The sequence below is a fragment of the Paracoccus ferrooxidans genome, from assembly GCF_029909815.1.
Taxonomy (GTDB): Bacteria; Pseudomonadota; Alphaproteobacteria; order Rhodobacterales; family Rhodobacteraceae; genus Paracoccus; species Paracoccus versutus.
In genome coordinates this window covers 1,912,198-1,966,216 of sequence record NZ_CP038198.1, presented here as the reverse complement: position 1 = coordinate 1,966,216, position 54,019 = coordinate 1,912,198, and the positions used below count along the sequence as shown (strand labels likewise).

Here is a 54,019-nt window from a genome sequence, read left to right as displayed (position 1 = left end):
GACCTGATCTGGCAGGATCCGGTGCCCGCCGGCAACCGCGAATGGAACATCGCGGGCCTGAAGGCGCGCATCGCCGAAAGCGGGCTGACGGTGGCCGAGATGGTGGCGACCGCCTGGGACTCGGCGCGCACCTTCCGCGGCTCGGACAATCGCGGCGGCGCCAATGGCGCGCGCATCCGCCTGGCCCCGCAAAAGGACTGGGAAGGCAACGAACCCGACCGGCTGGCCCGTGTGCTGGCGGTGCTGGAGCCGCTGGCGGCCGAGTTCGGCGCCAGCCTCGCCGACACCATCGTCCTGGCCGGCAATGTCGGCGTGGAACTGGCGGCCAAGGCGGCGGGCTATGAGGTCGAGGTGCCCTTCTCGCCCGGCCGCGGCGACGCCACGGATGCGATGACCGATGCCGACAGCTTCGCGGTGCTGGAGCCGATCCACGACGGCTATCGCAACTGGCTGAAAAAGGACTATATCGTCGCCCCCGAAGAGCTGATGCTGGACCGCACCCAGCTGATGGGGCTGACCGCACCCGAGATGGTGGTCCTGGTCGGCGGCATGCGGGCCATGGGCACCAATCACGGCGGCACCCGCCACGGCGTCTTCACCGACCGCGAAGGCGCGCTGACCACGGATTTCTTCGTGAACCTGACCGACATGGCCAATACCTGGGCCAAGGCCGGCGACCACTACGAGATCCGCGACCGCAAGACCGGCGTGGTGAAATGGACGGCGACGCGGCTGGATCTGGTGTTTGGCTCGAACTCGATCCTGCGCTCCTATGCCGAGGTCTATGCCCAGGACGACAACGGCGGCAAGTTCGTCGCCGATTTCATCGCCGCCTGGGTGAAGGTGATGGAGGCCGACCGCTTCGATCTGCGGTCGTAACCGGACTAAACCCCTGGGCGGCGCCCGGCGACGCTTGCCCAGGGGTTCGGTAGTGGTAACGATTGCAGCCCCAGGGACCAACGGTCCCTGGGGATTTTTCATGCCGCGATCGGTACGACCCCGCGCCCGCCCGGTCCGGCCCATCTGGAGCCGGAGATCATGCAGGCTCGCCGGTCTTTCGCGGCCGGGCCCCGATCCGCGATCTCGGCGCTGCAGGAAAGCTCGCGGGGAGTATTTGCAGAACGAAGAAGATGCGGGCCGGGCGCTGCATCGGCCAGCCGCTTGCGCCGGTCATGCGAGCCGCCGCAGGGCCGGGGCGCGGCTTGCGCTTGCAGAAAGCTTTGCGGATCGATGTCCACCGCCAGCCGCAGATTGGCTGGGTGCTTCGGCGCCAGACCCAGCCATGCGAAGAAGATGCGGGCGGGCGCTGCATCGGCCAGCCGCTTGCTCTGGTCATGCGAAACCGCCGCAGGGCCGGGGCGCGGCTTGCGCTTACAGAAAGCTTTGCGGATCGATGTCCACCGCCAGCCGCAGATTGGCTGGGTGCTTCGGCGCCAGACCCAGCCATACGAAGAAGATGCGGGCGGGGCGCTGCATCGGCCAGCCGCTTGCGCTGGTCATGCGAGCCGCCGCAGGGCCGGGGCGCGGCTTGCGCTTGCAGAAAGCTTTGCGGGTCGATGTCCACCGCCAGCCGCAGATTGGCTGGCGGCTTCCGCGCCAGACTCAGCCATACGAAGAAGATGCGGGCGGGCGCTTTGTCGGCCAGCCGCTTGCGCCGGTCATGCGAGCCGCCGCAGGGCCGGGGCGCGGCTTGCGCTTACAGAAAGCTTTGCGGGTCGATGTCCACCGCCAGCCGCAGGTTTGTGGGCGGCTTCGGCGCCAGGCCCAGCCATTGCGAGATCGCGCCTTGCAAGGGTGCCTGCCGCGGCGCCCGGATCAGCATCCGCACCCGGTAGCGCGCGCGGATGCGGGCGATGGGCGCGGGCGCGGGACCGAAAAGCTCGGCGCCGATGGCGCGCAGGGGCTCGGCGCGGCGGGCCAGCTCGCGGGCGTAATCCTCGACCACGGGCTGGTCGGGATGCGACAGGATGATCCCCGCCAGCCGGCCGAAGGGCGGCATCCCCGCCGCCTGGCGCGCCGCCGCCTCGGCATCCCAGAACGCCTCGTCCTCGCCCGACAGGATGGCGCGGATCACCGGGTGGTCGGGCTGGTAGGTCTGCAACAGCGCCAGCCCCCGCGCATCGCCGCCCTCGCGCCCGGCGCGGCCGGCGACCTGCCGCATCAGCTGGAAGCTGCGCTCGGCCGCGCGCAGGTCGGCGCCTTGCAGGCCCAGGTCGGCGTCGATCACGCCGACCAGCGTCAGGCGCGGGAAGTTGTGGCCCTTGGCGACGATCTGCGTGCCGATGATGATGTCGGTGCCACCTGCGCCGATCTCGGCGATCGCCTCCTTCAAGGCCCGCGCCGAATGGAACAGGTCCGAGGACAGCACCGTCGACCGCGCCTCGGGGAAGCGCTCGGCCACTTCCTCGGCCAGCCGTTCCACCCCCGGCCCGATGGCGGTCATCTTGCCCTCGACCCCGCAGCTGGGGCAGGCCACCGGGATCGGCTTGGTCGCCCCGCATTGGTGGCAGACCAGGCGGTTCTGGAAGCGATGCTCGACCATGCGGGCGTCGCAATGGTCGCAGCCGATCTGCTGGCCGCAGGCGCGGCAGGCGGTGATCGGCGCATAGCCGCGCCGGTTCAGGAACAAGAGCGACTGCTCGCCCCTGTCGCGGCGCGCCGCGATCTCGGCGGCCAGGCGCGGGCTGATCCAGCGGCCCTTTTCCATCTCTTGCTGGCGCAGGTCGATGGTGCCCATCTCGGGCAGGTCCGCCGTGCCGTAGCGGGCGCGCAGGTCCAGGCGGCGATATTTGCCGGTGGCCGCATTCACCCAGCTTTCGACCGAGGGCGTGGCCGAAGCCAGCACCACCTGCGCCTGCTCGACGCTGGCGCGCAGCACCGCCATGTCGCGGGCGCTGTAATAGACGACATCCTCCTGCTTGTAGCTGGAATCGTGTTCCTCATCGACGACGATCAGGCCCAGGTCGGCAAAGGGCAGGAACAGCGCCGAGCGCGCGCCGACCACCAGCCCGACATGGTTCTGCGCCGCCATGGTCCAGAGCCGCCGCCGCTCGCTGCGGGTGATGCCGGAATGCCATTCGCCGGGCCGGGCGCCGAAACGCGCCTCGACCCGGTCCAGGAACTCGGCCGAAAGCGCGATCTCGGGCAGCAGCACCAGCGCCTGCCGGCCCTGCCGCAGGCATTCCGCCACGGCTTCCAGATAGACCTCGGTCTTGCCCGAGCCGGTGACGCCGCGCAGCAGCGTGGTGCCATAGGCGCGGCTGCGCAAGGCGTCGCGCAGGGCCTCGGCCGCCTCGGCCTGGTCGGCGGCCAGCGGCTTGCCCGGCAAGGCGGGGTCCAGCTGCGGATAGGGGGTGTCGCGCGGCGCCAGCACCTCGGCCAGCGTGCCGGCCTTGACCAGCCCCTGCACCACGCCCGGACTGACCCCGGCCAGCTGCGCCAGCTCGCCGGGCGCAAAGCCGGCGCCGCCGTGATCCTCGATCACCCGCAGCACGGCGGCGCGGGCATCGGTCATGCGCGCGGGCACCGGCCCGGCGCGATGGATGATGCGCCGGGCCGAGGGCGGCTGGTCCAGGTCCGGCGCCCGCGTCGCCATGCGCAACAGCGAGGGCAGCGGCGTCAGCGTGTATTCGCCCATGCGGGTCAGGAACTCGATCATCCCCGGCGCCAGCGGCGGCGCATCGACCAGCCGCGCCACCGGCCGCAGCCGCGCCGCATCGAAATCGCCGACACCCGGTCCCCAGACCGCACCCATCACCCGGCGCGGACCCAGCGGCACCACCACCAGCTGGCCCAGCCGCACGCCGCCCTCGGGCGCGAGATAGTCCAGGACCCCTACCACCTCTTGCGTCAGCACCGCGATGCGCGCGCCATGGGGATAGAAAAGCGGCGGGGACATCTCAGACCGGCAGCAAGGCCCAGCCGATCAGCAGCAGCAGCGGCCAGTTGCCCACCAGCAACGGTCCGGCGGCCAGGGCCGGCAACAGGGCGACGAGATCGGGCTGAAAGGCTTCCAAGTCATTCTCCGGTTGCATGCGGCGGGGATAGTGGCATGCAAGACCTCTGCCCCGCAAGCCGCGCGGCCCGGACTTCACGCGCGGGCTGTTATGCGCTAAACCCACGGCAAAACCGCAAGAAGGGCTTCCCCGCATGAAATTCTTTGTCGATACCGCCGACGTCGCCGCCATCCGCGAGCTGAACGACCTTGGCATGGTGGACGGCGTCACCACCAACCCGTCGCTGATCCTGAAATCGGGCCGCGACATCCTGGAAGTCACCAAGGAGATCTGCGACATCGTCGAGGGTCCGGTCAGCGCCGAGGTCGTCGCCGCCAAGGCCGAGGACATGATCCGCGAGGGCGAGCACCTGGTGAAGATCGCCCCGAACATCACCGTCAAGGTGCCGCTGACCTGGGACGGGCTGAAAGCCTGCAAGGCACTGTCCTCGCAGGGCCACAAGGTCAACGTGACGCTGTGCTTCAGCGCCGCGCAGGCGATCCTGGCCGCCAAGGCCGGCGCCACCTTCATCAGCCCCTTCATCGGCCGACTCGACGACATCAACTTCGACGGCATGGAACTGATCGCCCAGATCCGCGAGATCTATGACAATTACGACTTCCAGACCGAAATCCTGGCCGCCTCGATCCGCTCGGTGAACCACATCACCGACGCCGCCCGCATCGGCGCCGACGTGATCACCGCGCCGCCCGCCGTCATCAAGGCGATGGCGAATCACGTGCTGACCGACCGGGGCCTGGAACAGTTCAACGCCGACTGGGCCAAGACCGGGCAGAAGATCGTCTGATGACCGAGCAGACTGCGGCCGAACTGACCGAGGACATCCGCGCCCGGCTGCTGGCGCAGCCCGAGCTGATCCTCTCCGACCGCGACCTGATGCGCGCGCTGATCGGCGCGCGCGAGGCCGAGGTGGGCGAGAACGTCATCGACATCCGCGGCCGCGCCATGCAGGCGCTGGAGGCGCGGCTCGACCGGCTCGAGGCGGCGCATGAATCGGTGATCTCGGCCGCCTATGACAACCAGTCGGGGATGAACACCATCCACCGCGCCGTGCTGTCGCTGCTGGAGCCGACGGATTTCGAGGAGTTCCTGGAAAACCTCGACATCGCCGTCGCGCCGATCCTGCGGGTGGAAACCCTGCGGCTGGTGATGGAATCGGGCGGCGAGGTGCCCGAGCCAGAGGACGGCAGCCCGCTGGTGATCGCCCCCGCCGGCACGGTGGCGCGGCTGATCTCGGGCGGGCGGCGGATGCCGCGCGGCGACGACATCGTGCTGCGCGGCGTCGTGCGCGAGACCCTGCCCTTCCATGGCGACGCCCGCGCGCCGATCCGGTCCGAGGCGCTTCTGCCCATCGACCTCGGCCCCGGCCGCTTCCCGGCGCTGCTGCTGATGGGCTCGGCCGATGTCGGGCGCTTCAACCCGGCCCAGGGCACGGATCTGCTGCGCTTCTTCGGCCAGGCGTTCCGGCTGGCGCTGATCTCCTGGCTCAGGAAATGACCGGCGGGGCCGAGCCTTTGGCGCTGGCCCCGGCCATGGCCGACAACCTCGCGCGCTGGCTCGACAGCGAGCGCGCGACGCGCGACCGTTCGGACCACACGATCCGCGCCTATCAGGCGGACCTGCTGGCCTTCCTCTCGTTCCTCGGCGGCTATCACGGCACACCCGCGCTGCCGGCGACGCTGGCCGGGCTGACGCAGACCGACATGCGCGCCTTCGCCGCCGCCGAGCGCGGCCGCGGCCTTTCGGCCCGCTCGCTGGCGCGAAGGCTCTCGGCCACGCGCAGCTTCATCCGCTGGATGGCCGACCGGCACGGCTTCGACGCCTCCAGGGCGCTGGCCTCGCGCAGCCCGAAATACACCCGCTCGCTGCCCCGCCCGCTGGCGCCCCAACAGGCGCAGGACGTGCTGAAGATCACCGCCGGCGCCCATCCCGAGGCCTGGATCGCCGCCCGCGACGCGGCGGTGCTGACGCTGCTCTGGGGCTGCGGGCTGCGCATCTCCGAGGCGCTGGGACTGAACGGCACCGACTGGCCCCTGCGCGAGGCGCTGACCATCCGCGGCAAGGGCGGGCGCGAAAGACAGGTGCCGGTCCTGCCCATCGCGCGCGAGGCCATCGCCGAGTACCTGCGGCTCTGCCCCTATTCGCTGCAAGCCAAGGAACCGCTCTTCCGCGGCGCCCGCGGCGGCCGGCTCAACCCGACGCTGGTCGCGGCCGCGATGCGCCAGGCGCGCCAGGTGCTGGGCCTGCCGCCGACGGCGACGCCGCATGCGCTGCGCCATTCCTTCGCCACGCATCTGCTGGCGGCGGGGGGCGACCTGCGCACGATCCAGGAACTGCTGGGCCATGCCAGCCTGTCCACGACCCAGGTCTATACCGGCGTGGACGACGCCCACCTGCTGGCCGTCTATCGCGCCGCCCATCCCCGCGCCTGAGCGGCTTCACCGTTTCCCGAATACTCAAGCCGCCGGCACAAACGGCTTCTGCATGCCCCAATGCGCATCCCGCCGCGCCGCCCGAGCCGGCTTTACATTTCCCGTGCGGCATCCCAAAGGGGCGGCATGTTCGAACTTTCCCTCGATCTCGTGCTGCTGCTGGCCGGCGCCGCCTTCGCCGCCGGCTTCGTCGATGCCATCGCCGGCGGAGGCGGGCTGATCACCGTCCCCGCCCTGATGCTGGCCGGCCTGCCCCCGGCGCAGGCGCTGGCGACGAACAAGGTGCAGGGCGTCTTCGGCGCGGCGACGGCGGCGATCTCCTATGCCCGCAGCGGGCTCGTGGACCTGCGCGGGCAAAGCGGGGCGGCAGCGGTCGCCTTCGCGGCGGGGCTCTGCGGCGCGCTGCTGGTAAGCTGGATCCCGGCGCAGGCGCTGCGCTACGGCCTGCCGGTGGTGCTGATCGGCATCGCCGCCTTCTTCGCCCTCAGGCCGGGACTGGACGATACCGACCGCATGCGCCGCATCACCCCAGCCACCTTCACCGCCTCGGTCGTGCCCCTCGTCGCCTTCTATGACGGGCTGGTCGGGCCAGGCACGGGATCGTTCTTCATGCTGGGCTTCGTCATGCTGGCGGGCTACGGCATCCTCAAGGCGACGGCGCATACGAAACTGCTGAACTTCGCCTCGAACCTGGGCGGGCTGGTCGCCTTTGCGGCGGTAGGAAAGCCGCTCTGGCTGGTCGGCGCCGTCATGGCGGTGGCGCAGATCGCCGGCGCCCTGCTGGGCGCAAGGCTGGCGATGCGGATCGGCGCGCGGGTCATCAAGCCGCTGCTGGTCGCGACCTCGACCCTGCTGGCGCTGCGGCTGGTCTGGCAGCTTCTTTGAAGGATGGGGGCTTTGCGCCCCCACGCCCGCCGGGCAAGCCCGACGGGCTTCCCCCGCAGGATATTTGCCCACGGAAGAAACCCGGAAAAAGGCCTCGGAAAAAGGCAATGCCCGGCGCCTGGCTTCTTCCGTGTCGAAATATCCTGGGGGAGCGCGGAACGCGCGGGGGCAAAGCCCCCGATCTGCTCGGGAAGGCTGCGCGCCGGAGCCGCGGCCGGATCAGCTCGGGAACCCTTCCGCCCGGCGCAATTCGCCCGTCGCCAACCCGCGCCAGTTGCGCAAGGGCGCAGTCAGGTATTTCTGCACCACCGGGTGGGCTTCCTCCAGCAGGCCCAGATGCACCATCAGCGCGGTGATCGCAGCCTCGGCGCCGCGGGTGCCGCCATCCGCGATCTTCAGCGCGACCCCCAGCCCGCGTTCGGGGACGATGCCGACGAAGACCGCCTCGGCCCCGGTCTTGACCGCGGCACGGCCGTCCATGGCGCGCATCAACTCGGTGCAGGCCCGCCCCTCGCCGGCGACCAGTTCGGGATGGGCCAGCATCGCCTCGACCAGGCGCCGCTGCGCTTGGCCGCGCTTGCCGGCCGCCGGTTGCGCAAATCCGGCCATGGCATGGGCCAGCCCCTCGACCGTGCAGGCGAAATTCGGCGCCGAGCAACCGTCGATGCCCCAGCCGGTGGCGACCTCGCCCGTCACCTCCTCGAAGGCGCGGCGCACGGCGCGCTGCACGGGGTGGTCGATCTCGACATATTCCGGCCCCGCGTTCATGTGCCGCTTGAGCGTCAGGAAGCCGGCATGCTTGCCAGAGCAGTTGTTGTGGACCTGGCAGGGGCTCTCGTCCGAGCAGACCAGCCGCTTGCGCTCGGCCGGGTCGGCCGGCAGATGCGCGCCGCAGCGCAGGTCGCTGTCATCAAGCCCCAGGCCCGACAGCCAGGCCGCGACCCGCTCGGTATGGAGGCGCCCGCCGCTGTGGCTGGCGCAGGCCAGCGCCAGATGCTCGCTACCCAGCCCCGCCTGGTCGGCCGCGCCGCTTTCGACCAGCGGCAGCGCCTGGATCATCTTGCAGGACGAGCGCGGATAGATCACCGCCCCCGGATTGCCCCAGGCCTCGACGATGCCGTTCGCATCCGCGATCACCACATGGCCCAGATGGGTGCTTTCGCGCATCCCGCCCCGCCACAATTCGATGAGTCTGGCTGCGGTCATGGCTGTTTTTCCTCTGACAATCGCGCGATTTTCCGCAAACGGGGGTTTTTCACGCCTTCCTTTTCGCATTATCTTGCCGCCAGATGGTTGAAAACACCACCATCATCGGCAACAAGCCGGATCGAACCGGACCATGGCAGGAGGCCAGAGCATGTTGAAATTCGCGCCGCGCGCCGCAGCGGCAGCCGCCGCAATTGCGATCGCCGCGTCTTCGCCGGTCCTGGCCCAGGACTCGACGAATGTGATCGGGACCGAGGGCGACTGGACCGTCTTCTCGGCGACCAGCCCCAAGGAATGCTGGGCAGTGTCGGCCCCGAAATCCACCCAGAACCTGGATTCCAGCGGCAAGCCCAAGGAAGTGACGCGCGGCGACATCCGGCTTTACGTCGCCTATCGGCCCGGACAGTCGGGCGAGGTCTCGTTCTCGGGCGGCTATCCCTTCGCGCCCGATTCGGCGGTCGAAGTGAATATCGGCGGCAATGTCTTCAAGCTGTTCACCGAGGGCGAAAGCGCATGGACCGGCTCGCCGGCCGACGACGCCAAGCTGGTCTCGGCGCTGCGTGCGGGCTCGACCGCGGTGGTGACCGGGCGCTCGGCGCGGGGCACCGTGACCAAGGACACCTTCAGCCTGTCGGGCATCACCGCCGCGACGAACAAGGCCCAGGCCGCCTGCAAATAAGCTACAGCTGCGGGAACCGCGGCGGACAGGGGCGCGAGCCCCTGTTTTCTTTTGGGCCGCCTTGCCCTATATAGGCCCATTGCCCCTTTCGCCGCCCGGACCCGCCAGCCATGAACGCCCCGTCGCCAGTCACGCCCGCCGCCCCGATCACCCAGGATCTGCTGACCATCCCGCGCAAGCTGCCCGAGACGGCGCGCCGGAACCTCGTCGGCCTGACCCGCGCGCAGTTGCACGAGGCGCTGATCGAGGCCGGCACCCCGGAACGGCAGGCCAAGATGCGCGTGGGCCAGATCTGGCAATGGATCTATCACTGGGGCGTGCGCGACTTCGCGCAGATGACCAACCTGGCCAAGGACTACCGCGCCCTGCTGGCCGAGAGGTTCGATATCGCGCTGCCCGAGATCGTCACCCGCCAGATCAGCGCCGACGGCACCCGCAAATACCTGTTGCGCATCAATGGCGGGCACGAGGTCGAGACCGTCTACATCCCCGAGGAAAACCGCGGCACGCTTTGCATCTCCAGCCAGGTGGGCTGCACGCTGACCTGTTCCTTCTGCCATACCGGCACGCAGAAGCTGGTGCGCAACCTGACCGCGGGCGAGATCGTGGGCCAGGTGCTGGTCGCCCGCGACGACCTGGGCGAATGGCCGAAGCCCGGCGCGCCCAAGGACGAGACGCGGCTGGTCTCGAACGTGGTGCTGATGGGCATGGGCGAGCCGCTGTACAACTTCGACAATGTCCGCGACGCGATGAAGGTGGTGATGGATGGCGAGGGCATCAGCCTGTCGCGCCGCCGCATCACGCTGTCGACCAGCGGCATCGTCCCCGAAATCGCCAAGACCGCCGAAGAGATCGGCTGCCTTCTGGCCGTCAGCTTCCACGCCACCACCGACGAGACCCGCGACACGCTGGTGCCCGTGAACAAGAAGTGGAACATCGAGACGCTGCTCAACGCGCTGCGCGACTATCCGCGGCTGTCGAACTCGGAACGCATCACCTTCGAATATGTGATGCTGGACGGGGTGAACGACAGCGACGAGGATGCGCGCCGGCTGGTCCGGCTGATCCGCGGCATCCCGGCCAAGGTGAACCTGATCCCGTTCAACGAATGGCCCGGCTCGCCCTATCGCCGCTCCAGCTGGGAGCGGATCGAGGCCTTCGCCGACATCGTCCACAAGGCCGGCTATGCCTCGCCCATCCGCACCCCCCGCGGCGAGGACATCATGGCCGCCTGCGGCCAGCTGAAATCCGCGACCGAGCGCGGCCGCAAATCCGCCGCCCAGATCGCGGCCGAGGCCCGCGCCTAAGACGCCATGTCTTGCGCCTGCGGCCCGGCCGCATGGGTATTTGAACAACGAAGAAGTCTTGGGCCGGCTGCGGGCTTCTTCGTTGCATAAATACCCATGCAACAGCACCGAAAGGCGGGGCGCTTCACGAATCCGGCAAGATCCGCGGCGACCTTGCCCCGCGCGCCCCGCAGTCGTAGAAGCATCGCGACCCGCGAAAGAGGTGACGCATGAGCTGTCCGAAACCCGTCGTCCTTTGCATCCTCGATGGCTGGGGCATTTCCTCGCGCCCCGAACAGAGCGCGCCCGACCAGGCCAGGACGCCGAATTTCGACCGGCTGATGCGCGACTGCCCGCATGGGACGCTGGTGACCTTCGGCCCGGACGTCGGCCTGCCCAAGGGGCAGATGGGCAATTCCGAGGTCGGGCATACCAATATCGGCGCCGGCCGCGTCGTCGCCATGGACCTGGGCCAGATCGACCTGGCGATCGAGGACGGCAGCTTCTACGAGAATGCCGCGCTGGGTGAGTTCATCCGCAAGCTCAAGGCCAGCGGCGGCACGGCGCATCTGATGGGCGTCGTCTCGGACGGCGGCGTGCATGGCCATCTCCAGCACGTCATCGCCGCCGCCCGCGCCGTGGCCGACAAGGGCGTGCCGGTGGTGGTCCATGCCGTCACCGACGGCCGCGACGTGGCGCCTACCTCGGCCGCGGGCTTCGTTACCGAGCTTCAGCGCGCCCTGCCCGAGGCCGCCCGCATCGGCACCGTCATCGGCCGCTATTACGCCATGGACCGCGACAACCGCTGGGAACGCGTCGCACGCGCCTACGGCGCCATGGTGCGCGGCGAGGGGCTGCCCGCGCCGGATGCGGCCGAGGCCGTGGCCGATGCCTATGCCCGCGACGAGACGGACGAGTTCATCCAGCCCACCGTGATCGAGGGCTATGCCGGCGCGCGGGATGGCGACGGCTTCTTCTGCCTCAATTTCCGCGCCGACCGCGCGCGCGAGATCCTGGCCGCCATCGGCCAGCCGGATTTCGCCGCCTTCGACACCGGCAGGCGGCCGCAATGGGCGGCGCTTCTGGGCATGGTCGATTACTCGGCCAGCCATGACGAATACATGCAGGCCGCCTATCCCAAGCGGCAGGTGGTCAACACCCTGGGCGCCTGGGTCGCGGCCAAGGGCCTGCGTCAGTTCCGCCTGGCCGAGACCGAGAAATATCCCCATGTCACCTTCTTCCTGAACGGCGGCAAGGAAACCCCCGAGCCGGGCGAGGACCGTTTCATGCCGGCCAGCCCCAAGGTCGCGACCTATGACCTGGCGCCCGAGATGGCCGCGCCCGAGGTCAGCGCAAAACTGGTCGAGGCCATCGAGGCGGGCTACGACCTGATCGTGGTGAACTATGCCAACCCGGACATGGTGGGGCATACCGGCAGCCTGCCCGCCGCCATCCGCGCCTGCGAGGCGGTGGACAAGGGGCTGGGCATGATGCTGGCGGCGCTGGAAAAGGCCGGCGGCGCCGCGGTGGTCATCGCCGACCACGGCAATTGCGAAACCACCATCGACCCCGAGACCGGCGGCCCGCATACCGCCCACACCACCAACCCGGTTCCGGTGATCGTCTTCGGCGGGCCCGAGGGCGCGAGCCTGCGGAACGGCCGGCTGGCCGACGTGGCGCCGACGGTGCTGGACCTGATGGGCCTGGACCTGCCGCCCGAGATGACCGGCACCTCGCTGATCGGGCGGGCATGAGAGCCAGGCTGTTCTTGCCGGTGCTGGTGGCCCTTGCCATCGGCTCGATGGCCCCGGCGCAGCCGGCGACGCCCGCGCAGGACGATTCGCCCCTGGACCTGGCCGCGCAGGAGGCGGCCGAGGCCGCCGACATGCTGCGCGCCGCCGTGGGCCAGCTGGACGAGGCGCTGACCGAGGACGACCAGGTCGCCTCGCTGACCCGGATGATCCGCGCCTATGAGCAGGGCATGGCCGCGCTGCGCGAGGGTTTGCGTCGTGCCGGCATCCGCGAGCAGGAGATCCGGGCCGAGTTCGACGCCCGCCGCGAGCGGCTGGGCCGGGTGCTGGGGGTGATGACCTCGATGCAGAAATCGCCCGAGACCGTGCTGCTGCTGCATCCCTCGGGGCCGGAATCCTCGGCCCGCGCGGGGATGATCCTGTCCTCGGTCGCGCCGGGGCTGGAAGCCGAGGCCCACGACATGCAGCAGAAGCTGGAGGAGATCCGCGCCGTGCGCGCCATCCAGCTGAACGCCGCGAACACGCTGGCGCAGGGGCTTGGTCAGGTGCAGGAGGCGCGGCGGCTTCTGGCCTCGGCGGTGACGGACCGCTCCAGCCTGCCGGTGCGCTTCGGCGAGGATCCCAGGGAATTGACCGCGCTGGTGGAATCGGCCGATACGCTGGACGCCTTCGCCTCGGGCATCGCCGGGATGGAGCAGGACGTGGGCGCGCCCATGGCCGATTTCGAAGGCGCGCAGGGCAGTCTGCCGCTGCCGGCCCTGGGCCGGGTGCTGCGCCGCTATGACGAGCCCGATGCCGCGGGGGTGCGCCGGCCGGGCATGGTCATCGCCACCGCGCCCGCCGCGCTGGTCACGTTGCCCTGGCCTGCGACAATCCGCTATCGCGGTCCGCTGCTTGATTACGGCAATGTGATGATCGTTGAGCCCGCGCGGGGGTATCTGATGATATTCGCCGGTCTGGCGCAGGTCTTCGGCGAGACGGGCGACGTCCTGACGGCAGGAGAGCCGGTGGGGCTGATGGGCGGGCAAGAGCCGCCCGCGCAGGAGTTCGGCGCCGAATTCGTCGCCGATGCCGCGGCCGGGGGCGGTGCTGGACAGAGCGAGACACTGTATGTTGAACTTCGCAAGGGCAAGGAAACACTGGACCCGGCAGAGTGGTTCGTGATGAATCCCATTGTCGGAGAGGCCGCGGACGGGACAAGCCGCAACGCAACCGGGCAGGACGGAGCTGAATGAAACATTATCTTCTGGCAGGGGCGATCGGCACGCTTGCGGGCATCACCGTCGCCACCCAATTCGCCGGCCCGCTGGTCGCGCAGGAATCGGGCAGGAACGCCTCGGTCTATGAACAGCTGGACCTGTTCGGCAACGTGTTCGAACGGGTGCGCGCCGATTACGTCGAGCAGGTGGACGACAAGAAGCTGATCGAGGCGGCGATCAACGGCATGCTGACCTCGCTCGACCCGCACAGCTCGTTCCTGTCGGCCAAGGATTACGACGACATGCAGACCCAGACCCGCGGCAGCTTCGGCGGGCTGGGGATCGAGGTCGGGCAGGAGGACGGGCTGGTCAAGGTGATCTCGCCCATCGACGACACGCCCGCGGCCGAGGCCGGGGTCAAGGCCGGCGACTACATCACCCATGTGAACGGCGAATCGCTGATGGGCATGAACCTGGACGAGGCGGTCGAGAAGATGCGCGGCCCCGTCGGGTCCGAGATCAAGATCACCATCCTGCGCGAGGGCGAGAAGGAGCCCTTCGACCTGACCATCACCCGCGACACGATCAAGCTGACCGTGGTCAAGACCCGCATCGAGGGCCATGCCGTGGTGCTGCGCGTCACCACCTTCAACGACGAGACCTTCTCGACCCTGAAGACCGAGATGGACAAGGCGATCAAGGAGGCCGGCGGCATCGACAAGGTGACGGGCTTCGTGCTGGACCTGCGCAACAATCCGGGCGGGCTGCTGAACCAGGCCATCGAGGTCTCGGACGCCTTCCTCGACAAGGGCGAGATCGTCTCGACCCGCGGCCGCAAGCCCGAGGAAAGCGAGCGCTGGAACGCCAAGCCCGGCGACCTGGCGCAGGGCAAGCCCATGGTGACGCTGATTAACGGCGGCTCCGCCTCGGCCTCGGAGATCGTCACCGGCGCGCTGCAGGACCATCGCCGCGCCATCGTCGTGGGCACCAAGAGCTTCGGCAAGGGCTCGGTGCAGACGGTGATGCCGGTGACCTCGGACAGCGCCATCCGGCTGACCACGGCGCGCTACTACACGCCCTCGGGCCGGTCGATCCAGTCGCTGGGCATCCAGCCCGACATCATCGTCGAACAGCCCGCGCCCAAGCCCCAGGACGAGGAAGAGGCCGGCCAGCCGCGGACCGATTCGAAATTCCTGAACTCGGAAGCCGACCTGCGCGGCGCGCTGAACAACGATTCGATCAGCGACGAAGAGCGCAAGCAGATCGAGGAAGAGGCCAAGCAGGTCGAGGCCACCGCCAAGCTGCGCGAGGAGGATTACCAGCTGGCCTATGCGGTGGACATCCTCAAGGGCCTGGCGGCGGTGGACTATCACGCCCAGGCCGTGCCCGATGCCGCGAAGCCCGCCGTCACCGGCGAGGATGCAGCCCAGGGGGCGCAGGCGGAATGAGCGCGGACCTGCTGGGCCCCTCGGGCCTGCCCTATCGCCCCTGCGCGGGGGTGGTGCTGATCAACCCGGCGGGGCTGGTCTTTGCCGGGCAGCGCATCGACAACCCCGGCCCGGCCTGGCAGATGCCGCAGGGCGGCATCGACCAGGGCGAGACCCCGCGCCAGGCGGCGCTGCGCGAGCTGGTCGAGGAGACCGGCGTCACCACCGACCTGGTCGACGTGCTGATGGAAACGCCCGGCTGGGTGACTTATGACCTGCCGCCCGAGCTGCTGGGCAAGGTCTGGAGGGGCCGCTATGGCGGGCAGAAGCAGAAATGGTTCGCCATGCGCTTCCTGGGCGAGGATGAGGCGGTGCGGATCGCCACCGACCATCCCGAGTTCGAGCGCTGGCAATGGATGCGGGCGGCCGATCTGATCGACGGCATCGTGCCCTTCAAGCGCGATGTCTATGCCCAGGTTCTGGGCGATTTCCGTGAGATCCTGGCCTGAACGGCCCGCGCCGCGCCGGGTGGCGCGGGCGGCATGGGTATTTGGGCAACGGAGAAATGCGCAAGGGCGGCTTTCGGGGCCGCCCTTTTGCCTTAGCTGCGCAGCATGGCCAGCAGGCGGGTGTCGGCATAGCCGTCGGGCGTCACGCCGCGCGAGCGCTGGAAGGCCCTGATCGCCTCGGCCGACTGGCTGCCGAGCTTGCCGTCCACGCCGCCGGTGTCGAAGCCGCGGGCCATCAGCAGGCGCTGGATCTCGGCCTTTTCGCTGTTCGACAGCGTGCGGTCGCCGCGCGGCCAGCTGCCCTGGATGCCGCGGCGGCCGGCGATCGCCTCGCCCAGATAGGCCACGCCGAGGGCGTAGCTGTCCGAGGCGTTGTATTTCAGGATGGCACGGAAGTTCTCGGTAATCAGGAAGGCCGGGCCCCGCGACCCGGCCGGCGCCAGGATCGAGCCCGAGGGCACCGGCGCCCCGCTGATCGTGCGCACGCCCATCGCCGCCCATTGGCTGCCCGAATGCTGCACCGATTTTCCGGCCTGGTTGAAGTCGAAGCCCGGCGGCAGGATCACCTCGGTCCCCCAGGGCTGGCCGGGGCGCCAGCCGTTCTGGCGCAGGTAGCTGGCGGTCGAGGCCAGCGCGTCGGTCGGGTCGTCCGACCAGATGTCGCGGCGGCCGTCGCCGTTGAAGTCCACGGCATGGCCGAGGAAGGACGAGGGCATGAACTGCGTATGCCCCATGGCGCCGGCCCAGCTGCCGACCATATGGGCGCTGTCCACGTCGCCCGACTGGATGATGCGCAAGGCCGCCACCAGCTCGCCGGCGAAGAATTCGCCGCGCCTTCCGTCATAGGCCAGCGTCGCCAGCGCCGGGACGATCTGCGTATTGCCGCGGTTGGCGCCGAAATTGGATTCCATGCCCCAGACGGCCAGCACGATCTCGCGCGGGACGCCGTAGCGCGCCTCGATGGCCGAAAGCGTGCTTGCATATTGCGCGGCCTTGGCGCGGCCGGTCGCGCCGCGCGTGCCGATGGCGCCGTCGAGATAGTCCCAGATCGGCTTGGTGAATTCGCTCTGCTTGCGGTCCAGCGCGACGATGCTCGGCTGGTAATGCGCCCCGGCCATGGCCCGGTCGAAGGTCGCGGGCGAGACGCCCGAGGCCAGCGCGCGCGGGCGGAAGCTTTGCACCCAGTTCTGGAAACCGGCCTCGGAGCCCTGCCCCCCGGCCGTGGGCAGCCCGCCGAAATGGCCGCCGGCGGCGCCCGGTCCCTGGTTCAGCGACACGCCGCAGCCGGCCAGCGTGCCGATCAGGATGGCCATGGTCGCGATGCGCGAGATGCGTCTGGTCATTCTGCCTGTCCGTTCCGTGTTCTTGTTCTGCCTGCTCTGCTCGCAGCCAGTCTAGCCCAGGCCGGCGCGGCTGGATAGGGGCGGATCAGCCCTGCTCGTCCCAGAGCGGCTCCATCTGCGCCACGATCACCGCGTTCTCGGCCAGCGCGCGGTCCATCAGGGCACGCTCTTCGTCGGGGATTTCGTGGCCCTCGGCCAGGCGTTCGTCGATGCTGCCGTGGCCGATGACTTCCAGCGGCGCAAGGCCGGCCTGCTTCAGGATGGCGACCGTCTCGCGCACCGCCTCGTCCTCGGTCGTGCCGGCGGCATAGCAGACCAGCGCCGCGCCGGTGGCGCCCTGCGGCAGGCCGTCGTCGGTGGCGCGGCCGACCTGGACCAGAAGCGTATAGACCTGTTGCATGGCTTTTCCTTCGTCGCGATTTGCCGTCATATCGCCCGAAACGGACGGAGGTGACAATGAGCAAGAGCTTGCGACGGGTGCGATCGGCGCTGGAGGCGGCGGGCCTTGCCGCCCGGATCCACGAGACCGACGACAGCGCCCGCACCGCTGCGGGCGCGGCGGCGGCGGTCGGCTGCGCGCTGGACCAGATCGCCAAGTCGATCATCTTCCGCGGCGAGGAAAGCGGCCATGTCGTGCTGTTCCTGACTGCAGGCGGCAATCGCGTCGATCCGGCCAAGGCGACCGAGGTGGCCGGGCAAAGGCTGGGCAAGGCCGATGCCGAACTGATCCGGGCCGAGACCGGCTTTGCCATCGGCGGCGTGGCCCCGGTCGGGCATCTGCGGCAGATCGAGGCCTGGCTGGACCCGCGCCTGCTGGATTTCGACCTGGTCTGGGCGGCGGCGGGCACGCCGCGCCATGTCTTTGCCATCGCGCCGGCCGACCTGCTCCGCCTCACCAGCGCGAAGGCGGCGGATTTCACCGCCTGACGGGAAGGGGCGGGAAGACCCCGCCCGGTTCCGCTATCCGGCCACCGCGCGATAGAGCCAGATCAGGATCACCGCCCCGATCAGCCCGGCGACCCCCTGCGCCAGCCAGCTGCCGGCCTGGGCGTTCAGCCCGACCAGACCCAGAAGCGCATTGCCGACGATGGCGCCGACGATGCCCAGGATGACGTTGAGGATGATCCCCGTATCCGCCTTCATGATGCTGCTGGCGATCCAGCCCGCAAGACCGCCGACGATGATCGCGGCCAGCCAACCCAAACCCTGCATGTGAAACTCCGCTTTCAGGACATTCGTGCGGGTTGAACGCAGCGGCGGCGCTTGGGTTTCACGCCGGGCTCACGCAAGGGCGAGCCCGGTGCAGGGGCGCAACGGTTCAGTCGCGCAGAAGCTCGTTGATCGAGGTCTTGGAGCGGGTCTGCGCATCGACCCGCTTGACGATCACCGCGCAATAGAGGTTCACGCCGTTCTTCGACGGCATCGAGCCGGCGACGACCACCGAACCCGCCGGAACCTCGCCATACATCACCTCGCCGGTCTCGCGGTCGACGATCTTGGTGGACTTGCCGATGAAGACGCCCATGCCGAGGACCGAGCCCTCGCGCACGATGCAGCCCTCGACCACCTCGGACCGCGCGCCGATGAAGCAATTGTCCTCGATGATGGTGGGGCCGGCCTGCATCGGCTCCAGCACGCCGCCGATGCCGACGCCGCCCGACAGGTGCACGTTCTTGCCGATCTGCGCGCAGGAGCCGACGGTGGCCCAGGTATCGACCATCGTGCCCTCGTCGACATAAGCGCCCAGGTTGACGAAGCTGGGCATCAGCACCACGCCCTTGGCGATATAGGCCGAGCGGCGCACGACGCAGTTCGGCACCGCGCGGAAACCGGCGACCTTCCATTGCGCCTCGCCCCAATGGGCGAACTTGCTGTCCACCTTGTCCCACCAGGTGCCGCCCTGCGGCCCGCCCGTCTGGACCTCCATGTCCTTCAGGCGAAAGCCCAGCAGCACGGCCTTTTTCGCCCATTGGTTGACGTGCCAGTCGCTGCCGCGCTTTTCGGCGACGCGCAGTTCGCCCTTGTCCAGCGCCTCCAGCGTGGCCTCGACGGCATCGCGGACCTCGCCCCTGGTGGCGGGGGTGATCTGGTCGCGGATCTCCCAGGCGGATTCGATGGCGGCTTCAAGGGCGTCATTCGACATGGTCTGGCCTCTCAACGGTGGAAACTCTTGCCCAAGGGCTATAAGCCGAGGGGTGCGGCCGCGCAATGCGGCGGTTTCGGCCAGAGGATTGGATGACAGAACTTGACGAGCGCAGCCACCCGTTCCGCGACAGCCATCAGGACGTGGCGGTGGCGCAGACCACGCCCGACACGGCCCAGACCCGCGCGCCGGCCTATCGGCTGGCCTTCACCGACACCGAATTCCTGCTGCGCGAAGAGCTGCGCCCGGTGCGGCTGCAGCTTGAGTTGCTGAAGCCGCAGATGATCATGGATGCGCGCGGCATCCGCTCGACCGTGGTGATGTTCGGCGGCGCCCGCATCCCCTCGCCCGAGCGGCGCGAGGGCGCGCGCACGCCGGTCCTGGCCGCCCTGTCGCATTACTATGACGAGGCGCGGCGCTTTGCCCGGCTGATGACCGAGCGCAGCCTGAAAAGCTATGGCGCCGAGAACGTGATCTGCACCGGCGGCGGGCCGGGGGTGATGGAGGCGGGCAACCTGGGCGCGCACGAGGCCGGCGGCGCCTCGATCGGGCTGTCCATCGTGCTGCCGCACGAACAGACGCCGAATGCCTATGTGACCCCGGACCTGTGCTTCAACTTCCACTATTTCGCCATCCGCAAGATGCATTTCCTGATGCGGGCCAAGGCGGTCACGGTGTTTCCGGGCGGCTTCGGCACCATGGACGAGATGTTCGAGGCGCTGACCCTGATCCAGACCGGCCGCATGAGGCGGGTGCCCTTCATCCTGTTTGGGCCGGAATTCTGGCACAAGGTCATCAACTGGCAGGCGCTGGCCGAGGCCGGCACCATCAGCCCCGAGGACCTGGAGCTGATCAGCTTCGTCGAAAGCGCCGACGAGGCGGTCGAGATCATCGACAACTGGGTCGTGCCCTGCCCCTGAAACGGGGCAGGCGCCGGCCGGGGCCAGATCCTGGGCACCCGGCTTCGCGCAGCTTTGGGCGCTGAATGGCTGGTCATGCGGCCGATCATGCGCGGTCGCGTTTCGCTAGCTGCTTCGTTTCGCTGGCTTCTTCGTTCCGCTAGCTGCTTCGTTCGTCGGCCCCTTCTTCGGTCGGATGCCCTTTCAGGCCGCTTTCCGTTCAGGCCACCTTTCCGACCCGGCGGCCTTTACTTCGGTCACAGGCCTTTGGGGGTCGCGGCCGAGGCTGTGTGAAAACTCCAACTCCGAAAATTCACGAAGAACAGTTTCCTTAGAAATACATTCACGGCGGCCCGCCTTAGAACAAAGTCTCTCCGCAATGCCAGCAGGCGGACATTGTTCCGTGCCCGACCATGCTCGACTGAATTTCCACACAGCCTCGGCCCATTTCGGTCACGGGCCCTTTCCGGTCACGGGCCCTTTCCATTCAGGCCCCCTTACCGGTGCAGGGCACCATCCTTCGGGGCCTTTATATCCTCCGGGGGCCTTTCGTCCGGGGGCCACAACAATGACTGCGGATCTTTCGTAGGGCACCTTTCCCGCTCAGCCGCTTTTCGTTCGGGCCTTCCCGCCCAGGCGCTTTTTCGTTCGGCAGCCTTTCCCGCCCCGGCGCCGCCACGCGCTACGGACCCAACTCGCCGGAGCGTCGCCGCGGATCGCATCGCACCGGGGCAGGCATCACGACGCCAGCATGTCGGACAGCCGGGGCAGCGTGAGCAGATCGGCCTTGTCAGCTTCGTCTCCTCGGGTCCGGGCGACCCCGAACTCCTGACCCTGCGCGCCGCGCGGCTGCTGGCCCAGGCGGACGTGGTGCTTTACGACGACCTCGCCTCGGGAAGGCCGGTGCTGGAGCAGGCCGGCCCGCAGGCCGAGCGCATCCCGGTCGGCAAGCGCGCCGGCCGCCCGTCGGCCAGGACTCGGGCAGGACTCGGGCAGGCGAACCCGGCCTTTCCGCCAGGGCTATTTCGGCCACCAGGCCACGAAATCGCCCGCCGCGACATTCGGCGGCGGGCCGCCGCCCCGGCGTTCCGTCGCCGCCTGCGCCTGCTGCGCCTGGGCCGCGCCGTGGCGATAGGTCGCATGCGACAGTTCCGGCCGCATCTCGGGTTCCGGCTGATCCTCGACGGCGCGAATCACGATGGTGCCCAGCTTCAGCGCACGCTGGAAGGATTCGTCATCGCCATAGATCGCGGTCAGGAAACGGATCACCTTGGCCCGAAACACCGCGCGATCCTGCGGCCCGTCGGCATCCTCGGCCGCGGATGCGGCCGGGCCGCCGCCCTGCGCAGCCTGGGCCGATGCGGCCTGCCGCGAATGGTCGATGCCCTGGCGGCCAAGCTGCATGTCCTGCCCCACGCCGCCGGATTCCTCGACCGCGGGCACCTCGGGCTGGGCGCGGGCAAGGGTGGGACCGACGATTTCGACCTCTCGCGCCGCCTGCGTGGCGGCGGGACCGGCCCGGCTTTGGATCTGGTGAACGGTTGGAATCATGACACACCCGAAGATACTGATCTGGATATGCCCATCATAGCCGTTTCCCGGCGGATTTCACCCGCTCTTTGCCGGGTGTTTTCTTAAAATCCTAGCAATCTGAACCGCTTGTCATTCGCGGTGATAGGGGCTGCCGGCCAGGATGGTGGTGGCGCGATAGATCTGCTCGGCCAGCATGACGCGGACCAGCATATGCGGCCAGACCATGCGGCCGAAGCTGATCGCCAGGTCGGCCCGGTCGCGCAGGGCGGGGTCGATGCCATCGGCGCCGCCGATCACGAAGGCAATGTCGCGCGCCTGGTCGCGCCAGCCGGCGATGCGGGCGGCAAATTCGGGGGAACTCAGCATCTGGCCGCGCTCGTCCAGCACCACCAGGGCAGCACCGTCGGGAATGGCCCTGGCCAGCAGCGCCGCCTCGGCCGCCATGCCGCCGCCGCGACGGTCGTCGACCTCGGCCAGGGTGACGGGGGGCAGGCCCAGACCGCGGCCCGCCTTGGCGTGACGGTCCAGGTAATCGGCGATCAGCTTCGCCTCGGGGCCCTGCCGCAGCCGCCCGACCGCGGCAATGACCATGCGCATGGATCAGATCTGGTGCTTGCCGGCCTCGATGGCGGCGTGTTCGGCGCGCAGCCGCTCAAGCGTGGCCGAACGCAGGGCGTCGGCGGGCATCCACATCTTTTCCAGCTGATAGAACTCGCGGACCTCGGGGCGGAAGACATGGACGATCACGTCGTCGGTGTCGATCAGCACCCAATCGCCGGTCTCCTTGCCCTCGATCCGGGCCGAGCGGCCGGTCTGTTCCTTCAGGCGCTCGACCAGCTTTTCGGCGATCGAGGCCACCTGCCGCGCGTTCCGACCCGAGGCGATCACCATGTGATCGGCCATGGCCGAGCGGCCGCGCAGGTCGATGGTCACGACATCCTCGGCCTTGTCGTCGTCAAGAGAGGCAAGAATGCGGTCCAGTAGCTGATCGCTCGTCAGCCCGGATTCCGCGGTGGTCGCAGCCGGCGCAGCGGCCGGCGAGACGGTATTGGACAGGGTTCATCCTCCGGTCATCACGCCGATCTCCCCCGGCGCCGGGGCCTTACCAATGTAGCACGGAATCGCGCCCGCTCAATGCAGGCGCAGCGGATTTCTGGACGCATCCGCCGGCGGGCAGGTCGAAACCGGCAGATTTCCCCAGGGATCGGCGCATCTGACCTGCCCCGCGCCCCAGGCCAGATGCAGGCTTTCGGCACCCGCCGCCGCCCGCGCCTGCTTCAGCGGCGTGTCCGCCCAATGCACCGCCAGCGCGAAAACGGCCACGCAGATCAGCGGGATCGCCCGCAGGATGATGCGAATCAGCATGATCGGTCCCCTTTCCCGTGTCTTTCGGCGCCAAGATAGGGACCATTTCCCAACTTGGAATTAACAGGGCCGTGTGGCGATATTGAATATGACGTGAAATCGCCCTATTAATGCCCCTATGCGAGGATTCGTCTATTTCGACATTCACGACCGCGCCCGCCTGCCCGGCCGGTTCTACGGCGAAAGCCTGTCCGTCACCGCCCGACTTTGACGGGAGCGGGCGCTTGCGCGCGCCCTGCTGCAGGCTGCGGCACCCCCTCCGCCCTTTCCCAGCTAGTCTTCCAGAAAAGAGACAGCCATGACCGGCAACACGAACGCGGGCGCGCCCCGCACCCTCTACGACAAGATCTTCGACGCCCATGTGGTCGAGCGTTCCGAGGACGGCACCTGCATCCTCTATATCGACCGGCACCTGGTGCATGAGGTGACCTCGCCCCAGGCCTTCGAAGGGCTGCGCATGGCCGGGCGCAAGGTGCGCCGCCCCGACCAGACCATCGCCGTGCCGGACCACAACGTGCCCACGACGCCCGACCGCGTGGACGGGATCGAGAACCCCGAGGGCCGCATCCAGGTCGCCGAGCTGGACAAGAACGCGCGCGAATTCGGGCTGAACTATTACCCGATGAACGACATCCGCCAGGGCATCGTGCATATCGTCGGCCCCGAGCAGGGCTGGACCCTGCCCGGCATGACCGTGGTCTGCGGCGACAGCCACACCGCGACGCATGGCGCCTTCGGCGCGCTGGCGCATGGCATCGGCACCTCGGAGGTCGAGCATGTGCTGGCCACCCAGACGCTGATCCAGAAGAAATCCAAGAACATGAAGGTGGAGATCACCGGCAAGCTGCGTCCCGGCGTGACCGCCAAGGACATCACCCTGTCGGTGATCGGCGCCACCGGCACCGCCGGCGGCACCGGCTATGTCATCGAATATTGCGGCGAGGCGATCCGCGACCTGTCGATGGAAGGCCGCATGACCGTCTGCAACATGGCGATCGAGGGCGGCGCCCGCGCCGGGCTGATCGCGCCGGACGAAAAGACCTTCGAATATGTCAAGGGCCGCCCGCACGCCCCGAAGGGCGCCGCATGGGAGGCCGCCGTCGCCTGGTGGAAAACGCTGTTCTCGGACGAGGGCGCGCATTGGGACAAGGTCGTCACCATCCGCGGCGAGGACATCGCCCCGGTCGTGACCTGGGGCACCTCGCCCGAGGACGTGCTGCCGATCACCGGCAAGGTGCCCGCGCCCGAGGATTTCGAGGGCGGCAAGGTCGAGGCCGCGCGCCGCAGCCTGGACTACATGGGCCTGAAGCCGGGCACGCCGCTGAACGAGATCAGCATCGACGCGGTCTTCATCGGCTCCTGCACCAACGGCCGGATCGAGGATCTGCGCGCCGCCGCCGGCATCCTGAAAGGCCACAGGCTGGCGCCGGGCGTGCGCGGCATGGTGGTGCCGGGCTCGGGCCTGGTGCGCATGCAGGCCGAGGAAGAGGGGCTGGACAAGATCTTCATCGACGCCGGCTTCGAATGGCGCCTGGCCGGCTGCTCGATGTGCCTGGGCATGAACCCCGACCAGCTGGCGCCGGGCGAGCGCTGCGCCGCGACCTCGAACCGCAACTTCGAGGGCCGCATGGGCCGGGGCGGCCGCACCCACCTGATGTCGCCGGTGATGGCGGCCGCAGCCGGGATCAGGGGCCACCTGACCGACGTGCGCGAACTGCTGGCGGAAACCGTCTGATGGCGGGCGGCGCGGGGCCTTATCGGCCCCGCCGCAGCAGCATCAAGGCGTTGATCGCAATCAGCCAGAGCCCGGCGTTCTCGAACCAGAAGTTGTATTTGATGTTCGCGAAATCGGCGCTGATGAGCCTGTCCACATGATGAAAGCCCACCGCGCGCACCAGCACGAAGCCGCACAGCACGGCCAGCCCCAGCAGGGCCGGGCCGTTGCGGCGCATGTGCCCGCGCAGGGCATTCGTCGTCCAGGCCAGCGCGAGTGCCACGCCCAGCACCAGCCCGGCGATGAAGGCCAGCTGCACCATATGGCGGTCGTCGTACCAGCCCTGCGCCCGCGCCATGCAGCGTCCGGTGGCGGTCAGCGCGGTCTGCAGGTCCAGCTGCTTGTTCACCCCCAGGAAGGCCATCAGCCCGGCGATCGTCAGCCACAGCCCGCGCGCCGCGCCGGCCGGACGGCGGCGCAGCACCATGACGGCCAGCACGAAGCACAGGAAGTAAGAGAGCACCGTCAGCCAGCCGGTGATCTCGGGGTCTCCGATCTGCGGCCTCCAGTCGCGCGCGATGCAGGCGCGCAGGGCCGCAAGGCTGGAAAACCCGAAAAACATCAGCGAAGCCCTTTCCATGGCGCAAGGCGCCGGACGGGTCTCGGTTAACGGGCCGCTGCGGCCCAAGTCAATTCTGCGAGGATCACGACATGGACAAGTTCACCACCCTGACCGGAATCGCGGCACCCATGCCGCTGGTCAACATCGACACCGACATGATCATCCCGAAACAGTTCCTGAAGACGATCCACCGCTCGGGTCTGGGCAAGAACCTGTTCGACGAGATGCGCTATGACGCCCAGGGCAACGAGATCCCGGATTTCGTGCTGAACCAGCCGGCCTGGCGCGACAGCCAGATCATCGTCGCCGGCGACAACTTCGGCTGCGGCAGCTCGCGCGAACACGCGCCCTGGGCGCTGCTGGATTTCGGCATCCGCTGCGTGATCTCGACCAGCTTCGCCGACATCTTCTACAACAACTGCTTCAAGAACGGCATCCTGCCCATCGTCATGCCGCCAGAGGTGGTGGACGTGCTGATGGAGGACGCCAAGAAGGGCGCCAACGCCCGCATGACCGTGGATCTGGAAAACATGACCGTGACCACCTCGGACGGGCAGAGCTTCCCCTTCGAGCTGGACCCGTTCCGCCGCCACTGCCTGCTGAACGGGCTGGACGACATCGGCCTGACCATGGAAAAGGCCCCCGCCATCGACGCCTACGAGGCGCAGATGGCCCAGAGCCGGCCTTGGGTGTAAGGCTGCTTGCCGGGGCGGCCCTGCTGGCCGCCCTTGGCCTGGCCGCCCAGGCCGATCCGCTGCGGATCGCGACCTTCAGCCCCGACCTGTCGCGCGACGGGCCGGGGCTTTTGTTGCGCGACCTCGGCCGCAAGGATGCGCAGATCGACGCCGTGGTGCAGGTGTTGGCGGAAACCCGGCCCGACATCCTGTTGCTGACGCATTTCGACTGGGATTACAAGGACAGCGCGCTGGACGCCTTTGCCGCCAGGCTGGCGCAGGCCGGGCTGGACTATCCGCACCGCTTCGCCGCCCGGCCGAATTCCGGCATGGCGACCGGGCTCGACCTGAACGCCGACGGGCGGCTGGGCACGGCCGACGATGCGCAGGGCTTCGGCACCTTCTCGGGACAGGGGGGCATGGCGATCCTGTCGCGCCATCCCATCGGTCCGGTCAAGGATTACACGGATTTCCTGTGGCGCGACCTGCCCGACAACCTGATGCCGCCGCTGCCCGAGGAGGTGGCGGCCATCCGCCGCCTGTCCTCGACCGCGCATTGGGATGCGGTGGTCACGGTCGCGGGCCGGCCGCTGCACCTCTTGGCCATGTCCGCGACGCCGCCGGTCTTCGACGGGCCCGAGGATCTGAACGGGCGACGCAACCATGACGAGCTGGCGTTCTGGCTGCATCACCTGCCTGACGGCCCCTTCGTTCTGGCCGGGAACCTGAACCTCGACCCCCTGGACAGCGAAGGCCGGCCCGAGGCGCTGGCCCGGATCATGGCGCATGTCACCGACCCCCTGCCCCGCAGCGCGGGCGGCGCGGCGGCCAAGGGCGGGGTGAACGACGGCCACCGGGGCGATCCGGCGCTGGATACCGGCGACTGGCCGGACGACAAGCCGCCGGGCAACCTGCGCGTCGATTACGTCCTGCCGGCAAGGCCGCTCAAGGTGCTGGACTCGGGCGTGTTCTGGCCGGCCGAGGGACCGCTGGCCAAGGCCGCGCTGGCCGCTTCCGCGCACCGGCTGGTCTGGGTCGACCTGGACTGGCCGCCGGCACCCTGATTCGGACAAGCCCCTTCCGCCCGCCCCCGCGCGATGCCCCGGCGTCTTCTCCGTTGTCCAAATACCCATGCGACGGCGCCGCCCGCCGGCCCGTCGCCCGGCCTTCGACCCCGCCCGCAGCGGCCACCCGATTCCGCTTGCCGCCGCCGCGGCATCGCAGGTAACATGCGCGTGTATCGGTGCCCCTTTCCGGGGCCAAAAGGGAATGCGGTGCGGCCCCGGGGCATCCAGGGGCCAAATCCGCAGCCGCCCCCGCGACTGTAGGCGGAGAGCGGACGTCCATCGCGCCACTGGCCATCCGGCCGGGAAGGCGGGCGTCTGCCGTGACCCGCAAGCCAGGAGACCTGCCGATGCAGGAACCGCAATGTCGTCGGGTTGGACGACCAAAGGAAAGGGTCGCAGATGACCGCAAAACCCATGACCGCCGCCGGCGCCAGCCGCGCCTCGGTCCTGTTTCCCGCCATCGCCGCCTTCGCGATCGGCTTCGGGCTGATCTTCATGTCCGGGCTGGTGCAGGCCGAGACCCTGCATGACGCCGCCCATGACGTGCGTCACGCGACCGGCTTCCCCTGCCACTGACATGTTCTCGCGCATTCTGACCAGCGGGTTGATCGCTGGCGCTGCAACGGGGCTGATTGCCGCCCTGTTGCAGCTTTGGTTCGTGCAGCCCGTGCTGCTGCATGCCGAACTGTATGAATCCGGCCAACTGGCCCATTTCGGCGCCGAGGCCGTCAGCGCGCACCAGGACTTGGGGCCCTTCGAATGGACCCGCAACATGCTTTCGGTCCTGTTCACCATGATGGTCTATGCCGGCTACGGGCTGATGCTGGTGGCGCTGATGGCGCTGTCCGAGGCGCAGGGCAACGCGGTCACGGCGCGGCAGGGGCTGCTTTGGGGTCTGGCCGGCTACCTGACCATGCAGCTTGCCCCCGCCTTCGGCCTGGCGCCGGAAGTGCCGGGCGTCGCCGCCGCCGATGTGCAGCTGCGCGCGATCTGGTGGCTGGGCACCGCCGCCGCCACCGGGCTGGCGCTGTGGCTGGTCGCCTTTGGCAAGGGCTGGGCGGCCTGGGGCGTGGCCATCGTGCTGATCCTGGCGCCGCATGTGATCGGCGCGCCGCAGCCGGACAGCTATGCCGGCCCGGTCCCGCCCGAGCTTTCGGCGGAATTCGCCGGGCGCGCCCTGGGTGCCGGCGCCATGGCCTGGGCGCTGCTCGGCCTGCTGGCCGGCTGGTTCTGGCAGCGCGAAAGCCAGCGCGCGCCGGTGCCGCAAGCCGCCTGATCCGGGCCGCAACCCTTTCGGCCGGGCGTGCCTGTCGCGCCCGGCCTTTCATGAAAGCGGGGAAAAGACATGGATCGTTCGATCCCGATGCTGCTGATCGGCCTGATCTTCGGCGGCGGCATGGGCTTCGTCATCGCCGCCGCCAACGGCATCACGCTGGACGGCCACGACCACGGCGCGCGTGGCCACGGCACCCAGGCCGCGGCGCATGACCACGGCGCGCCCATCGACCTGCCCGCGGGCAGCGCCACCGCCTCGGCCCGGCTGGAGCCCGACAGCACCGCCGGCTGGAACCTGTTCGTCGAGGCCGAGGGCTTCTGCTTCGCCCCCGAACATGCCGGGCTGGCCGATCGCCGCGGCGAGGGGCATGCGCATCTTTACCTGAACGGCGCCAAGATCGCCCGGCTCTACGGCCCGGCCCATCACCTCGACATGCTCGCCGCCGGCGACCGGCTGCGGGTCGAGCTGAACTCGAACGACCACCGCCCGCTGACCGTGGCGGGCCGGCCGCTCGCCGTGGAACTGACCGTGCCCGACCGCCCTGTCGGCATCCGCGCCGGGGCCGAGGGCCTGCCCGACAGCGCCATTTGCGCCACGCCCTGATGATGCGGTTCGGCCCCGAGGACCAGGCGGCGCTGGACCGCATCCTGCGCTGGCGCCGCGACGTGCGGCATTTCCGCGACGACCCGATCCCCGAGCCGCTGCTGGAGGAATTGCGCGCGGCGATGGAACTGGCGCCCTCGGTCGGCAATGCCCGGCCTTGGCGGGTGATCCGGGTCGAAAGCCCCGATCTGCGCGCCGCGATCCGCGCCGATTTCCTGCGCTGCAATGCCCGGGCCGCCGCCCGCTACCAGGGCCGGCAGCGGCAGGAATACGATGCGCTGAAGCTCGCCGGGCTGGACCGCGCGCCGGTCTGGCTGGCCGTCTTTACCGAGATCGACCCGTCCGAGGGCCACGGCCTTGGCCGCGCCACCATGCCGCAGACCCTGCGGCAATCGACGGCGATGGCGATCCATGCGCTGTGGCTGGCGGCACGGGTGCGCAACCTGGGCCTGGGCATGGTCTCGATCCTCGACCCCGCGCGGATCGGCCCGCTGCTGGCGGTGCCCGAAAGCTGGGAGTTCTCGGCGCTGCTCTGCCTCGGCTGGCCCGAGTTCACCGACGACACGCCGCTGCTGCACCGCACCGGCTGGCAGGAAAACACCGCCCCCGGCTGGCAGCGGCGCTGAAAGGCCCCGCCGCATCGGGCGGGGCCGCTTGGTTCAGGGCTGCGAGGTGGCCGGGCCCATGGGCTGACCGTTGACGGTAAAGGGGCCGCCGCCCTCGGGCATCTGGATGTCCCAGACATTCTCGCCGCTCGCGCCGGGCTTGGCCATGGCGCGGGCCATGCGCAGCATCATCAGCGGCTGGGCGGCCTCTTCGGGCGGGGCCGCGGCCAGCGCCGCCTCGACCTTGTCGAGCCCCGTGGCCGAGATCAGCGCCGCGCCGGTGGGCGCCGCGCCCGGACCGGCCGCGATGTCCGCGCGGTAGTCGATCTGGTAGCCGTCGCCCTTGATCTGCGACGGCGCAAGCTTCAGGTCGGCCGTGCCGCCGGGCAGCAGCGCCGCCTGCAGCTGTTCGGGCACCAGCCGCGCAAAGGGTTCCTCGGCGGCCAGGTCGAAGCCCTCGATCAGCATCTTCGCCGGCGCCGCCAGATCGAAGCCCGAGGCGGTGAAGTCCAGCGTCACCTCTTGCGGCAGGATCGGCTCGACCCAGGGCGGCAGCACGCCCTCGGGCACGGTCACGCCCGACAGCGCCACCCGTTCGTGCAGCCGGCCATCGGCGGTGGCGCCGGACAGGCCGACCGTCACCTTGGTCGAGGCAAGGCCGAATTCGCCCAGCGGAGAGCCGATCTTCAGATCATGCAGGACCGCGTCCATCGACAGGTCGTCCCACAGCGGCATGGCGGCGGCCAGCTTGTCGCGCAGCCCGTCCTGCGAGCCCTTGATCAGCTCCTCGGACGGATGGGCGACGAACCAGGCGAGCAGGGACAGCATGCCTTCGGTGCGCGCGCCGGTGATCTGGCCGCTGCCCTCGTAGCCGGGCGCGGTGATCTGGAAGGTCATCGGCTGGCCGCCCGGACCCATCAGGATCTCCTGCGACTGCTCCAGCCCCTCGGCGGTGAAGCTCATGGCCTGGTCGACGCCGCCGGCCTTGCCGGGCGCGCCGGTCAGCGACACCTCCATCCGCGCCGTGCGCTGGTGATCGCGCGAGACCACCTCGGGCTCGGCCGGGGGCTGTTCGGGCGCGGCTTCGGCGCCGGGCGGCGGCGGGGGCGCATATTGCACCGACTCGATGACGTAATCCGTCATCACCGCCGTCTGTTCGCGGAAACTCATCAGCCCCTCGTCCCAGATGCCGGTGGATTCGACCTTGGTCGTGCCCTTCTGCTCGAACAGGCGCGGCACCACCACCGACCAGCTCAGCACCTGGTCCTCGCTGACGCCCCAGCTGCCGTCGCCATTGTCGGTCAGCCGATAGGTCAGGGCCGAGACGCTGACCTGGGCCTGCTCGGCCGGAACCTGCGCCAGCAGCGGCGCCGGGTCGATCCGCAGCTCATAGCTTTCGCCCTGGGGGGTGACGGCGACCACGCCCTCGGTGCCGCCGAAATAGGTCTGGAAAACGCCGCTCAGCCGCGCGGCCCCCTCTTCGGTGGCGGGCACGGCCCAGGCCGCCGAGACGGGGCAGATCGCCAGCAGCGCCACAAGGCCTTGTCTCGCAAACATGTCCGAACATCCTTTCGAATTCACTGGTCCTGCACAAGCGGCAGATGACAGGAAACAGGCTAGAACTCCACCCCCGGTTGCGCCTTGATGCCATCGCGGAAGGGGTGCTTGACCTGCTCCATCTCGGACACAAGATCGGCAAGCTCGATCAGTTCCGGCTTGGCGTTGCGTCCGGTCAGGACCACATGCGTCATCGGCGGCTTTTCGCTGCGCAGGAAATCCAGCACCTCGTCCAGGTCCAGGTAGTCATAGCGCAGCGCGATGTTGATCTCGTCCAGCAGGACCATGCGGATCTGCGGATCGCGGATCAGCTCCTTGGCCTTTTCCCAGCCGGCGCGGGCGGCGGCGATGTCGCGCTCGCGGTCCTGGGTTTCCCAGGTGAAGCCCTCGCCCATGGCGTGGAACTGGCACAGGTCGCCGAAATGCGTGGTCAGCAACCGCCGCTCGCCGGTGTCCCAGGCGCCCTTGATGAACTGCACCACCGCACAGGGCATGCCATGGGCGATGCAGCGCAGGATCATGCCGAAGCCCGAGGACGACTTGCCCTTGCCCTTGCCGGTATGGACGATGACCAGGCCCTTCTCGCCCTGCTTCTCGGCCATCATCCGGTCGCGGGCGGCCTTGATCCGGGCCATCTTCTCGGCGTGGCGGGTATTGTCGTCGGTCTGCATCGGGCACTCCTTCGCTTGACAAGTCGGGACCGGGCGCGCACAGACGAGAGGCGCTGGTTCCTGTCCTACGACAGGCGAAGAGGGAATGCGACAGGCAACCGCCTGGAAGCAGCCGCCCCCGCGACCGTGACCGGAAAGGTCGCCCCGAGGCCACTGGCGAGACGCCGGGAAGGCGGGGCGGCCGTGGGCCCAGGCCCGAATCCGCAAGCCGGGAGACCTGCCAGCGCGCGAAGGATTGACCGGCGGACGGGGTGTTCCCGCTGGGGCTTGGGCGCTGGTCCCCTGCCTCGTGCCGCCTTGAGGGATGAAGGGCGCATGACCGTCACGCTGCATGTCTGCATCACCTGCCGCGCCGGCCAGCCCGTCCCCGAGGGCGAGCCCGTGCCCGGCGCGCGGCTGCATGACGCGCTGGCGGCCGAAGGCGCCCCCGACGGCGTGCGCATCGTCCCCGTCGAATGCCTGTCCGCCTGCGCCAACGGCGCCGCCATCGCGCTGTCGGCGCCGGGCCGCTGGACCTATGTCTACGGCCGCATGTCGGCCGAGGACGCGACCGAGATCCTGCTGGGCGCCGCCGCCTATGCCCAGGCCCCCGACGGCATCGTGCCCTGGCGCGAGCGCGTCACGATTTTCCGCAAGCGCAGCCTCGCGCGCATTCCCCCGATTGGATAGAAGATGAGCGACCTGACCAAGACCCCCGTCACCGTCATCACCGGCTTTCTGGGCGCCGGCAAGACCACGCTGATCCGCCACCTGATGTCGCAGCCGCAGGGCAAGCGGCTGGCGGTGCTGGTCAACGAATTCGGCACCATGGGCGTCGACGGCGAGATCCTGAAATCCTGCGCCGACGAGAATTGCCCGGCCGAGAACATCATGGAGCTGTCGAACGGTTGCATCTGCTGCACCGTCGCCGACGATTTCATCCCGACGCTGGAACGGCTGATGGCGATGCCGGTCAAGCCCGACCACATCCTGATCGAGACCTCGGGCCTGGCCCTGCCCAAGCCCTTGCTGAAGGCCTTCGACTGGCCGGCGATCCGCTCGCGCATCACCGTGGATGGGGTGATCGCACTCGCCGATGCCGAGGCGGTGGCGGCGGGCCGCTTCGCCCCCGACGAGGCCGCGGTCGAGGCGCAGCGCGCCGCCGACGACAGCCTCGACCACGAGACGCCCCTGTCCGAGGTGTTCGAGGACCAGATCGCCTGCGCCGACATCGTGCTGCTGTCCAAGGCCGACCTGGCCGGCGATGCCGGGCTGGCCGCCGCCCGCGCGGTGATCGAGGCCGAGGCGCCGCGCAAGCTGCCGATCCTGCCCTTGACCGACGGGGTGATCGACCCGCGGGTGATCCTGGGCCTGGGTGCCGCGGCCGAGGATGACCTGGCCGCCCGCCCCAGCCACCACGACGGCGCCGACGACCACGAACACGACGATTTCGATTCGGTGGTGATCGAGCTGGCCGAGATCGCCGACCCCGGCGAGCTTGCCGCCCGCATCGAGCGGCTGGCCCGCGAACAGAACATCCTGCGGGTCAAGGGCCATGTCGCCGTCGCCGGCAAGCCCATGCGCCTTCTGGTGCAGGCGGTGGGCGAGCGGGTGCGGCACCAATACGACCGGCCCTGGGGCGACGCCCCCCGCGCCTCGCGCCTGGTGGTGATCGCCGAACATGACGACATCGACGAGGCCGCGATCCGGGCGGTCCTGGCTGCCTGACGATGCATGTCGTCTTCCGCGAAAGCCGTGGGCTGGAAGAGACCGAGGTTCCGACCGACCCCGGCCAAGGCCCCGCCGACCTGGTCGTGCTGTCCTATTCCGACAGCGACCTCGGCGCTTTCGCGGCGGGCTGGCATCGCGCTGCCGGGGGGCTGCCTTCGCTGCGGCTGTGCAACCTCTCGGCGCTGCGGCACCCGGTCTCGGTCGATCAGTATTGCGAGGCAACGCTTTCCGGCGCCCGCGCCGTGCTGGTCCGGCTGATCGGCGGCGAGCCCTATTGGCATTACGGCGTCGCCAGCCTTCAGGATCTGGCCCGCCGCCGCGGGATCGCCCTGGCCTTCCTGCCGGCGGACGGGCGTCCCGACCCGACGCTGGAGCGGTTTTCCACCCTGCCGCTGCCGCTGCTGCATCGGCTGGCGGCGCTTTGCGACCAGGGCGGCGCGGTCGCGGCGCAGATGGCGCTGGCGGAACTGGCCGGGGCCGCCGGCCTGCCCGCCGCCCCGGTCCAGGGGCAGGCCACGATCCCTGACTTCGGCTTCTACGATCCCGACCGCGGCGTCATCGACCGCCCCCGGCCCGACCCCGAACCCGGCGTGCTGGTCAGCTTCTATCGCAGCTACCTGACCGCGGCGGACCTTGCGCCGGTGGATGCGATGATCCGCGCCCTGCGCACGGCCGGCTTTGCCGCGACCGGGGTCTTTGCGCCCTCGCTGAAGGCGCCGGGCTTTGCCGACTGGCTGGCGCCGCACCTGCCCGGCCTTGTCGCGGTGGTGAACCTGACCGCCTTTTCCGCCCGCGACGATGCCGGCGCCACGCCCTTCGACGGCACGGATTGCCCGGTCTTTCAGGTGGCGCTGTCCACCGCGCCCCGCGCCCTCTGGGCGGCCGAGGACCGCGGGCTTTCCGCCGCCGACCTGGCGATGCATGTCGTGCTGCCCGAGGTGGACGGCCGCATATTCCTGGGCGCGATCAGCTTCAAGGAACCGCAAGAGCGCGACCCCGACCTGCAATTCGCCCGCGTGATCCATGCCCCCGACCCGGACCGCATCGACGCGGCGGTGGCGCGGATCACCGCCTGGCACCGGCTGCGGCAGGCGACACGCCGCGCGGTGGTGCTGTCCACCTATCCCGGCAAGACGCATCAGCTGGCCCATGCGGTCGGACTGGACGCGCTGGCCTCCTGCGGCGCGATCCTCGGGCTTTCCCATGACGACCTGGGCCGGCGGCTGACCGCCGAGCGCATCCACTGGCCGCTCTCGGACTACCGCCGGGCGCTGGCCCGCCTGCCGCAACGCCTGCGCGACGACCTCGCCGCCGCATGGGGCGAGCCCCCCGACGGCTTCCGCTTCGCCGCCCTCCGCCACGGCGCCGACCTGATCGCCCTGCAACCCGAACGCGGCGAGGCAAAGACCCGCGCCGACGACTACCACGACCTGACGCGCACCCCGCGCCATGAATATGTCGCCTTCTACCTGTGGCTGCGCACGCAGGCGGACGTGCTGATCCACATGGGCGCGCATGGCACGCTGGAATGGCTGCCCGGCAAGTCGGTTGCCCTGTCGGACGAATGCTGGCCCGAGGCGCTGCTGGCCGACCTGCCCGTGGTCTATCCCTTCATCGTCAACGATCCGGGCGAGGCCGCGCAGGCCAAGCGCCGGCTTTCCGCCGTGACGCTGGGCCACCTGCCGCCGCCGCTGGCGGATTCCGCGGTGCCCGAGAACCTCGCGCATCTGGAACGGCTGCTCGACGAATATTCCACCGCCGACGGGCTGGACCCGCGCCGCCGCGACCGGCTGATCGCGGCGATCCGCGACGAGGCCCGCGCCGCCGGGGTGGAAACCGACCTGGGCCTGCCCCCCGACGCCGCGGCGGCCGAGGCGATCCCGCTGATCGACCGCTTCCTCTGCGATCTCAAGGACAGCCGCTTCGGCGACGGGCTGCATGTCTATGGCACCGGCCCCTGCGGCGCGGCCGAACGCGAAGGGCTGGCGCGCGCGCTGGCCGGCCAGCGGGTCGCCCCCGGCCCCTCGGGCTCGCCGGCGCGGGGGCGGCAGGACGTGCTGCCGACCGGGCGCAACCTTTTCACCGTCGATCCCCGCGCCGTGCCCTCGCGCAATGCCCATGCCCAGGGGGTGAAACTGGCCGAGGAACTGCTGCGCCGCCACCTGCAGGACCATGGCGACTGGCCCCGCGGCCTGGTCGTGGACCTCTGGGGCAGCGCCACCATGCGCACGGCGGGCGAGGAATTCGCCATGGCGCTGCATCTCGCCGGCCTCAGCCCGCGCTGGGACGGCGCCTCGGGCCGGGTCGCGGGCATCGAGATCCTGCCCCTGGCCGAGCTTGGCCGGCCGCGGATCGACGTGACGCTGCGGGTCTCGGGCCTGTTTCGCGACATCTTCCCCGGCCTCGCCCAGCTTTTCGAGACCGGGGCCGAGGCGCTGGCGGCCCGCGACGAAACCCCAACCGACAACCCCTATCGCAACCGCGCGCCCCGCGTCTTCGGCCCCAGGCCCGGCCTTTACGGCCTCGGCATCGCCGACCTGGCCGAGAGCTTCACCGACGAGGCGCGGCAGGCGGCGGGCGAGGCCTGGCTGGCCGCCTCCTCCCATGCCATCGCCGCCGATGGCCGGATCACCCACCAGCCGCAGGCGATCCGCGACCGCTTGGCCCAGGCCGATGCCTTCGTCCATGCGCAGGACCTGCCGGAATCCGACCTGCTGCTGGCCGGCGACTATGCCGCGCATGAGGCGGGCTTCGCCGCTGCCATGGCGCGGATCGGCGCCGCGCGGCCGGCGCTCTACCACCTCGACGCCACCCGCCCGGACCAGCCGCGGGCCCGGACCCTGGCCGAGGAAATCGCCCGCGTCACCCGCGCCCGCGCCGCCAATCCGGCCTGGGCCGACGGCATGATGCGGCACGGCTTTCGCGGCGCGGCCGAGATCGCGGCGACGCTGGACCACATGGCCGCCTTCGCCAACCTGGCCGGCGTGGTGCCCGGCCATCTCTTCGACCTCTATCACGACGCCACGCTGGGCCGGCCCGAGGTCCTGGCCTTCATGGAACGCGAAAACCCCGCCGCGCTCGCCGCCATGCGCGCGCTTTTCGCGCGGCTGCTCGAATCGGGCCTCTGGGTCAGCCGCCGCAACTCGGTCCTGGCGGAGCTGGCGCCATGAGCTTCGCCGTCAAGGGCTGGTGCCCCGGCGCGCTGCGGCCGATGCAATCGGGCGACGGGCTGGTGCTGCGCATCCGGGCGCGGAACGGCCGGCTGGAACCGGACCAGGCACGGCTGATCGCGGCACTCTCGGCCCGGCACGGCAACGGGCTGATGGACCTGACCAGCCGCGCCAACCTGCAACTGCGCGGGCTGGACCCTTCCGGCCATGCGGCGACCGTCGCCGCCCTGGCCGGCATCGGCCTGATCGACGACGACCCAGAATCCGAGGCACGGCGCAACGTGATCCTGTCGCCCTTCGCCCCGATGGGCGGCCCGGCCTGGCAACTGGCCGAGGCCATCGCCCAGGCGATGACCGCGCCCGATGCGCCGCAGGTGCCCGGCAAGTTCGGCTTTGCCGTCGATGCCGACCCGCCGGTGCTGGCCGACACGCCCGCGGACATCAGGCTGCGCCCGCAGGGCCCAGGCTGGCTGATCCTGCCGGACGGCGCCGACTGGGCGCTCAAGGCCGATAACACCGCCCAGGCCGCCACCCGCGCCATCGCCCTGGCGCATTGGTTCATGCAAGGCGGCGTGCAGGACGGCCGCGGGCGGATGCGCGACCACCTGCGCCGCGCCCCCGCCCCGCCCCATGGCGCGACCCCGCTGCCGTCTTCTCTGTTGCCCAAATACCCATGCGACAGCGCCACCGGAACCGCCGGCGCCCATCCGCCCGACCCCGGCCCGGCACCGAACGGCTGGCTGCTGGGCTTCGCCTTCGGCCAGATCACGCCGGCGCAGCTGGCCGCCGCCGCCGCGATCGGCCCCTTGCGCCTGACCCCCTGGCGCGCGCTGCTGATCGAAGGCGCGGCCCGCCCGCGGATCAAGGGCGCGATCCTCGACCCCCACGACCCGCTCCTGCGCATCCATGCCTGCACCGGCGCGCCCGGCTGCCCGCAGGCTTTGGCCGATGTCCGCGCCCTGGCCCGCAGCCTCGCCCCGCGCCTTGCCCCCGGCCAAAGCCTGCATGTCAGCGGCTGCGCCAAGGGCTGCGCGCATCGGGGCGCGGCCTCGGTCACGCTGGTCGCCACCGCGCCCGACCGCTTCGACCTGATCCGGGACGGCGGCACCCGCGATCCCGCCGCGCAGGGCGGGCTTGCGCCGCATCGCATCCCGCTCTGACCTTGCCCAATGCCCGCTTGCATGAGATAGCCGCGAAAATCCCAGGGAACCCCGATGCTGCACCAATACGAAACCGACGGCGCCCGGATCTACGCGCAGTCCTTCGCCACCATCCGGGCCGAGGCCGACCTCGCCCGCTTCACCGCCGAAGAGGAGCCCGTCGTCGTGCGCATGATCCATGCCGCCGGGCTGGTGGGGCTGGAGCGCGACGTGGCATTCTCGCCCGGCATGGCCGCGGCGGCGCGCCAGGCGCTGGAAGGCGGCGCGCCGATCCTCTGCGACGCGCGCATGGTCAGCGAGGGCATCACCCGCGCCCGCCTGCCCGCCGAAAACCGGGTCATCTGCACGCTGCAAGACCCGCGCGTGCCGGACCTCGCCGCCCGGATGGGCAACACCCGCAGCGCCGCGGCGCTGGAGCTGTGGCGCGACGACCTGGATGGCGCCGTGGTCGCCATCGGCAATGCGCCGACGGCGCTGTTCCACCTGCTCAACATGCTCCGCGATCCGGCCTGCCCGCGCCCGGCCGCGATCATCGGCTGCCCGGTGGGCTTCGTCGGCGCGGCGGAATCCAAGGCCGCGCTGATGGACGACCTGCCGGCGCCGGCGCTGATCGTGCGCGGGCGGCTGGGCGGCTCGGCCATCACCGTCGCCGCCGTCAACGCGCTGGCCAGCCGAAAGGAATAGCCATGGGCCCCCGAACCGGAAAGATCATCTGCGCGGGCCTCGGTCCCGGCGATCCCGACCTGATTTCGGTCCGCGCCGACCGCGCCATCCGCGGCGCGCGGCAGATCGCCTATTTCCGCAAGAAGGGCCGCGCCGGCCAGGCCCGCCGCATCGTGGCAGGGATGCTGGCCCCGGACGTGGTCGAACATGCGATGGAATATCCGGTCACGACCGAGATCCCCTTCGACAGCCCGGAATACAACCGGCTGCTTTCGGGTTTCTACGACGACTGGACCGCGCGGCTGGCCGCCCTGGCCGCCGACAGCGACGTGGTGGTGCTGTGCGAGGGCGACCCGCTGTTCTACGGCTCGTTCATGCATCTGCATGCCCGGCTGCAAGGCATCGTCACGGTCGAGATCATCCCCGGCATCCCCGGCATGACCGGCTGCTGGAACGCCATCGGCCAGCCGATGACCTGGGGCGACGATGCGATGACGGTGCTGATGGGCACCCTGCCCGAGGCGGAACTGGCCCGCCACATGCGCGCCGCCGATGCGGTGGTGGTGATGAAGACCGGCCGCAACCTGCCCAAGATCGCCCGCGCGCTGGCCGCGGCCGGCCGCATGGCCGATGCCTGGCTGGTCGAGCGCGGCACCATGCCCAACCAGCGCGTGACGCGGCTGGCGCAGGCCGACCTGGACGCCTGCCCCTATTTCGCCACCGTGCTGGTGCATGGCAACGGCCGCCGCCCGCTGTCCGATTCTGCGGCGGATGCGGCGGAATGAGCGGCTGGGTCGCGGTGGCGGGCCTGGGGCCGGGCGCGGACGATCTCGTCACGCCCGAGGTCCGGGCGGCGCTGGCCCAGGCCACCGACATCGTGGGCTATATCCCCTATGTCGCCCGCGTCGCCCCGCGCGCGGGTCTGGCGCTGCACCCCTCGGACAACCGGGTCGAGCTGGAGCGCGCCCGCTTCGCGCTGGACCTGGCGGCGGAGGGCAAGCGGGTCGTGGTGGTCTCCTCGGGCGATCCGGGGGTCTTTGCCATGGCCTCGGCGCTGTTCGAGGCGCTGGAGGGGCGCGGGGACGCCCCCGAGATCCGCATCCTGCCCGGCATCACCGCCATGCTGGCCGCCAGCGCCCGGCTGGGCGCGCCGCTGGGCCATGACTTCTGCGCCATCAACCTGTCGGACAATCTCAAGCCCTGGGCGCTGATCGAAAAGCGCCTGCGGCTGGCGGCCGAGGCGGATTTCGCCATGGCCTTCTACAACCCGCGCTCCAAGGCCCGGCCCGAGGGGTTCGCCCGCGTGCTGGAGATCCTGCGCGAGGCTTGCGGGCCGGACCGGCTGATCTGCTTCGCCCGCGCCGTCTCGACCCCGGACGAGGCGATCCGCACCGTCACCCTGGCCGAGGCCCGCCCCGAGATGGCCGACATGCGCACCGTCGTCATCCTGGGCAACAGCGCCACCCGCCGGGTCGGCCCCTGGGTCTATACGCCGCGATCCGTGCCATGAAGCCAGGCCATCACCTCGGCCGGCGTGGCGACGACGCGGCGCAGCGGCAGCACGGGACGGTCGATCATCACCACCGGCAGGCCCAGCGCGCGGGCGGCAGCCAGCTTGGCCTGGGCGGCCTGGCCCCCGGCATTCTTGGCGACGACATGGGCGATGGCGTGGCGCCGCATCAGCGCGATGTCGCCCGCGACGGTGAACGGCCCGCGCGAGACGATCAGCGTGGCGTCGCGCAAGGGATGCGCCGCCACCTCGGCGAAACGCAGCATCCAGACATGGTTCAGCCCGACGAAGGGCTGCAGGTTCTGCCGCCCGATGGCCAGGAACACCGCCGAGCCGTCGCCCGGCAGCGCGCGGGCGGCGGCCTCGTAATCGGCGACGCGGGTCCAGCGGTCGCCCGGCTCGGCCACCCAGGGCGGCCGCTCCAGCGCGATCAGCGCCGTGCCGGTCGCGCAGCAGGCGGCGACGGCATTGCGGCTCATGCCCTCGGCAAAGGGATGGGTGGCGTCGATGACATGGCTGATGCGCTCGGCCCGCAGATGGTCGGCCAGCCCCTCGGGCCCGCCGAAGCCGCCGATGCGCGTGGGCAGGGGCTGCGCCACCGGGTTGGCGGTGCGGCCGGCATAGGAATAGACCGCATCCAGGCCGGCCTCGGCCAGCGCGCGGGCCATGGCCCCCGCCTCGGTGGTGCCGCCCAGCAAAAGGATGCGCGTCATGCCTGAACCCTGGCTTTCCATCATCGGTATCCAGGAAGATGGCCTTGCCGGCCTGCCGCCTGCAAGCCGCGATGCGCTGGATCGGGCGGAAATCGTCTTCGGCGCGCCGCGGCACCTGGACCTGGCGGGGATCGCGGGGCCGCGGGGCCGGGAATGGCCGGTGCCCTTCGACCTGGCCCCGCTGCTGGCCCTGCGCGGGCAAGGCGTGGCGGCGCTGGTCTCGGGCGATCCGTTCTGGCACGGCGCCGGCGGCAGCATCGCCGCCGTTCTGGACCCCGGCGAATGGCGGGCCTTTCCCGCGCCCGGCACGTTTCCGCTGGCCGCGGCACGGCTGGGCTGGCGGCTGGAAGAGGTCGCCTGCCTTGGCCTGCACGCCGCACCCCTGGCCCGGCTGCGCCCGGTGATGGCGCGCGGCGCGCGGGCGATCTGCCTGCTGCGCGACGGCGCCGCCCCGGCCGCCCTGGCGGAGTGGCTGGTGGCACAGGGGCTGGGCGCGACGCGCATGGTGGTGCTGGAGGCGCTTGGCGGCCCGCGCGAACGCATCCGGCAGGCCCGCGCCCAGGGCTTCGCGCTGGACTGCGCCGCCCCGGTCGCGGTGGCGCTGGACGGGACGGACCTGCCGCCGGGCGCCGGCCTGCCGCGCGGCTTCGGCCTGCCCGACGACAGTTTCGCCCATGACGGCCAGATCACCCGCCGCAGCGTCCGGGCGATGACGCTGGCGGCGCTTGGCCCGCGGGGGGGCGAGATGCTGTGGGACATCGGCGGCGGCTCGGGCTCGGTCAGCGTCGAGTGGTGCCTGAACGGCGGCCGCGCCGTGACCGTCGAGCCCCGCGCCGACCGCATCGCCAATATCGCCGCGAATATCGAGGGCTTCGGGCTGGCCGGCCGGATGCGTGCCCTGCACGGCAGCGCGCCCGAGGCGCTGGCGGGCCTGCCGCCGCCCGACGCGATCTTCGTCGGCGGCGGCGCTTCGGCCACGCTGATCGACGCCCTGCCCCCGGCCCGGCTGGTGGTGAACGCGGTGACGCTGGAGACCGAGGCGCTGCTGATCGCCCTTCACGCCGCGCGTGGTGGCAGCCTGACCCGCATCGCGCTGGAGGAAGCCGCGCCGCTGGGCCGGATGCGCGGCTGGACCCCGGCGCGCAGCGTCACGCAATGGAGCTGGCCATGAGGGTCGCGGGCATCGGCTTTCGGCAGGCGGCAAGCCTCGCCTCGCTCAGCGACGCCTTGGCCCGCGCCGGCGCGGCGGATGCCCTGGCAACCAGCCCGGCCAAGGCGGATGCGCCGGTGATGCGGGCGCTGGCCGCCCGGACCGGCCTGCCGCTGCTGGCGGTCGAGGTCGCCGGCATCGCCACCCCCACGCAATCGCCGCGCATCCTGGCGCGGCTTGGCACCGGCTCGCTGGCCGAGGCGGCGGCGCTGGCTGCGCTTGGCCCCGGCGCGCGCATCGTCGCGCCGCGCGTGACATCGCAAGACGGCATGGCCACCGCCGCCGTCGCAGAAGGAGACCCCGCATGACCGTCCATTTCATCGGCGCCGGCCCCGGTGCGGCCGACCTCATCACCCTGCGCGGCCGCGACCTGATCGCCGCCTGCCCGGTCTGCCTTTACGCCGGCTCGCTGGTGCCCGAAGCGCTGCTGAGCCATTGCCCGCCCGGCGCGCGGATCGTGAACACCGCGCCCATGGACCTGGACCAGATCATCGCCGAGATCGCCGCCGCGCATCAGGCGGGCCAGGACGTGGCGCGGCTGCATTCGGGCGACCTGTCGGTCTGGTCGGCCATGGGCGAGCAATTGCGGCGGCTGCGCGACCTTGGCATCCCCTATGACGTGACGCCGGGCGTTCCCTCGTTCGCCGCCGCCGCCGCGGCGCTGGGGGCGGAACTGACCCTGCCCGGCGTCGCGCAATCGGTGGTGCTGACCCGGACCTCGGGCCGCGCCTCATCGATGCCCGCGGGCGAGACCCTGGCCAATTTCGCCGCCACCGGCGCCACGCTGGCCATCCACCTGTCGGTGCATGTGCTGGACCGCGTGCAGGCGGAACTGGTGCCGCATTACGGCGAGGGTTGCCCGGTCGCAGTGGTGTTCCGCGCCAGCTGGCCCGACCAGCGCATCATTCGCGCCACGCTGGGCACGCTGGACCCCGCCATCGGCGCGGGCGAGCGCACGGCGCTGATTCTGGTCGGCCCGGCGCTGGCGGCCGAGGGCTTCGACGAAAGCCGGCTCTATGCCGGCGATTACGACCGCCGCTTTCGCCCCGTCGGCACCGCGCCGAGGTTCCCCGAATGAAGGGCCTTGTCGTCAGCGCCCCCGCCTCGGGGTCCGGCAAGACCACGGTCACGCTGGGGCTGATCGCGGCCTTGCGGGCGCGCGGTTTGGTGGTGCAGCCCTTCAAGAGCGGGCCGGACTATATCGACCCCGCCTTTCACCGCGCAGCGGCGGGGCGCGAATCCTATAACCTCGACAGCTGGGCCATGGGCCGGGCGCAGATCGCGCATCTGATCGGCACGGCCGGAGGGGCGGATATCGCGCTGGCCGAGGGCTCGATGGGGCTGTTCGACGGCGTGGCGCATGCGGGCGGCTGCGGCAATGGCGCCAGCGCCGACATCGCCGCGCTGACCGGCTGGCCGGTGGTGCTGGTCATGGATTGCAAGGGGCAGGCGCAATCCGCCGGCGCCGTGGCGCTGGGGTTTCGCGAGATGCGCCGCGACGTGCATCTCGCGGGGGTGGTGCTGAACCGCGTCGCCTCGCCCCGCCACGAAGCCTTGATGCGGCACGCGCTGGACGCACTGGCCATCCCCGTGCTGGGCGTGCTGCCGCGCGAAGCCGGGATCGAACTGCCCGAGCGGCACCTGGGCCTGGTGCAGGCACAGGAACATGCGACGCTTGGGGCGCTGCTGGCGGCCGCGGGCGCGGCGGCGGCGCGGCACCTGGACCTGGACGCCATCATCGCCGCCGCCGCGGGCGGTATCGCGGCCGAGCCGTTTCGCCCGCTGCCACCGCCGGCCGAGCGCATCGCGTTGGCGCAGGATGATGCGTTTTCCTTTGTCTATCCGCATCTCATTGCCGGCTGGCGGGGGGCGGGGGCGACGATCCTGCCGTTTTCACCGCTGGCCGACCAGGCGCCGGACGACAGCGCCGGGGCCTGCTGGCTGCCCGGCGGCTATCCCGAACTGCATGCGGGCCGGCTGGCCGCGGCCGGCCGCTTTCGCCAGGGGCTGCGCCGCTTTGCCGAGACGCGGCCGGTGCATGGCGAATGCGGCGGCTACATGGCCATGGGCGCCGGGCTGGTCGATGCCCAGGGCACCCGGCACGAAATGGCCGGGCTGCTGGGGCTTGAGACCAGCTACGAGCGGCGCCGGATGCACCTGGGCTATCGCCGGGCCGAGCCGCTGGCCGGGCTCTATGCGCAGCCGCTGGCCGGGCACGAGTTCCACTATGCCACCATCCTGGCCCAGCCCGACGCACCGCTGGCCCGCGTCACTGACGCCAATGGCGATGCGGTGCCCGAGACCGGCTCGCGCCGCGGCCATGCCACCGGCACCTTCTTCCACCTGATCGGAGAGGCGCCATGATCGAGCTTGCGCTGATCGGCATCGGCACCGGCAGCCCCGGCCACCTGACGCGCGAGGGCGTGGCCGCCATGGCCGATGCCGACCTGATCCTGATCCCCTCGAAGGGCGAGGACAAGGCCGACCTGGCCGAGCTGCGCCAGGCGCTTTGCCGGCAGGTGCTGGTCAGCCCGCCGCCGCTGGCCGTCTTTGACATGCCCGCGCGCGACGTCTCGGACGGCTACCGCCAGGGCGTCGAGGCCTGGCACGACGCCATCGCCGCGCGCTGGGAACAGGTGATCCGCGCCCATGGCGCCATCCGCCCGGCGCTGCTGGTCTGGGGCGACCCCTCGCTTTACGACAGCACGCTGCGCATCGCGGAACGGGTGGCGCGGCGCCTGCCCTTGAACCTGCGGGTGATCCCCGGCATCACCGCGATCCAGGCGCTTTGCGCCGCCCATGCCATTCCGCTGAACGCGGTGGCGGCGCCGGTGCTGATCACCACCGGCCGGCAGATCCGCGACCTTGGCTGGCCCGAGGCCGTGGACCGGCTGGTCGTCATGCTGGACGGGGAATGCTCGTTCCAAAGCCTGGATGCCCAGGGGCTGCATATCTGGTGGGGCGCATTCCTGGGCATGCGCGAGCAGATCCTGATCTCCGGGCCGCTGCCCGAGGTCGCGGGCCGCATCCTGGAAACCCGCGCCCGCGCGCGGGCCGAGCATGGCTGGATCATGGACGTCTATCTGCTGGACCGATGCCGGTCACGGTGACCCTGCCGCCGGGCGCTGATGCCGATGCGCTGGCCGAGGCATTGCGCACGCTTGGCCCCGACATCGCGCTGCGCCGCGCCGCGCTGCGGGCCCGCGATGCCCGGCCGGCGCTGATGGCGCTGCAGGCGCCGGGGCGCGGCGCCTATCTGTTCCACGACCTGCGCCCCGCGGATGCGGGCGACATCGCGGCGACGATCCGCGCCTATCTGGCGGCGCCGGATGGCTGGATCATGGACGCCCGGCCCTGCGGGCGGCTGCGGCATTGCCTGAAGCTGCGCATCCCGGCGGGCTGAAAAAGCCGCCGCCCATGCCCGCGCGGAGGGAGGAGACGCGGCATGGACGGCGGTCGCTCATGAAGCACCCCGTGCGGCGCGGGGTAACGGGATAATGCCCCGTCCATTTCAGCCTGCACCCGGCGCGCGGCAGGGCGCAAGCGCCGCAGCCCCGCGCAAACGCGATGAGAGCGGTTTTGCCCAAATCCTGACCACCCGCACCGTCGGGCGGTGAAAAAACCACGGTTCCGCGAACGGAAAACCCCGCCGAACCAGAGAGTTTTCACGAAAATGGCATCGCCGGATGCGTTGGCAGGCGGGACGGGCTGTGCAACTCTGAGGCGGCGCGAACCCGATTGCAGCCCTATGCCACATGAAAGGAACGACGACATGCGCCTGATTCTCACTGCCGCCGCCCTTGCTGCGGTTCCGCTGGCCAGCCTGGCCCAGGACGACCCGGTCAAGCAGGCCATCGAGGCCCGCCACGGCTTTTACCAGATGCTGGCCATCAACATGGGCACGCTTTCGGGCATGGCCAAGGGCGACCTGGCCTATGACGAGACCGCGGCCAGCCGCGCCGCCGCCAATATCGAGGCGCTGGTGCAATACGACCTGCCGAGCCTGTTCATCGAAGGCAGCAGCTCGTCCGAGGCCCAGGACAGCGCGGCCAAGCCCGACATCTGGTCCAACCCCGAGGATTTCCGCACCAAGTTCGCCGGGCTGGGCGAGGCGGCGACCGGCGCCTCGGATGCCGTCCGGGGCGGCGCGGGGGATGTCGGCGCGGTGGTGCAGAAGCTGGGCGGCGCCTGCAAGGCCTGCCACGACAATTATCGCGAAAAGAGCTGATGAAAGGCCCGGTGCGCGAGGTCCGGCTGTGGGATCCGCTGCTGCGCGCATTCCACTGGCTGCTGGCCTTTTTCGTCATCGCGGCCTGGGGCCTGGGCCAGTTCGGCCCGGCCAGGATGACGCTGCATTTCTGGTGCGGCTATGTCGTGGCGGGCCTGCTGGTCTTTCGCCTGGTCTGGGGCTTCGTCGGTCCGGCCCCGGCGCGGTTCTCGCATTTCGTCCGCGGGCCGGGGGCCGTCGCCGGCTATATGCGCGGCCTGATGCTGCGCGAGCCCAGCTATTGGCCGGGGCACAACCCGATGGGCGCGCTGTCGGTGATCTCCATGCTGGCGGTGCTGGCGGCGCAGGTCAGCAGCGGGCTGATCTCGGACCCCGACGACTATATCAACGTGGGGCCCTTGGCCTCTTACGTCAGCGGGGCCACGCGGTCCAAGGCGGTAGGCTGGCACAACCTGGGCGCCAACCTGATCCTGGTCCTGGTGCTGCTGCATGTCGCGGTGATCCTGTTCTATCGCTACTGGAAGCGCGAGGATCTGGTGCGGCCGATGATTACCGGCCGCAAACAGGTTCGTGAAGACTGAGGCAGCGGAATTGATCGAATCGCCCCCGCATGTCAGGCTGAAAGCGTGTCGAGGCCTGCGCTCAGGCCTGTCCGGCATGCCTGAACCGCACGAAGGAGCCGATGATGATCAGCAAGACCGTCGCCCTCGCGCTGGCTTTCTCGATGGCCGCCATTCCCGCGCTTGCGGATTGCCCCGGCCACAAGAAGGTCTCCAGCGACCAAACGGCGGCGACCACGCCGACCGAAAGCCCGGCCCCCGCGCCGAGCGTGAACAGCTAGCGTAAAGGGCGGGACCAGACCCGCCCTTTTTCAATTGAACCTGTTGTCGCGCGGAAAGCCGCGCGGCGCCATATAGCCTGCGCCCGCCCGCTTGCCGAGCCATTCGGACAGGTCCGGTTCGCTGCGCGTCCGGCCCCCGGTTTCCTGCCAGCGCAGCCCTTCGGCCAGGGTGATGCAGACCGCGTCCGACAGTCCGCCGTCCTTGTATTTCTGCAAGCGCACGCCCTTGCCGCGGGCCATTTCCGGCAGTTCGGACAGGGGAAACACCAGCAGCTTGCGGTTCTGCCCCACCACCGCGACATGGTCGCCGGTCACGCGGCGGCAGAGCAACGCCTCGCCGTTCAGCACCTGCTTGCCGGCGCGGGTCTGCGCCAGCATGTCGCTGGCCGCCACGATAAACCCGTCCCCGGCCTTCGAGGCGACCAGGTAGCGCTCGCCCTCGCGCCAGGGAAAGAGGTCGATCACCGCGGCATCGTTGGGCAGGTCGATCATCAGCCGCAGGGGCTCGCCCATGCCGCGCCCGCCGGGCAGGTTGTTCGCCGGCAGGGTATAGAAGCGGCCGTTGGCGGCAAAGACCATCAGCTTGTCGGTGGTCTCGGCATGGATCGCCATGAAGGGGCCGTCGCCATCCTTGAACTTGACCTCGGCGTCCAGCGGCTGGTGGCCCTTCATGGCGCGGATCCAGCCCATCTTCGACAGGATCACGGTGATCGGCTCGCGCTCGATCATGGCGTCCAGGTCGATCTCGGCCACCTCGCCCGCTTCGCCGATCTCGGTGCGGCGCTGGCCGCCGGGGGCGGATTTGCCGAATTTCGCCCGCGTTTCGCGCAACTCCTCGGCAATCTTCGCCCATTGCGCGCCCTCGTCGGCCAGCATGGCGGCCAGGCCCTCGCGCTCGCGGGTCAGGTTCTCGTGCTCGGCGCGCAGCTCGATTTCCTCAAGCCGGCGCAACGCACGCAGGCGCATGTTCAGGATCGCCTCGACCTGCACCTCGGACAGCTTGAACTCGGCGATCATCACCGCCTTGGGGTCGTCCTCGTGCCGGATGATCTCGATCACCCGGTCGAGGTTCAGGAAGGCGATCATGTAGCCCTCCAGCACCTCGAGCCGCGCGGCGATCTTGTCCAGCCGGTGGTTCGAGCGCCGCACCAGCACCTCGCGCCGGTGGTCGAGGAAGGCGCGCAGCACCTCTTTCAGCGAGCAGACCTTGGGCACGCGCCCGTCGATCAGCACGTTCATGTTCAGCCCGAAGCGCACTTCCAGGTCGCTGACGCGGAACAGCGCCGCCATCAGCTGCTCGGGGTCCACGGCGCGGGTGCGCGGCTCCAGCACGATGCGGATGTCCTCGGCCGATTCGTCGCGCACATCGGCCAGAATCGGCACCTTCTTCAGCTGGATCACCTCGGCCAGCCGCTCGATCAGCTTGGATTTCTGCACCTGGTAGGGGATCTCGGTGACGACGACCTGCCACTGGCCGCGGCCCAGATCCTCGACCGACCAGCGCGCCCGCAGCCGCAGGCTGCCGCGGCCGGTCCGGTAGGCCTCGGCGATGGTCTCGCGCGATTCGACCAGCACGCCGCCGGTCGGGAAATCCGGCCCCGGCACGATCGAGACCAGGGTGTCGTCGCGCGCATCCGGCGCCTTGATCAGATGCAGGCAGGCGTCGATCACCTCGTGCAGGTTGTGCGGCGGCACGTTGGTCGCCATGCCGACCGCGATGCCGCTGGCGCCGTTGCACAAAAGGTTCGGGAAGGCGGCGGGCAGCACGATGGGCTCTTCCAGCGTGCCGTCGTAGTTCGGGCGGAAATCGACCGCGTCCTCGGCCAGCCCCTCCATCAGCGCCTCGGCGGCCGCGGTCAGCCGGGCCTCGGTATAGCGGCTGGCGGCGGGGTTGTCGCCGTCGATATTGCCGAAGTTGCCCTGCCCGTCGACCAGCGGATAGCGCATGGCAAAGGGCTGGGCCAGCCGCGCCATGGCGTCGTAGATCGCGGCATCGCCATGCGGGTGATAGTTGCCCATCACGTCGCCGCTGATCTTGGCCGACTTGCGGAAGGCGCCGGTCGGGCTAAGCCGCAATTCGCGCATGGCGTAAAGGATGCGGCGATGCACCGGCTTCAGCCCGTCGCGCGCATCCGGCAGCGCCCGGTTCATGATGGTGGACAGCGCATAGGTCAGGTAACGCTCGCCGATGGCGCGCGACAGCGGCTCGGAGCTGGTCTGATCCGCGCTGGGATCGGGCGGGGTCGGATCGGGAACATTCGGATCGTCGGACATGGCCGATTGAATAGGCCCGCGCGCCGCCCCGGTCCAGCCGGAAATGCGCGGCTTGCGCAAGACCCGGCCATGGCGCAGAACCCCATCCGGCAAGGAGGCGCGCATGAAGACCGTTCTGATCACCGGCTGTTCCTCGGGCATCGGGCTGGACGCGGCGCGGCACATGCGCGGGCGCGGCTGGCGCGTCATCGCCACCTGCCGCAAGCCCGAGGACATCGAGGCCCGCCGCGCCGAGGGTTTCGACACCCTGCCCCTGGAACTGGGCTGCGAGGACAGCGTCGCCCGCTGCGCCGAATCGGCGCTGGCGCTGGGGCGCATCGACGCGCTGGTGAACAACGCCGCCTTCGCGATCCCCGGCGCCGCCGAGGATCTGCCGCGCGGCGCATTGCGGGCGATCTTCGAGGCCAATCTCTTCGGCACCCATGACCTGACCCGCCGGCTGATCCCGCATTTCCGCGCGCATGGCGGGCGGGTGGTGAACATCAGCTCGGTCCTGGGCCTGGTCGGCATCCCCTGGCGCGGCGCCTATGTGGCGACGAAATTCGCGCTCGAGGGGCTGACCGACGTGCTGCGCGTCGAGATGGCCGATACCGGGGTGCGCTTCATCCTGATCGAGCCCGGTCCCATCGGCACGAAGATCCGCCAGAACTCGATCCCGCATTTCGAGCGCTGGATCGACTGGCGGTCCAGCCCGCGGGCCGAGCAATACCGGCGCACGCTCTTGAAGCGCCTCTACGAGCCGGCGGCCAGGAAGGACCGCTTCGAGCTGCCGCCCGCGGCCGTCAGCGCCCGCATCGCCCAGGCGCTGGAAAGCCCGCGCCCGCGGCCGCGCTATTACGTCACCACGCCGACCCATGTCTCGGGCATCGGGCGGCGGCTTCTTTCCACGCGCGCTCTGGACTGGTTCGCGCGCCGCAGCTAGGCTTCGCGCCGAAAGGGCCCGCCCATGCATGACAAACCGCTTTTCTACCTGCTCGCGATCTGCTGCCTTGCCGTGGTGGTGATCCTGGCCACCGGCATCGGCGGCTTCGCCAAGGGCGGCGAATTCAACCGCAAGCACGGCAACCGCATGATGCGCTGGCGCATCATCGCCCAGGCCATCGCCATCGCGGTCTTCCTGCTTTATCTCTGGGTCAGGAGCAGCTGATGGTCGTGCTGAACAAGATCTACACCCGCACCGGCGACAAGGGCGAGACGGCGCTGTCGAACGGCGAGCGCGTGCCCAAGCATTCCCTGCGGGTCGAGGCCTATGGCACGGTGGACGAGCTCAATGCCACGCTGGGCCTGGTGCGACTGCATGCCGCGGGCGAGATCGCGGCGCGCATCGCGGTGATCCAGAACGATCTTTTCGACCTCGGCGCGGACCTCTCGCGCCCGCGCATGGACGAGGATGCCGAGGCGCCCTATCCGGTGCTGCGCATCATCGACGCCCAGGTCGCGCGGCTCGAGGCCGAGATCGACGCGATGAACGCCGGGCTTTCGGCCCTGCGCAGCTTCATCCTGCCGGGCGGCTCGGCGCTGTCGGCGCATCTGCACCTGTCGCGCACCGTGGCGCGGCGGGCCGAGCGCGCCGCCGTGGCGCTGGCGGCGGCCGAGGATGCGAATCCGGCCGCCGTGAAATATCTCAACCGCCTGTCGGACTGGCTGTTCGTGGCGGGGCGCGTCGCCAATGAAAACGGCGCGCAGGATATCCTGTGGGTGCCAGGAGCCAGCCGTTAGCGACAACATGACGGAATGGAAATGTTACGACGCGTTAGGGTCGTTTTTTCCCTGTCATTGCCGCCGATGGCCCGCTAACAAACCCTCCGAAAAGGTGACGCAACCAAAGGGGAGAGGCTGATGAAGATCCTCGTGCCAGTGAAGCGCGTGATCGACTACAACGTGAAGGCCCGTGTGAAGGCGGACGGGTCTGGCGTCGATCTTGCGAATGTGAAGATGTCGATGAACCCGTTCGACGAGATCGCGGTCGAGGAGGCGATCCGGCTGAAGGAAAAGGGCGTGGCCTCCGAGGTCATCGCCGTCTCGATCGGCGTCAAGCAGGCGGCCGAGACGCTGCGCACGGCCTTGGCGATGGGCGCCGACCGGGCCATTCTCGTCACCGCTACGGACGACGTGCAGCAGGACATCGAGCCCTTGGCGGTGGCGAAGATCCTCGCCAAGGTCGCCGAAGCCGAGGGCACCGAGCTGGTCATCGCCGGCAAGCAGGCGATCGACAACGACATGAACGCGACCGGGCAGATGCTGGCGGCGCTGCTGGGCTGGGCGCAGGCGACCTTCGCCTCGAAGCTCGAGATCGACGGGGCCAAGGCCAGGGTGACGCGCGAGGTCGACGGCGGCCTCCAGACCATCGCGGTGGCACTGCCGGCGGTGGTCACCGCCGACCTGCGGCTGAACGAGCCGCGCTACGCCAGCCTTCCGAACATCATGAAGGCGAAGAAGAAGCCCTTGGAGGAAAAGACCGCCGCCGACTACGGCGTCGACGTCGCGCCGCGGCTGGAGGTGGTCTCGGTGCGCGAGCCCGAGGGCCGCAAGGCCGGCATCAAGGTCGGCTCGGTGGACGAGCTGGTCGGCAAGTTGAAGGAAGCGGGGGTGATCTGATGGCTGTTCTGCTGCTTGGGGAAGTGACGAACGGGGTGCTGAACCGCGACGCGACGGCGAAGGCGGTGGGCGCGGTCGGGTCCTTGGGCGAGGTGACGGTGCTCTGCGCCGGCGCCTCGGCCCGCGCCGCGGGCGAGGAGGCGGCGAAGATCGCCGGCGTCGCCAAGGTTCTGGTGGCCGAGGCCCCGCTCTACGGCCACCGCCTGGCCGAGCCGACGGCGGCGCTGATCGTGGGCCTTGCCGGCGATTACGACCACATCGCCGCCCCGGCGACGACGGATGCCAAGAACGTCATGCCGCGCGTGGCGGCGCTTCTGGACGTGATGGTGCTGTCGGACGTCTCGGCGGTGATCGATGCGGATACGTTCGAGCGTCCGATCTATGCTGGCAACGCCATCCAGACCGTGAAGTCGAAGGACGCCAGGAAGGTCTTCACCATCCGCACGGCGAGCTTCGACGCGGCCGGCGAGGGCGGCTCGGCCAGCGTGGCGGAGACCGCCGCCGCCGCCGATCCGGGCCTGTCGGCCTGGGTTGCCGACGAGGTTGCCGAGAGCGACCGCCCCGAGCTGACCTCGGCCAAGCGGGTGGTCTCGGGCGGCCGCGGCCTGGGCTCGAAGGAGAGTTTTGCGATCATCGAGGCGCTTGCCGACAAGCTCGGCGCCGCGGTGGGCGCCTCGCGGGCTGCGGTGGACTCGGGCTATGCGCCGAACGACTGGCAGGTCGGCCAGACCGGCAAGGTGGTGGCGCCCGAGCTTTACGTCGCGGTGGGCATCTCGGGGGCGATCCAGCACCTTGCGGGGATGAAGGACAGCAAGGTGATCGTTGCGATCAACAAGGACGAGGAGGCGCCGATCTTCCAGATCGCCGACTACGGGTTGGTGGGCGACCTGTTCAGCCTGGTGCCGGAACTGACCGGCAAGCTCTGAACTTCTCTGTTCCGCAAATACTCCGGGGGGAGCGCCCCAGCGGCCCCATCGAGGGGCCGCCGGGGCGCGGGGGGCAGAGCCCCCCGCCCCACCCCGCGAAGAATGCGCTGCATCCGAAGTAATCCCGTTGCTCTGGAAGCAGAGCGACAATGGCGACGGCCCGCTCGTTCTTCCATGCGCTGCTCGGCGACCACGGGAACGCTGTTTACGATGATGGACCGAGATCCAACGCTTCAGCAATATCCCAGCTGATCGCTCGCCTTGCCAAGACCAAAAGATGCCCGCAGGCCACCAAAGCGGCGACGCAGCCCCTGGCGACCCCGGCAAGGGATGAGCGCCCGAAAGAACACCCTCGGTTTCATCCGGGCAACCCGTGCCGGGCGTATGAGCATCCTTGCGAAGGCCCCGCCGGGCCCAGGCATCCGGCCAGGCGCTGCCTTTTTCCTGTTCAAGCCGCCAGGCAGGCAGGAAGGGTAACATGAAACTCTCGCTCAACCCGCCGCCATCCTTGGGATCAGGTGCGAGTCGCGGCGCCCATCCCCGCGGCAAGGCTGGAAAGCTGCGCGGCCGCGCGGCCCGGCGGTTTTTGCATTGAACGTCCGGCCCGCTTGCGCCTATCGTCCGGCCTGACCGACGAAAGGATGAGGTTCATGGCGATTCAATCGGTGGGCGTGATCGGCGCCGGGCAGATGGGCAACGGCATCGCGCATGTCTTTGCGCTGGCGGGCTATGACGTGCTGATGACCGACATCTCGCGCGAGGCTCTGGACAAGGCCCTGGCCCAGATCGACCACAATCTGGAACGCCAGGTCAGCCGCGGCAAGGTCTCGGCCGAGGACAAGGCCGCGGCGATGCGGCGCATCGCCACCACCATGACCCTGGCCGATCTGGGCAAGACCGACCTGATCATCGAGGCCGCGACCGAGCGCGAGACCGTCAAGCAGGCGATCTTCGAGGACCTGCTGCCGCATCTGAAGCCCGAGACCATCCTGACCTCGAACACCTCGTCGATCTCGATCACGCGGCTGGCCAGCCGCACCGACCGCCCCGAGCGCTTCATGGGCTTCCACTTCATGAACCCCGTGCCGGTCATGCAGCTGGTCGAGTTGATCCGCGGCATCGCCACCAACGAAGATACCTACAAGGCCCTGGTCGAGGTGGTCGAGAAGATCGGCAAGACCTCGGCCAGCGCCGAGGATTTCCCGGCCTTCATCGTCAACCGCATCCTGATGCCGATGATCAACGAGGCGGTCTATACGCTCTACGAGGGCGTGGGCTCGGTCAAATCCATCGACCAGTCGATGAAGCTGGGGGCCAATCATCCGATGGGGCCGCTGGAACTGGCGGATTTCATCGGGCTGGACACCTGCCTTGCGATCATGAACGTGCTGCACGAGGGGCTGGCGGATACGAAATACCGGCCCTGCCCGCTTCTGGTGAAATATGTCGAGGCGGGCTGGCTGGGCCGCAAGACCGGGCGCGGCTTCTACGATTATTCCGGCGAGGAACCGGTGCCGACGCGCTGAGATCGGGGGCTTTGCCCCCACGCCTCAG

The 54,019-nt window shown here is 69.9% G+C and carries 58 protein-coding genes, 1 pseudogene and 2 riboswitches (1 of these 61 cut by a window edge); of the genes and pseudogenes, 43 read left to right on the top strand and 16 right to left on the bottom strand.

Annotated features, from left to right (window positions below):
• A protein-coding gene (gene katG, locus E3U26_RS09880) for a catalase/peroxidase HPI (protein WP_243783563.1) crosses the window boundary here: on the top strand, positions 1–879 show its final stretch. The gene continues 1,293 nt to the left of window position 1, outside the view; only the last 879 of its 2,172 coding nucleotides appear in the window; its start codon lies beyond the left edge, outside the window; the stop codon is at positions 877–879.
• Between the two features lie 492 nt (positions 880–1,371).
• On the opposite strand, the gene E3U26_RS09875 is transcribed toward katG, so the two are convergent.
• Both E3U26_RS09875 and E3U26_RS09870 read right to left on the bottom strand, forming a co-directional pair.
• Entirely contained in the window at positions 1,372–1,500 is a 129-nt protein-coding gene (locus tag E3U26_RS09875; protein ID WP_276241697.1) for a hypothetical protein, read from the bottom strand.
• Between the two features lie 196 nt (positions 1,501–1,696).
• The gene (locus E3U26_RS09870; RefSeq protein ID WP_243783562.1) at positions 1,697–3,898 is read right to left on the bottom strand and encodes a primosomal protein N'; all 2,202 of its coding nucleotides are present in this window, start codon (positions 3,896–3,898) and stop codon (positions 1,697–1,699) included.
• A gap of 251 nt (positions 3,899–4,149) precedes the next feature.
• Between E3U26_RS09870 and fsa the strand changes: the two genes are divergently transcribed.
• The 4 genes from fsa to E3U26_RS09850 all read left to right on the top strand — a co-directional run bounded on the left by fsa (position 4,150) and on the right by E3U26_RS09850 (position 7,333).
• Complete coding sequence (fsa, locus tag E3U26_RS09865; RefSeq protein ID WP_036751998.1) at positions 4,150–4,803, top strand: fructose-6-phosphate aldolase; 654 nt, start codon at positions 4,150–4,152, stop codon at positions 4,801–4,803.
• Positions 4,803–5,513, top strand: a complete 711-nt coding sequence (locus E3U26_RS09860) for a DUF484 family protein (protein WP_214273331.1) — start codon at positions 4,803–4,805, stop codon at positions 5,511–5,513. Before fsa ends, E3U26_RS09860 begins: the two co-directional genes overlap by 1 nt.
• The gene (locus E3U26_RS09855) at positions 5,510–6,448 is read left to right on the top strand and encodes a tyrosine recombinase XerC (protein WP_243783561.1); all 939 of its coding nucleotides are present in this window, start codon (positions 5,510–5,512) and stop codon (positions 6,446–6,448) included. Before E3U26_RS09860 ends, E3U26_RS09855 begins: the two co-directional genes overlap by 4 nt.
• A 126-nt stretch (positions 6,449–6,574) precedes the next feature.
• Positions 6,575–7,333 (top strand): TSUP family transporter, encoded by a 759-nt coding sequence (locus E3U26_RS09850; protein ID WP_116223081.1) that lies wholly within the window; start codon positions 6,575–6,577, stop codon positions 7,331–7,333.
• Positions 7,334–7,552: 219 nt separating this feature from the next.
• Here E3U26_RS09850 and E3U26_RS09845 read toward each other — a convergent pair whose 3' ends face one another.
• Positions 7,553–8,539, bottom strand: coding sequence for an asparaginase (locus E3U26_RS09845; protein WP_116223082.1), 987 nt, complete (start codon positions 8,537–8,539; stop codon positions 7,553–7,555).
• A gap of 151 nt (positions 8,540–8,690) precedes the next feature.
• Between E3U26_RS09845 and E3U26_RS09840 the strand changes: the two genes are divergently transcribed.
• From E3U26_RS09840 to E3U26_RS09815, 6 genes are all read left to right on the top strand, one after another.
• On the top strand, positions 8,691–9,218 hold the full coding sequence (locus E3U26_RS09840; RefSeq protein ID WP_036752013.1) for an invasion associated locus B family protein: 528 nt from the start codon (positions 8,691–8,693) through the stop codon (positions 9,216–9,218).
• Between the two features lie 110 nt (positions 9,219–9,328).
• Entirely contained in the window at positions 9,329–10,525 is a 1,197-nt protein-coding gene (rlmN, locus tag E3U26_RS09835; RefSeq protein ID WP_243783560.1) for a dual-specificity RNA methyltransferase RlmN, read from the top strand.
• Positions 10,526–10,734: 209 nt separating this feature from the next.
• Entirely contained in the window at positions 10,735–12,258 is a 1,524-nt protein-coding gene (gene gpmI, locus E3U26_RS09830; RefSeq protein WP_243783559.1) for a 2,3-bisphosphoglycerate-independent phosphoglycerate mutase, read from the top strand.
• Entirely contained in the window at positions 12,255–13,490 is a 1,236-nt protein-coding gene (locus E3U26_RS09825; protein WP_243783558.1) for a murein hydrolase activator EnvC family protein, read from the top strand. Before gpmI ends, E3U26_RS09825 begins: the two co-directional genes overlap by 4 nt.
• Positions 13,487–14,902: a S41 family peptidase gene (locus tag E3U26_RS09820; RefSeq protein WP_072461102.1), complete on the top strand. Its 1,416-nt coding sequence runs from the start codon at positions 13,487–13,489 to the stop codon at positions 14,900–14,902. The genes E3U26_RS09825 and E3U26_RS09820 overlap by 4 nt, the downstream gene beginning before the upstream one ends.
• Positions 14,899–15,390, top strand: a complete 492-nt coding sequence (locus tag E3U26_RS09815; protein WP_243783557.1) for an RNA pyrophosphohydrolase — start codon at positions 14,899–14,901, stop codon at positions 15,388–15,390. The genes E3U26_RS09820 and E3U26_RS09815 overlap by 4 nt, the downstream gene beginning before the upstream one ends.
• Positions 15,391–15,482: 92 nt before the next feature.
• On the opposite strand, the gene E3U26_RS09810 is transcribed toward E3U26_RS09815, so the two are convergent.
• A complete protein-coding gene (locus tag E3U26_RS09810; RefSeq protein WP_114535011.1) occupies positions 15,483–16,733 on the bottom strand; it encodes a lytic murein transglycosylase in 1,251 nt (416 codons plus the stop codon).
• Positions 16,734–16,818: 85 nt separating this feature from the next.
• Complete coding sequence (locus E3U26_RS09805) at positions 16,819–17,133, bottom strand: DUF8846 family protein (RefSeq protein WP_243783556.1); 315 nt, start codon at positions 17,131–17,133, stop codon at positions 16,819–16,821.
• A gap of 56 nt (positions 17,134–17,189) precedes the next feature.
• Here E3U26_RS09805 and E3U26_RS09800 point away from each other — a divergent pair, with 56 nt between their 5' ends.
• Positions 17,190–17,660, top strand: coding sequence for a YbaK/EbsC family protein (locus tag E3U26_RS09800; protein WP_243783555.1), 471 nt, complete (start codon positions 17,190–17,192; stop codon positions 17,658–17,660).
• A 33-nt stretch (positions 17,661–17,693) separates the two neighbouring features.
• On the opposite strand, the gene E3U26_RS09795 is transcribed toward E3U26_RS09800, so the two are convergent.
• Positions 17,694–17,945, bottom strand: coding sequence for a GlsB/YeaQ/YmgE family stress response membrane protein (locus tag E3U26_RS09795; protein ID WP_024843035.1), 252 nt, complete (start codon positions 17,943–17,945; stop codon positions 17,694–17,696).
• A 106-nt stretch (positions 17,946–18,051) separates the two neighbouring features.
• Complete coding sequence (gene dapD, locus E3U26_RS09790; RefSeq protein ID WP_036752038.1) at positions 18,052–18,876, bottom strand: 2,3,4,5-tetrahydropyridine-2,6-dicarboxylate N-succinyltransferase; 825 nt, start codon at positions 18,874–18,876, stop codon at positions 18,052–18,054.
• A gap of 92 nt (positions 18,877–18,968) precedes the next feature.
• Here dapD and E3U26_RS09785 point away from each other — a divergent pair, with 92 nt between their 5' ends.
• Together E3U26_RS09785 and E3U26_RS09780 are read left to right on the top strand one after the other, a co-directional pair.
• Positions 18,969–19,796 (top strand): LOG family protein, encoded by an 828-nt coding sequence (locus tag E3U26_RS09785; protein WP_036752041.1) that lies wholly within the window; start codon positions 18,969–18,971, stop codon positions 19,794–19,796.
• Positions 19,797–20,555: 759 nt separating this feature from the next.
• Positions 20,556–20,750, top strand: a pseudogene (locus E3U26_RS09780) (SAM-dependent methyltransferase); the annotation flags it as partial.
• A gap of 45 nt (positions 20,751–20,795) precedes the next feature.
• Here E3U26_RS09780 and E3U26_RS09775 read toward each other — a convergent pair.
• The 4 genes from E3U26_RS09775 to E3U26_RS09760 all read right to left on the bottom strand — a co-directional run bounded on the left by E3U26_RS09775 (position 20,796) and on the right by E3U26_RS09760 (position 22,673).
• Positions 20,796–21,326: a hypothetical protein gene (locus tag E3U26_RS09775; RefSeq protein ID WP_243783554.1), complete on the bottom strand. Its 531-nt coding sequence runs from the start codon at positions 21,324–21,326 to the stop codon at positions 20,796–20,798.
• Positions 21,327–21,437: 111 nt separating this feature from the next.
• Complete coding sequence (gene rlmH / locus E3U26_RS09770) at positions 21,438–21,905, bottom strand: 23S rRNA (pseudouridine(1915)-N(3))-methyltransferase RlmH (RefSeq protein WP_072461107.1); 468 nt, start codon at positions 21,903–21,905, stop codon at positions 21,438–21,440.
• Between the two features lie 3 nt (positions 21,906–21,908).
• A complete protein-coding gene (rsfS, locus tag E3U26_RS09765; protein WP_114535008.1) occupies positions 21,909–22,307 on the bottom strand; it encodes a ribosome silencing factor in 399 nt (132 codons plus the stop codon).
• Between the two features lie 132 nt (positions 22,308–22,439).
• Positions 22,440–22,673: a hypothetical protein gene (locus E3U26_RS09760; protein ID WP_243783553.1), complete on the bottom strand. Its 234-nt coding sequence runs from the start codon at positions 22,671–22,673 to the stop codon at positions 22,440–22,442.
• 298 nt (positions 22,674–22,971) lie between these two features.
• On the opposite strand from E3U26_RS09760, the gene leuC reads away from it, so the two are divergent.
• Positions 22,972–24,408 carry a 3-isopropylmalate dehydratase large subunit gene (gene leuC, locus E3U26_RS09755; RefSeq protein ID WP_036752053.1) on the top strand — a complete coding sequence of 479 codons (1,437 nt, stop codon included), beginning with the start codon at positions 22,972–22,974 and terminating at the stop codon, positions 24,406–24,408.
• 19 nt (positions 24,409–24,427) lie between these two features.
• Here the strand turns inward: leuC and E3U26_RS09750 are convergent, their stop codons facing one another.
• Entirely contained in the window at positions 24,428–25,009 is a 582-nt protein-coding gene (locus E3U26_RS09750) for a hypothetical protein (RefSeq protein WP_052095767.1), read from the bottom strand.
• An 89-nt stretch (positions 25,010–25,098) separates the two neighbouring features.
• Here E3U26_RS09750 and leuD point away from each other — a divergent pair, with 89 nt between their 5' ends.
• The 6 genes from leuD (at position 25,099) to bluB (ending at position 29,255) form a co-directional block, all read left to right on the top strand.
• Positions 25,099–25,704 carry a 3-isopropylmalate dehydratase small subunit gene (leuD, locus tag E3U26_RS09745; RefSeq protein ID WP_114535007.1) on the top strand — a complete coding sequence of 202 codons (606 nt, stop codon included), beginning with the start codon at positions 25,099–25,101 and terminating at the stop codon, positions 25,702–25,704.
• On the top strand, positions 25,695–26,747 hold the full coding sequence (locus tag E3U26_RS09740; RefSeq protein ID WP_243783552.1) for an endonuclease/exonuclease/phosphatase family protein: 1,053 nt from the start codon (positions 25,695–25,697) through the stop codon (positions 26,745–26,747). Before leuD ends, E3U26_RS09740 begins: the two co-directional genes overlap by 10 nt.
• A gap of 160 nt (positions 26,748–26,907) precedes the next feature.
• Positions 26,908–27,113: riboswitch (cobalamin riboswitch) on the top strand.
• 36 nt (positions 27,114–27,149) lie between these two features.
• Entirely contained in the window at positions 27,150–27,326 is a 177-nt protein-coding gene (locus tag E3U26_RS09735) for a CbtB domain-containing protein (RefSeq protein ID WP_024843046.1), read from the top strand.
• A gap of 1 nt (position 27,327) precedes the next feature.
• The gene (locus E3U26_RS09730; protein ID WP_036752064.1) at positions 27,328–28,026 is read left to right on the top strand and encodes a CbtA family protein; all 699 of its coding nucleotides are present in this window, start codon (positions 27,328–27,330) and stop codon (positions 28,024–28,026) included.
• A 69-nt stretch (positions 28,027–28,095) separates the two neighbouring features.
• On the top strand, positions 28,096–28,629 hold the full coding sequence (locus E3U26_RS09725; RefSeq protein WP_243783551.1) for a hypothetical protein: 534 nt from the start codon (positions 28,096–28,098) through the stop codon (positions 28,627–28,629).
• Positions 28,630–28,631: 2 nt separating this feature from the next.
• Positions 28,632–29,255: a 5,6-dimethylbenzimidazole synthase gene (bluB, locus tag E3U26_RS09720; protein WP_114535161.1), complete on the top strand. Its 624-nt coding sequence runs from the start codon at positions 28,632–28,634 to the stop codon at positions 29,253–29,255.
• 33 nt (positions 29,256–29,288) lie between these two features.
• Here the strand turns inward: bluB and E3U26_RS09715 are convergent, their stop codons facing one another.
• Together E3U26_RS09715 and cobO are read right to left on the bottom strand one after the other, a co-directional pair.
• Positions 29,289–30,791 (bottom strand): hypothetical protein, encoded by a 1,503-nt coding sequence (locus E3U26_RS09715; RefSeq protein WP_243783550.1) that lies wholly within the window; start codon positions 30,789–30,791, stop codon positions 29,289–29,291.
• A 59-nt stretch (positions 30,792–30,850) separates the two neighbouring features.
• Positions 30,851–31,462 carry a cob(I)yrinic acid a,c-diamide adenosyltransferase gene (cobO, locus tag E3U26_RS09710; protein ID WP_114535003.1) on the bottom strand — a complete coding sequence of 204 codons (612 nt, stop codon included), beginning with the start codon at positions 31,460–31,462 and terminating at the stop codon, positions 30,851–30,853.
• Positions 31,463–31,499: 37 nt separating this feature from the next.
• Positions 31,500–31,701, top strand: a riboswitch (cobalamin riboswitch).
• 76 nt (positions 31,702–31,777) lie between these two features.
• Between cobO and E3U26_RS09705 the strand changes: the two genes are divergently transcribed.
• From E3U26_RS09705 to cobJ, 7 genes are read left to right on the top strand one after another with little or no spacing between them, the layout of a single operon-like run.
• The gene (locus E3U26_RS09705; RefSeq protein WP_036752083.1) at positions 31,778–32,131 is read left to right on the top strand and encodes a DUF1636 family protein; all 354 of its coding nucleotides are present in this window, start codon (positions 31,778–31,780) and stop codon (positions 32,129–32,131) included.
• A 3-nt stretch (positions 32,132–32,134) separates the two neighbouring features.
• Positions 32,135–33,169, top strand: a complete 1,035-nt coding sequence (gene cobW, locus E3U26_RS09700) for a cobalamin biosynthesis protein CobW (RefSeq protein WP_243783549.1) — start codon at positions 32,135–32,137, stop codon at positions 33,167–33,169.
• A gap of 2 nt (positions 33,170–33,171) precedes the next feature.
• On the top strand, positions 33,172–36,342 hold the full coding sequence (gene cobN / locus E3U26_RS09695) for a cobaltochelatase subunit CobN (protein ID WP_243783548.1): 3,171 nt from the start codon (positions 33,172–33,174) through the stop codon (positions 36,340–36,342).
• The gene (locus E3U26_RS09690; RefSeq protein WP_116223091.1) at positions 36,339–37,502 is read left to right on the top strand and encodes a ferredoxin-like domain-containing protein; all 1,164 of its coding nucleotides are present in this window, start codon (positions 36,339–36,341) and stop codon (positions 37,500–37,502) included. Before cobN ends, E3U26_RS09690 begins: the two co-directional genes overlap by 4 nt.
• Positions 37,503–37,556: 54 nt before the next feature.
• Positions 37,557–38,186: a precorrin-8X methylmutase gene (locus tag E3U26_RS09685; protein ID WP_243783547.1), complete on the top strand. Its 630-nt coding sequence runs from the start codon at positions 37,557–37,559 to the stop codon at positions 38,184–38,186.
• Between the two features lie 2 nt (positions 38,187–38,188).
• Positions 38,189–38,950: a precorrin-2 C(20)-methyltransferase gene (locus tag E3U26_RS09680; protein WP_243783546.1), complete on the top strand. Its 762-nt coding sequence runs from the start codon at positions 38,189–38,191 to the stop codon at positions 38,948–38,950.
• A complete protein-coding gene (gene cobJ, locus E3U26_RS09675; RefSeq protein ID WP_243783545.1) occupies positions 38,947–39,675 on the top strand; it encodes a precorrin-3B C(17)-methyltransferase in 729 nt (242 codons plus the stop codon). The genes E3U26_RS09680 and cobJ overlap by 4 nt, the downstream gene beginning before the upstream one ends.
• Here the strand turns inward: cobJ and E3U26_RS09670 are convergent.
• Positions 39,651–40,388 (bottom strand): cobalt-precorrin-6A reductase, encoded by a 738-nt coding sequence (locus tag E3U26_RS09670; RefSeq protein WP_243783544.1) that lies wholly within the window; start codon positions 40,386–40,388, stop codon positions 39,651–39,653. The genes cobJ and E3U26_RS09670 overlap by 25 nt on opposite strands.
• Between E3U26_RS09670 and cbiE the strand changes: the two genes are divergently transcribed.
• The 9 genes from cbiE to E3U26_RS09625 all read left to right on the top strand — a co-directional run bounded on the left by cbiE (position 40,387) and on the right by E3U26_RS09625 (position 46,667).
• A complete protein-coding gene (cbiE, locus tag E3U26_RS09665) occupies positions 40,387–41,559 on the top strand; it encodes a precorrin-6y C5,15-methyltransferase (decarboxylating) subunit CbiE (RefSeq protein ID WP_243783543.1) in 1,173 nt (390 codons plus the stop codon). The two genes, E3U26_RS09670 and cbiE, sit on opposite strands and share 2 nt — an antisense overlap.
• Positions 41,556–41,906, top strand: coding sequence for a cobalamin biosynthesis protein (locus tag E3U26_RS09660; protein WP_243783542.1), 351 nt, complete (start codon positions 41,556–41,558; stop codon positions 41,904–41,906). Before cbiE ends, E3U26_RS09660 begins: the two co-directional genes overlap by 4 nt.
• A complete protein-coding gene (gene cobM / locus E3U26_RS09655; RefSeq protein WP_243783541.1) occupies positions 41,903–42,676 on the top strand; it encodes a precorrin-4 C(11)-methyltransferase in 774 nt (257 codons plus the stop codon). Before E3U26_RS09660 ends, cobM begins: the two co-directional genes overlap by 4 nt.
• The gene (locus E3U26_RS09650; RefSeq protein ID WP_243783540.1) at positions 42,673–43,962 is read left to right on the top strand and encodes a cobyrinic acid a,c-diamide synthase CobB; all 1,290 of its coding nucleotides are present in this window, start codon (positions 42,673–42,675) and stop codon (positions 43,960–43,962) included. Before cobM ends, E3U26_RS09650 begins: the two co-directional genes overlap by 4 nt.
• On the top strand, positions 43,959–44,708 hold the full coding sequence (gene cobF / locus E3U26_RS09645; protein WP_243783539.1) for a precorrin-6A synthase (deacetylating): 750 nt from the start codon (positions 43,959–43,961) through the stop codon (positions 44,706–44,708). The genes E3U26_RS09650 and cobF overlap by 4 nt, the downstream gene beginning before the upstream one ends.
• Positions 44,693–45,001 carry a DUF1636 family protein gene (locus E3U26_RS09640; RefSeq protein ID WP_276241690.1) on the top strand — a complete coding sequence of 103 codons (309 nt, stop codon included), beginning with the start codon at positions 44,693–44,695 and terminating at the stop codon, positions 44,999–45,001. Before cobF ends, E3U26_RS09640 begins: the two co-directional genes overlap by 16 nt.
• A 369-nt stretch (positions 45,002–45,370) precedes the next feature.
• On the top strand, positions 45,371–45,826 hold the full coding sequence (locus E3U26_RS09635) for a c-type cytochrome (protein WP_072461125.1): 456 nt from the start codon (positions 45,371–45,373) through the stop codon (positions 45,824–45,826).
• Positions 45,826–46,407 (top strand): cytochrome b/b6 domain-containing protein, encoded by a 582-nt coding sequence (locus E3U26_RS09630; protein ID WP_243783537.1) that lies wholly within the window; start codon positions 45,826–45,828, stop codon positions 46,405–46,407. Before E3U26_RS09635 ends, E3U26_RS09630 begins: the two co-directional genes overlap by 1 nt.
• A gap of 101 nt (positions 46,408–46,508) precedes the next feature.
• Positions 46,509–46,667: a hypothetical protein gene (locus E3U26_RS09625; protein WP_157034061.1), complete on the top strand. Its 159-nt coding sequence runs from the start codon at positions 46,509–46,511 to the stop codon at positions 46,665–46,667.
• A 30-nt stretch (positions 46,668–46,697) separates the two neighbouring features.
• Here the strand turns inward: E3U26_RS09625 and parC are convergent, their stop codons facing one another.
• Positions 46,698–48,941: a DNA topoisomerase IV subunit A gene (gene parC, locus E3U26_RS09620; protein ID WP_243783721.1), complete on the bottom strand. Its 2,244-nt coding sequence runs from the start codon at positions 48,939–48,941 to the stop codon at positions 46,698–46,700.
• Between the two features lie 103 nt (positions 48,942–49,044).
• On the opposite strand from parC, the gene E3U26_RS09615 reads away from it, so the two are divergent.
• The 6 genes from E3U26_RS09615 (at position 49,045) to E3U26_RS09590 (ending at position 53,991) form a co-directional block, all read left to right on the top strand.
• The gene (locus E3U26_RS09615; protein WP_114534993.1) at positions 49,045–49,863 is read left to right on the top strand and encodes an SDR family NAD(P)-dependent oxidoreductase; all 819 of its coding nucleotides are present in this window, start codon (positions 49,045–49,047) and stop codon (positions 49,861–49,863) included.
• 24 nt (positions 49,864–49,887) lie between these two features.
• Positions 49,888–50,088 carry a twin transmembrane helix small protein gene (locus E3U26_RS09610; protein WP_036752134.1) on the top strand — a complete coding sequence of 67 codons (201 nt, stop codon included), beginning with the start codon at positions 49,888–49,890 and terminating at the stop codon, positions 50,086–50,088.
• Positions 50,088–50,660, top strand: a complete 573-nt coding sequence (locus E3U26_RS09605; RefSeq protein ID WP_036752137.1) for a cob(I)yrinic acid a,c-diamide adenosyltransferase — start codon at positions 50,088–50,090, stop codon at positions 50,658–50,660. Before E3U26_RS09610 ends, E3U26_RS09605 begins: the two co-directional genes overlap by 1 nt.
• A gap of 120 nt (positions 50,661–50,780) precedes the next feature.
• Positions 50,781–51,539, top strand: coding sequence for an electron transfer flavoprotein subunit beta/FixA family protein (locus tag E3U26_RS09600; protein WP_499104764.1), 759 nt, complete (start codon positions 50,781–50,783; stop codon positions 51,537–51,539).
• The gene (locus tag E3U26_RS09595; RefSeq protein WP_499104763.1) at positions 51,539–52,465 is read left to right on the top strand and encodes an electron transfer flavoprotein subunit alpha/FixB family protein; all 927 of its coding nucleotides are present in this window, start codon (positions 51,539–51,541) and stop codon (positions 52,463–52,465) included. The genes E3U26_RS09600 and E3U26_RS09595 overlap by 1 nt, the downstream gene beginning before the upstream one ends.
• 650 nt (positions 52,466–53,115) lie before the next feature.
• Positions 53,116–53,991 carry a 3-hydroxybutyryl-CoA dehydrogenase gene (locus E3U26_RS09590; RefSeq protein ID WP_276242718.1) on the top strand — a complete coding sequence of 292 codons (876 nt, stop codon included), beginning with the start codon at positions 53,116–53,118 and terminating at the stop codon, positions 53,989–53,991.
• Positions 53,992–54,019 lie beyond the last annotated feature (28 nt).

Bases quoted from the DNA above. Each gene is read 5' to 3' on its own strand.
- E3U26_RS09680 (WP_243783546.1), top strand. From the start codon at position 38,189: ATGGGCCCCCGAACCGGAAAGATCATCTGCGCGGGCCTCGGTCCCGGC.
- leuD (WP_114535007.1), top strand. From the start codon at position 25,099: ATGGACAAGTTCACCACCCTGACCGGAATCGCGGCACCCATGCCGCTG.
- dapD (WP_036752038.1), bottom strand. From the start codon at position 18,876: ATGTCGAATGACGCCCTTGAAGCCGCCATCGAATCCGCCTGGGAGATC.
- E3U26_RS09875 (WP_276241697.1), bottom strand. From the start codon at position 1,500: ATGACCAGCGCAAGCGGCTGGCCGATGCAGCGCCCCGCCCGCATCTTC.
- E3U26_RS09640 (WP_276241690.1), top strand. From the start codon at position 44,693: ATGCCGGTCACGGTGACCCTGCCGCCGGGCGCTGATGCCGATGCGCTG.
- E3U26_RS09690 (WP_116223091.1), top strand. From the start codon at position 36,339: ATGAGCTTCGCCGTCAAGGGCTGGTGCCCCGGCGCGCTGCGGCCGATG.
- E3U26_RS09685 (WP_243783547.1), top strand. From the start codon at position 37,557: ATGCTGCACCAATACGAAACCGACGGCGCCCGGATCTACGCGCAGTCC.
- E3U26_RS09735 (WP_024843046.1), top strand. From the start codon at position 27,150: ATGACCGCAAAACCCATGACCGCCGCCGGCGCCAGCCGCGCCTCGGTC.
- fsa (WP_036751998.1), top strand. From the start codon at position 4,150: ATGAAATTCTTTGTCGATACCGCCGACGTCGCCGCCATCCGCGAGCTG.
- E3U26_RS09600 (WP_499104764.1), top strand. From the start codon at position 50,781: ATGAAGATCCTCGTGCCAGTGAAGCGCGTGATCGACTACAACGTGAAG.
- E3U26_RS09625 (WP_157034061.1), top strand. From the start codon at position 46,509: ATGATGATCAGCAAGACCGTCGCCCTCGCGCTGGCTTTCTCGATGGCC.
- E3U26_RS09595 (WP_499104763.1), top strand. From the start codon at position 51,539: ATGGCTGTTCTGCTGCTTGGGGAAGTGACGAACGGGGTGCTGAACCGC.
- leuC (WP_036752053.1), top strand. From the start codon at position 22,972: ATGACCGGCAACACGAACGCGGGCGCGCCCCGCACCCTCTACGACAAG.
- E3U26_RS09760 (WP_243783553.1), bottom strand. From the start codon at position 22,673: ATGCTGATTCGCATCATCCTGCGGGCGATCCCGCTGATCTGCGTGGCC.
- cbiE (WP_243783543.1), top strand. From the start codon at position 40,387: ATGCCTGAACCCTGGCTTTCCATCATCGGTATCCAGGAAGATGGCCTT.
- E3U26_RS09635 (WP_072461125.1), top strand. From the start codon at position 45,371: ATGCGCCTGATTCTCACTGCCGCCGCCCTTGCTGCGGTTCCGCTGGCC.
- cobJ (WP_243783545.1), top strand. From the start codon at position 38,947: ATGAGCGGCTGGGTCGCGGTGGCGGGCCTGGGGCCGGGCGCGGACGAT.
- E3U26_RS09870 (WP_243783562.1), bottom strand. From the start codon at position 3,898: ATGTCCCCGCCGCTTTTCTATCCCCATGGCGCGCGCATCGCGGTGCTG.
- E3U26_RS09860 (WP_214273331.1), top strand. From the start codon at position 4,803: ATGACCGAGCAGACTGCGGCCGAACTGACCGAGGACATCCGCGCCCGG.
- cobW (WP_243783549.1), top strand. From the start codon at position 32,135: ATGAGCGACCTGACCAAGACCCCCGTCACCGTCATCACCGGCTTTCTG.
- E3U26_RS09845 (WP_116223082.1), bottom strand. From the start codon at position 8,539: ATGACCGCAGCCAGACTCATCGAATTGTGGCGGGGCGGGATGCGCGAA.
- E3U26_RS09650 (WP_243783540.1), top strand. From the start codon at position 42,673: ATGAAGGGCCTTGTCGTCAGCGCCCCCGCCTCGGGGTCCGGCAAGACC.
- bluB (WP_114535161.1), top strand. From the start codon at position 28,632: ATGCGGTTCGGCCCCGAGGACCAGGCGGCGCTGGACCGCATCCTGCGC.
- E3U26_RS09850 (WP_116223081.1), top strand. From the start codon at position 6,575: ATGTTCGAACTTTCCCTCGATCTCGTGCTGCTGCTGGCCGGCGCCGCC.
- E3U26_RS09795 (WP_024843035.1), bottom strand. From the start codon at position 17,945: ATGCAGGGTTTGGGTTGGCTGGCCGCGATCATCGTCGGCGGTCTTGCG.
- cobO (WP_114535003.1), bottom strand. From the start codon at position 31,462: ATGCAGACCGACGACAATACCCGCCACGCCGAGAAGATGGCCCGGATC.
- E3U26_RS09670 (WP_243783544.1), bottom strand. From the start codon at position 40,388: ATGACGCGCATCCTTTTGCTGGGCGGCACCACCGAGGCGGGGGCCATG.
- rlmN (WP_243783560.1), top strand. From the start codon at position 9,329: ATGAACGCCCCGTCGCCAGTCACGCCCGCCGCCCCGATCACCCAGGAT.
- E3U26_RS09805 (WP_243783556.1), bottom strand. From the start codon at position 17,133: ATGCAACAGGTCTATACGCTTCTGGTCCAGGTCGGCCGCGCCACCGAC.
- E3U26_RS09855 (WP_243783561.1), top strand. From the start codon at position 5,510: ATGACCGGCGGGGCCGAGCCTTTGGCGCTGGCCCCGGCCATGGCCGAC.
- E3U26_RS09785 (WP_036752041.1), top strand. From the start codon at position 18,969: ATGACAGAACTTGACGAGCGCAGCCACCCGTTCCGCGACAGCCATCAG.
- E3U26_RS09630 (WP_243783537.1), top strand. From the start codon at position 45,826: ATGAAAGGCCCGGTGCGCGAGGTCCGGCTGTGGGATCCGCTGCTGCGC.
- E3U26_RS09840 (WP_036752013.1), top strand. From the start codon at position 8,691: ATGTTGAAATTCGCGCCGCGCGCCGCAGCGGCAGCCGCCGCAATTGCG.
- E3U26_RS09615 (WP_114534993.1), top strand. From the start codon at position 49,045: ATGAAGACCGTTCTGATCACCGGCTGTTCCTCGGGCATCGGGCTGGAC.
- E3U26_RS09730 (WP_036752064.1), top strand. From the start codon at position 27,328: ATGTTCTCGCGCATTCTGACCAGCGGGTTGATCGCTGGCGCTGCAACG.
- E3U26_RS09825 (WP_243783558.1), top strand. From the start codon at position 12,255: ATGAGAGCCAGGCTGTTCTTGCCGGTGCTGGTGGCCCTTGCCATCGGC.
- rlmH (WP_072461107.1), bottom strand. From the start codon at position 21,905: ATGCGCATGGTCATTGCCGCGGTCGGGCGGCTGCGGCAGGGCCCCGAG.
- gpmI (WP_243783559.1), top strand. From the start codon at position 10,735: ATGAGCTGTCCGAAACCCGTCGTCCTTTGCATCCTCGATGGCTGGGGC.
- cobN (WP_243783548.1), top strand. From the start codon at position 33,172: ATGCATGTCGTCTTCCGCGAAAGCCGTGGGCTGGAAGAGACCGAGGTT.
- cobM (WP_243783541.1), top strand. From the start codon at position 41,903: ATGACCGTCCATTTCATCGGCGCCGGCCCCGGTGCGGCCGACCTCATC.
- E3U26_RS09820 (WP_072461102.1), top strand. From the start codon at position 13,487: ATGAAACATTATCTTCTGGCAGGGGCGATCGGCACGCTTGCGGGCATC.
- E3U26_RS09660 (WP_243783542.1), top strand. From the start codon at position 41,556: ATGAGGGTCGCGGGCATCGGCTTTCGGCAGGCGGCAAGCCTCGCCTCG.
- E3U26_RS09610 (WP_036752134.1), top strand. From the start codon at position 49,888: ATGCATGACAAACCGCTTTTCTACCTGCTCGCGATCTGCTGCCTTGCC.
- E3U26_RS09750 (WP_052095767.1), bottom strand. From the start codon at position 25,009: ATGTTTTTCGGGTTTTCCAGCCTTGCGGCCCTGCGCGCCTGCATCGCG.
- E3U26_RS09725 (WP_243783551.1), top strand. From the start codon at position 28,096: ATGGATCGTTCGATCCCGATGCTGCTGATCGGCCTGATCTTCGGCGGC.
- E3U26_RS09605 (WP_036752137.1), top strand. From the start codon at position 50,088: ATGGTCGTGCTGAACAAGATCTACACCCGCACCGGCGACAAGGGCGAG.
- E3U26_RS09815 (WP_243783557.1), top strand. From the start codon at position 14,899: ATGAGCGCGGACCTGCTGGGCCCCTCGGGCCTGCCCTATCGCCCCTGC.
- E3U26_RS09715 (WP_243783550.1), bottom strand. From the start codon at position 30,791: ATGTTTGCGAGACAAGGCCTTGTGGCGCTGCTGGCGATCTGCCCCGTC.
- cobF (WP_243783539.1), top strand. From the start codon at position 43,959: ATGATCGAGCTTGCGCTGATCGGCATCGGCACCGGCAGCCCCGGCCAC.
- E3U26_RS09590 (WP_276242718.1), top strand. From the start codon at position 53,116: ATGGCGATTCAATCGGTGGGCGTGATCGGCGCCGGGCAGATGGGCAAC.
- E3U26_RS09775 (WP_243783554.1), bottom strand. From the start codon at position 21,326: ATGATTCCAACCGTTCACCAGATCCAAAGCCGGGCCGGTCCCGCCGCC.
- E3U26_RS09800 (WP_243783555.1), top strand. From the start codon at position 17,190: ATGAGCAAGAGCTTGCGACGGGTGCGATCGGCGCTGGAGGCGGCGGGC.
- E3U26_RS09810 (WP_114535011.1), bottom strand. From the start codon at position 16,733: ATGACCAGACGCATCTCGCGCATCGCGACCATGGCCATCCTGATCGGC.
- parC (WP_243783721.1), bottom strand. From the start codon at position 48,941: ATGTCCGACGATCCGAATGTTCCCGATCCGACCCCGCCCGATCCCAGC.
- E3U26_RS09705 (WP_036752083.1), top strand. From the start codon at position 31,778: ATGACCGTCACGCTGCATGTCTGCATCACCTGCCGCGCCGGCCAGCCC.